This window comes from Pseudomonas sivasensis (genome assembly GCF_013778505.1).
Lineage (GTDB): Bacteria > Pseudomonadota > Gammaproteobacteria > Pseudomonadales > Pseudomonadaceae > Aquipseudomonas > Aquipseudomonas sivasensis.
In genome coordinates this window covers 230,521-285,892 of the sequence record NZ_JAAOWU010000004.1, presented here as the reverse complement: position 1 = coordinate 285,892, position 55,372 = coordinate 230,521, and the positions used below count along the sequence as shown (strand labels likewise).

Genomic DNA, 55,372 nt, shown 5'->3' with positions numbered 1-55,372 from the left:
ACCCTTCATACACGATGTTCGAGTCCAGCTCATTGAGGCGGGATGCGACGTGGTTCAGGTTGCTCTGCAACACCCCGACGAAGCTTTGGTCGTCTGAAACGGTGATGTCTTCGATAACCGCGGCGCACGCATTATTGATGCCCAGCTCACAGGCTGATTTTTTGATGATCAAGCGACTTTGCATAACCTTAGCCCCAGAGTAGTTTTCGAAGGTTCGCGGTACTGGTGTCCAGTTGCAGCGCCGAAGGACTCTGTAGCCAGAACAGCCCCGGACAGGTGGCGAAGTCAATCGTGACCGGCGTGGTATGACCGGGAGCGATGAAGTACCGGTGGCCGCAATAGGCCTCGTCCGCTTGGGCACTCTGGAGGGCCTGGGGAGAGGGAGGATCGAAGGTGCGTTGTGCATCGGAGCAGAAGAAACCGATCCGGCCATGGCTGATCTGGCTCGCTGCATCAGCTTGCGGGCGTGGGTGGCCGAGGTAGCTGTCGATCGACAGCGACAGCAAGTCGGGGTGATAGACCTGTTGAAACAGAAGGGGCGCGATGCCGCCGTGCAAGCGACCTCCGGCTTCAATCATCACCGGCCCGGCATCGGACCAAATGATCTCCATATGAATCGGCCCGACCCGCACGCCGAGCGCCGCGGCTGCCTGGCGGGCGTAATCGGTCAGCGGTTGCAGGTGCGCAGCCTGGGGATCAAGTGTGTCCAGGCTTTCGTAGACAAACATGCTGCCGTTCTTCTGAATTTTGGTGTACTTGCAGACACTGGCAATGATGTACGTGCCGTTGAAGGCGACCATATCCACCACGTACTCCGGCCCCGCGATAAACGACTGCACGATAAACCCCAGGTTGACCTCACCCAGGTCATTCTTCTGCTGCCAGGCCGCGTTTCTCAACGCGGTTTCTGCTTCGCCTTTGCCCTGGGCAAACACCACGCCTTCGGTGGCGGCCGAATTCAGCGGCTTGACCACATAGGTGGCCGACTCTTCCAGCTTGGCCACCACTTCGCCAATGCGGCTTGGCGAGCTCAACAGGTGCGAGTCGATGTGCGCCAACTGGTGTTTTTTCAGCGCCTGCTGCATGGAGAATTTGTTGCGCCGCAGGTCGCTGGTGATACGGCTGTTACCCGGAATGCTGAGCAACTCCGTCAGGTAGTCCGTGAGGTAGATGGCGGTTTCGCAACCGGCGATCACTGCGCTCAAAGACAACGTTTCCAGGGTGATCAGCAGGCTCTCTTCCCAGTGATACACCTCATGGAAATTCTCAGCGACCAGGTCGTTGGTGAAGTGTTCGGGCAAGGCGCGTGTGGAGATCACGGCGATGCACCGTATGCCCTGCGCGTTGAGCAGGGGCGCATAGAGCTTGCCCGTGGAGAATGGGTCAACAATCAGTACGGTTTTCACGTCGTGCAATCCTTATTCCGTGGTGGCGGCAGGCGAGGCTGCGGGGGTCAGGTTCCACGCCAGTACGGCAGTGGCCAACAGGCCGGCGGAGACGATCATCAACAGCCGTGCGCCTTCGAGTCCGAGAAAGCCCGAGGTGGTAAAGAACGTCAGGATCATCGGTGCCGAGCCACTGACCAGCAGGTAGTAGAGCGAGCTTTTCGCGGCGATGACGTCGGCTACCCGGTCGTTGGGCGCCGATTCAATCAGGGTTTTACGCAGTTGGATCCGCAGGCTGTTGATGCAAAAGCCCAGCAGGAACGCAGCGGCCATCATCACGTAGAGATTCTGGAAGTAGACGATTGCCACGTCCGCCAGAATCACCAGTGCGATGGCCCCATAGCTGTTGAGCTTGATACGCGGAAGCACGGCGGCGCTGAAGGCCCCCAGGCCGGCCAGGCCACTGGCGACGCCAAACAGGGTGGCGTTCCACTCATAGAGCTTTTGAAAAACGATAGGCACCAGGCTGTTGAACGCGCCGATATGGAAGCCGATCATGCTCAACACAATGATCAGAATGTAGAGGTTGCGCGGCAGGTCCAGCGGCGCGGCGGCGGTGGAGGCTGCGGTCTGATCGGTGCCGTGTGCGCTGGGGCTGTCGGCCACCAGGTAGACGCCCGCCAGTGACACAATCGCCGCCAGGCTGATGATTTGCAGCGTCTCGTTGACCGAGAACACATCCACGATCAAACCGCCCAGGAGCGCGCCGCCGAAGGCACCGATCTGGATGGAGGTTTGCATCAACCGCGCGCAGGTATCGCTGTCGGTGAGGCCTGCCAGCACCAGCTTGGTGTTTTTCGATTCCAGGGTACTGATGGTGAAGTAGTCGGTGACGCCCACCACAAACGCGATCGCCAGGAAGCCGATCGGCAGCAAGGCGGCCTGGGTAAACGACAATCCCAGGACGGCGGCGAACGCAGCCAGGCGTATGTACAGCAGCCGTTTCAGGCTGAGTTCAATCGTGAAGAACTTGCCGATGTACTGTTCGCATAAATAGGGGACTACGGTCGCCATACACAAGGTGGCGCCTACCAGGAATGTGGACCCGGTGGTCTCAAGGCCAAACCAGACCATCGCGATCACAATCGCCATGTCGAGGCCGGTGAAGAGGGTCACGATTGAATAGAACGCGGTCAGTGTCGAATTAGTCTTCATGGGCTTCATCCGTCGTAACGGGAGAGTTTAAGTAGCGGCACGCACCGTTCGGTGTCGCCGACCACGGTGCTGATCTGGTTTCTGACGCGCACGGTGGGCAGCGCCTTCTTTTCCAGGTTGCAGACCTTGTAGGCGTTGTCGTGCCAGGGACAGATCACGCTTTGGCCGTCGCCCGTCACTTCGCCCATGTGCAGTGGGCCGCCACGATGGGGGCACGAGGTGGGCAGCAATTGCGTCGAATACGCGTGACGCTTCAGAAAATAGGTTCTGTCCTCCACGGCCACGTAATGGGCGTGGGTGATATTCAGGCTGATGGCTTTCATTGGGTGGCCCATTCAGATGGCGGTGACGGTGTACGTGCAGGACGGACTGACGATGCGCGTGCCATGGAGCATTCCCTTGGGAATCACGACGCCTTCGCCGGCGATGAGGCGCACAGTCAATTCGGGGCTGGCGATAAACTCCAGCTCGCCGGATTCGACCCAGAACAGTTCGTCATTGGGGTGGGTGTGCAGCACCGAGAGCTCGTGTTCAGCCTCGGTGATTCGCAGGTCCACCGGCTTTTGGCCCTGAAGCTGCGAAGCCTTGGCGCGATGTTCATCCAGCTCGTCGTGCCATTTGATATGGGCATACAGTTCTTCGTCGGCGATGTCCTGAAGGAGCTTGAACTCTTCAAAGCCGCGGATAAGGTCGGGGATGATCTTGGTGCCGAACTGCTTGATCATGGGAATGATCAGGCGCTGAAGTGCCATTCTGCCGTGGTGCACATCGATATGAGCATGCTCATCGAAGTAGGCAGTGGAGACCTGGCCATCGAAGATGGTCTTGATCGCACGGGACTGGTGCTTGGTCGTCAGCGCCAGCGTGGCTTCGGTGTAGTACATGGCGCCGATGTAGCGGAACAGTTCGCCGTGGTTGGCCGACACATAGTGGAAATAGTTGGTCAGCGACAGCGACGCCGGCGTGTAGAACTGCCAGTAATGGTGCACGTGGTGTGACATGTCCATGTCCTGGAGCATGTCTTCAAAGATGGTGCTGTGCTTCTTTTTGTCGACGCCGTAGCCATACTCGTCGATCAGGATCTTGAATAACTCGCTGGTGTACACACCGCAGTTACCCAGAACATTGCGCGCCATGGCCGAGGCTTCACTGAGGAAATCCCCTGCGCATTGGGTCATGAAAAAACGCGCGGCACGCTGGGGGTTGCGGCTGGTGGTCAGCACCTCATGCAGTTTGGAGTCGGCTTGGGCTACATCATCCAAGACTTTATCGGTGTGGGCGACAAAAGAGTCCAGGCACCAAGGACCATTGATGTGCACTTCTTCCTTAAGCCAGTTGTATAAGTAGTGTTCCAGTAACGGGCGGATCTTTTTGCCACTGGCGGCATGTTGGGGGTCATAGAACTGTTTGAAAGCCTTTAAGTCGAGTTCTAATGGCGGCTTGGGCAAGAAGACTAAGTCTTGCTCGTAGATATTCAATAACAAGCGTTGTGCCAACAAATGCTGACTGTCTGAAAGTTGGTCGCTGGTCAGGCTGGTGGTGATGATCGAGTCGGTCACGTCCTGCGGCCTGGAAGGTCGCTGATAGGGACTAGTGGTATAAAAATCGCGAGGTTGAGCAAAGGCACTAGCACCACAATAGTGGGTCAACGCTTCGGCATTCGAAGTTAATACAAAGTCTGCCGCATTATCAGAAAGCTGAGTTGTCCATAACATGAGGGATGGCCTTTATCTGGCGTTGTTTGATGGCCAAATGCTAAGGCGTTGGTTTTTTTAAAAACAGATTAGAAATAGTGCGCACAAGTAGTGAGAATCACTAAAGGCGTAGGAGAAATTTTCTTTATTGTTTGCGTCAGTTGATTATTCGGTCGCAGCGGCTACACATAGTTGCCGGCGCTTAGGGGGATATTGCGCCGGCGAGGCGCGTATTTTCACCTCGCCGGCTTCGGGCTCACTGCAGGGCTGGCGTGCTCTGGGGGCTGGGTGTCAGCGCCAGAATTCCTGCCCGTAGATCGGTGCCACTCGGTTGCTGGTACAGACTCAGTCCAAACTCCGGCAACACCGCCAGCAGGTAATCGAAGATGTCCCCCTGGATGCGCTCGTAATCGGCCCACGCCGTGGTGCGGGTGAAGCAGTAGATCTCCAGCGGCACGCCCTGAGCCGTGGTTTGCATCTGGCGCACCATGCAGGTCATGTTCGGCTGGATGTCCGGATGGCTTTTCAGGTAGGCCAGGGCATAGGCGCGGAAGGTGCCGAGGTTGGTCATTCGGCGACGGTTGGCCAGCAGTTGTGCGCTGTGTCCTTGGGCTTCATTCCAGGCCTTGAGCTCTGCCTGCTTGCGCCCGATGTAGTCGGTGAGCAGGTGCACCTGGGTCATGCGCACCTCTTCGTCATCGCGCAGGAAACGCACGCCGCTGGCATCGATGAACAGGCTGCGCTTGATCCGACGCCCGCCGGAGGCTTGCATGCCGCGCCAGTTCTTGAACGACTCGGACATCAGGCGCCAGGTAGGAATGGAGACGATGGTCTTGTCGAAGTTCTGCACCTTGACCGTGTGCAGAGTGATGTCCACCACGTCGCCGTCGGCGCCGACCTGGGGCATTTCGATCCAGTCACCGACCCGCAGCATGTCGTTGCTGGTGAGCTGCACGCTGGCGACGAACGACAGTAGCGTGTCCTTGTACACCAACAGAATCACCGCCGACATCGCACCCAAACCCGACAGCAGCAACAGCGGCGAGCGGTCAATCAGTGTGGCGACGATGATGATCGCCCCGAACACGAACAGCACCATCTTCGCCAACTGCACGTAACCCTTGATTGAGCGGGTGCGTGCGTGTTCGGTGCGGGCATAGATGTCCAGCAGGGCATTGAGCAGGGCGCTCATGGCCAGGACCAGGAACAGGATGGAGATGGCCAGCGCCACGTTGCCGATGAACAGAATTGCGGTTTTGCTCAAGTCCGGCACCAGGTACAGGCCGAACTGGATCACCAGGGACGGCGTCATTTGCGCCAGGCGGTGGAAGACTTTGTTGTGCCGCAGATCATTGAGCCAATGCAGTGACGGTTGGCGGCCGAGCAATTTGACGGCGTGCAGGGTGAGGTATCGCGCTACCCGTCCGAGCAGCAGGGCCACCACCAGCAACACCATAAAACCAAGGCTGGCATGCAGCACCGGGTGTTGGTCGAGGGCGCCCCATAGGTCTTGGACGTTGAGCCAAAGCTGTTTGATATCCATGGGTGAAACCGATTCCTCTGTAAGACAAGACGGCGCGATTAGAGCATCTAAGTGCGACAAAGTTGACGTTGTAGACAAATGCCCTGACAAAAAAGCACCTGATTCGCACCGTTCGCGTAAAGAAACTCGGTTTGGGCGCCCGAAACCGTTACCCTATGCAGCTGATATTTTGTATTTCTTCGAGGTAGCACCCGTGTTTTCCCAATTCGCCCTGCACGAACGCCTGCTCAAAGCCGTGGCCGAGCTAAAATTTGTCGAGCCTACGCCTGTGCAAGCAGCGGCCATCCCGCTCGCGCTCGAAGGGCGTGACCTGCGGGTGACGGCTCAAACCGGCAGCGGCAAAACCGCCGCTTTCGTCTTGCCGGTTCTGAATCGTCTGATCGGCCCGGCCAAAGTCCGCGTGAGCATCAAGACCCTGATCCTGCTGCCGACCCGTGAGCTCGCCCAGCAGACTTTGAAGGAAGTGGAGCGCTTCTCGCAGTTCACCTTCATCAAGTCCGGCATTATTACTGGCGGCGAAGACTTCAAGGTCCAGGCCGCCATGCTGCGCAAGGTGCCGGACATCTTGATCGGCACCCCAGGCCGTATGATTGAGCAACTCAACGCCGGCAACCTCGACCTCAAGGAAGTCGAAGTGCTGGTGCTCGACGAAGCCGACCGCATGCTCGACATGGGCTTTGCCGACGACGTTCAGCGTCTGGTTGCCGAATGTGTCAATCGCCAGCAGACCATGCTGTTCTCCGCCACTACCGGTGGCTCGACCTTGCGCGAAATGGTCGCCAAGGTGCTGAACAACCCTGAGCACTTGCAGGTCAACAATGTCAGCGACCTGAATGCCACCACGCGCCAGCAGATCGTCACCGCTGACCACAATGTGCACAAAGAACAGATCCTCAACTGGCTGTTGGCCAACGAGACCTACCAGAAGGCCATCGTGTTCACCAACACCCGCGCTGCCGCCGACCGCATCTACGGTCGCTTGGTTGCCCAGGAATACAAGGCTTTCGTGCTGCACGGCGAGAAAGACCAGAAGGACCGCAAGCTGGCCATCGATCGCCTCAAGGCGGGCGGCGTGAAGATCCTGGTGGCTACCGATGTGGCTGCCCGTGGCCTGGACGTTGATGGCCTGGACCTGGTGATCAACTTCGACATGCCACGAAGCGGCGACGAGTACGTGCACCGTATCGGCCGTACCGGGCGTGCCGGCAACGATGGCCTGGCCATCTCGCTGATCTGCCATGGCGACTGGAACCTGATGTCGAGCATCGAGCGCTACCTCAAGCAGTCGTTCGAGCGGCGCACCATCAAGGAAGTCAAAGGCACCTACACCGGGCCGAAGAAGGTCAAGGCGTCGGGCAAGGCTGTTGGCGTGAAGAAGAAAAAGACTGACGCCAAGGGCGACAAGAAGAAAACCGGTGCCAAGTCGCCGACCAAGCGCAAGATCGCCAACCGTCCGAAGACCGATAACCTGTCGTTGGTCAGCAAAGACGGCATGGCCCCGCTTAAACGCCGCAAGCCCGAAGCACCGGCTGCTGAATAAGCCAGCGCTGATGTGAAAAAACCGGACATCGTCCGGTTTTTTTATGCCTTCAGTTTTTGGCTTTTGCCGCAGCTTCTTTCAATTCTTTAAGGCGGGCGTCGATGAGCTGGCACTTGTCAGGGAATTCCGCGCTTTCAGTGTCCAGGTCCATCTTCTGCAGCTCGTCGTTCATCTCTTTGGCTTTGGTGGGGTTCTGCTCGGTGAGCTTGGTCACTTCCGTCGCCAACTGCTCTCGTTTCGCCGTGGCCTCTTCGGGCGTGCAGGCCCAGGCGGGCAGGGCCGTGAGCAGGGCGGCGGCGATGGCCAGGTTTCTCAAGGTGTTCATGGTACGTACCTCCTTGGTGATGATGTGCGGTTGAGGGGGCGAACGTCTTGAAAGTTCAGAGAAATGACGTCCGTCTGGCGGGCTGAACGGTGGCAGGTGTGGCATGTCACACCTTTTGACGGGCTACTTTTTCTTAGGCCTGCAGGAGGAATCAGGATGACGACTTACAACTGGGATCTAATCGAACGTCTGCTGCACGAAGTGCAGAACGGCGAAGGCAGCTTTGCCCCGCGCAAATACGCCGAGCAGGAAGCGGCCGAGAAGGCCACGGCGGGTGAGAACACCGGCAATCTGGATGCGCTGAAAAAGACCGCAGCGGATTATGAAGCGCTGCTGTTCAAGCGCGGTTTTATTGAATCGCGCCCCGAGGCAGAGGGCGGAAATGGTGAGAACTTCATTTTGACGCAATTGGGTGCCCAACTGCTGGCGCTGATCGACAGTTCCATTCCCGGCAACGATCACCCGCGCCAAGTGCTGGATGAGCAGCCGGATGCACTGGACCCGGCAACCTTCGCTGAAGTGGCGTCCAAAGCGCAGATTGCCTGACGGGTATGCGCGGACCCAGTGTGGGTGGCAGCCCCTCCCACATTAAATCCCGGCGGCCTTGAGGCATTTGAGTGCCTTGAAGTCGCTGCGTACGCCGTCGATTTTCTGCGTGAGTTTAAGGCGTTGCTGCGGCGTACTTTCGGCCATCACGTCGACAATCAGGCTGCGCGCCGCAGCTTCGGTCTGGGCGTAAGCCGCGCGATATTGCGGGGTCCATAGGCTTTCGCGGTCCACCAGCAGTTGCTGCATCTTCTGTGGGAATTCGGCGCTGTGGCGTTGCTGCACCGCTTCGATAAATTGCGCCTGCCAATGGGCGCGATTGCCGATCCATTCCTGATTCTGTTCGCCCAGCGCGACGGACCACGCGGTGACGCGATTTTGCTGGCTAGCGCTCAGTGGGCCCATCCAGGTGTCCAGGCGTTTGTTCATGCGCTCGGCGCGGTCCTTGATTTGTTGGGTGAGGGGCGGCTTAAGGTAGTCGTCCTGGCGTTTGCGCAGATCCTTGGCCAGGGCGTCATTCATTTCTTTGACCTGCTGATCATTCAACCCCTGGAGCAATTCGATGGCTGAGGGGGTGATTTCGCGGGCGACGTCAGCGATTGCCTGTTCGGCTTCGGCGGTGCGCGTTTTCAGTGCCGAATCGGTGACCTGGTTTTCGTCGACCATCTGTTGCAGGCGATCGAGCCAATCGAGATAACCCGGCAACTGCGTGGTGCAATGCCAGGCCAGGTGTTCCTTGAGCTTATCGTTGAACCAACTCTTCTGCCCGGCGTTCATGTCCAGGTAGTCATTGAGGGTCCAGGGGATGATCACGTCCAGGTTGCGGTAGGCCAGGCCCACGCGGTTGCAGCCGGCGAGTGCCAGGCTTAGGGTCAGCAGGGCCACCAACAGTTTGAGCCGACGCAGCATGGGCGTTTCCTTGGGCAGAGGGATTCAATGCATGTGAACCCGCGCCAGGCGCTACAGTTCAGCCCATCAATAAAACGACCGCGCGGCCTTTAACGTCAACAGCCCGTCGCATTGCGAATTGTGTCCGGAGTACGCCGAGCAGTCGCCGCCGCTAAGGCTGGAGTCGCTGTAAATCAGGTCCAAGTCGATGCCCTTCCAGGCGCGGGAGAACTGAACCGACCAGTCGCTGAAGCTGCTGATGGTGCCGCCGTCCACCGAAGCTGGAGTGCCCAATTGGTGGGTGGTGTACTTCATGCTGACGCCGATGCCGAAGGGTTGGGTGCCGCCGAGGTCGGCGAAAATCGTGCTGTCCTGGCGGTCCGGGTCGTTGCTGAAGGAGGCACCGAAACGATTGCCCAACAGGTTCAAGCCGCCGTAGAACTCTTGGCTGTCGAGGGGGCTGAGCTTGGGGTAGCTGTAGTGGATCAAGCCGACTTCGTAGCCGAGCGTCTGGTCGAAGGGGTGTTTGAAGCCCATGTAGGAGTCGACTTCGAGGGTGCTTGCCGAAGACAGGCCCATGTTTGGCGAGAACTGGCCGAAGTACAGGCCGCTGTTGTGGCTGAGGTCTAACCCCCCGTGGAAAGAGTCGCTGCCCGGCGAGGTCGGCTTGACCAGGCCCTGTGCCATGCTGCGGCTGGGGGTAGTGCCTAATTTCAGGTCGAAGTCGCCCAATTCGCGCTGGAAGATCTGCGCTTCGGCAAGGGGGCAAGCCACTAATGTGCTGACCAGAAAAATGCAGGATTTGAGCATGCTTCACTCCATGAAAAGCGAGGAGCAGTAACGGAGAAAATCGGGCAGATGCCCGTGCTAGACGTGTGCAAGGATACCGGCGAATGCCAGGCGATGAGGCCCGTTCGTCGATTAACGCAATATTGAATGTAGAAGGAGGGTGTTTCGGGCTCTAGTCCTAGCGCCTTGGAGGCAAGACGCTTAGGGACCAGGTATTTTGCGCGGTGTTACTTTTTACCCAGGCTGATCTGCTTGGACGGGCCGAAAGTCTGGCCGCTCACGCCTTTTGCAATTTGCTGGATTTCGCCACCGGACTTGAGGAAAGCAGCGATTTGGCTGTTGATCGATTCGCTGGTTTCAACGGCTGGAGCTGGCTTTGCTTTGCTGTTGGATGCTTTTACGCGCATGGCGGCCACTAACCTGTAGAAAATTAACTTGGCCAGGCATCGTACAGGAAATACTTGACAATTGCTTGGCAAATCTCCCCTGGGAATAAGTAGCGCGGCTGGAAATAAACGAAGTTCATCGTTGAAATTAGGCCCTAACTTACTGTTTTGACTCAAAACCACCTAGCAAAGCAGTGCTGGTGGAAGGGCAAAACTCAGTCGAATGATCGGACGAGCGGAGCGATGCCATCGTAGGGCCATGCCAGGCCGCGATTTTTCAGGCGTGCGCGCGTCGCGGGCGCAACTCGGGTAGAATGCCGCCCACGCAATGAGGGTATTGGAAATGGCTCTAGTCGGGCGCTACAACAGCTTACAAGTGGTTAAACACACTAACTTCGGTTTGTACCTTGATGGTGCGCAAGATGGCGAAATCCTCTTGCCTAATCGGTATATCCCAAAAGATATTCCCAGTGAAGATGAAGACTGGCTTAACGTTTTTATTTACCTGGACAGCGATGACAAACTTATCGCCACCACCGAAAAACCCAAAGTTCAAGTCGGCGAATTTGCCAGTTTGAAAGTGGTGGAAGTCAACAGTATTGGCGTGTTCCTCGATTGGGGTCTGCCAAAGGACCTTTTGCTTCCGTACTCGGAAGAAAAACGTCAGATGACCGCCGGTGAATACTGCGTGGTGCACGTCTATCTCGACAAGCACACCAAGCGTATTACCGCCACCGCGCGCCTTGACCGCTACCTGGACAAGACGCCGGCCAACTACGTTGTGGGCCAGGAAGTCGACCTCTTGGTGGCCGAAGCCACTGATATGGGCTTCAAGGCGATCATCAACAACAAACACTGGGGGCTGATCCACAAGAACGAAGTGTTCAAGTTCCTGCGTCCCGGCAAGGAAGAGAAAGGCTTCATCAAAGAGATCCGTGCCGACGGCAACATCAGCCTGAGCCTGCAACCGGTCGGCCAGGAAGCGGCCTCCAGCCTCAACTCGAAGATCCTCGCCAAGTTGCGCGAAAACAACGGCACGTTGCCGGTCAGCGATAAAAGCGACCCGGCAGTAATCAGCAACTTGTTCGGTGTGAGCAAGGGGAACTTCAAGAAAGCTATTGGTGCGCTCTACAAGCAGGGTCAGATCGTGATTCACGCGGATCGCATTGAACTAAGCTGAGTAGGGTTTGCTCTTCTGTAGGAGCGAGCTTGCTCGCGAAAAGGGTACATCCGATACCGCGATGGGCCTGAGATATTTTCGTGAGCAAGCTCGCTCCTACAGAGGTCCGCTTGATGTCTAAAAAATCGTTGTTCGCCTACCTCGGCACCTTGCTTGCTTTTCTGGTGCTCGACGGCCTCTGGCTCGGCGTCCTCATGGGTCCTACCTACAAATCCTTGCTGGGCCCGCTGATGCTTGATCAGCCCCGCCTATTGCCCGCAGTGCTGTTCTATCTCCTGTATGTCCTCGGTTGTGTGGTGTTCGTGGTCTTGCCAAGCATCAACTGGCAACGCGCAGCGCGTCTGGGTGCCTTGCTGGGTCTGGTGGCCTATGGCACCTATGACCTGAGCAACTGGGCCACACTGCAAGGCTGGTCTGCGAGCTTGGCCCTGATGGACATGGCCTGGGGCACCTTCCTGACAGCGGTGTGTTGCACGGTTGGACACGTGTGTGCACATCGGGTGCACCGATGATTGTGTACAGGATTTATGTGCACCGTTGCTGAGCGCGGTCCCCGCTACTAAACCGTCATAAGCGCCTTTGGAGCACCGTCGTAGAGGGATTGTGTGCCATTGGCACGCATTCTGCTGACTGTCTCGTATACAAACCTGGCCGCCTCCCGTATGCATCCCCGTGACGGAAGCGCAGGCCGGTATTACGAGGAGCCCAGCGATGACCGAACAATTGCCCAAAGGCTATAGCCCGCGCCTGTACAACCAGGATCTGGGCCCACTGCCGCAGAAGTGGAACTGGTACAACATTTTTGCCTTCTGGATGAGTGACGTGCACAGCGTCGGCGGTTATGTATTCGCTGCCAGTCTGTTCGCCTTGGGGCTAGCCAGTTGGCAGGTGTTGATCGCCTTGCTCGCGGGTATTTGCATCGTGCAATTGATCGCCAATCTGGTGGCTAAGCCTAGCCAGCAGGCCGCCGTTCCTTATCCAGTCATCTGCCGGCTCGCATTTGGTGTGTTTGGCGCGAATATTCCTGCGGTGATTCGTGGCCTGATTGCCGTGGCCTGGTACGGGATTCAGACTTATCTGGCGTCCAGCGCTTTGATCATCGTGGTGTTGCGCTTTTTCCCACAGATGGCGGTGTATGCAGAACCGCATTTCGCCGGTCTGTCCTACCTGGGCTGGTTTGGTTTCCTCAGCCTGTGGGTACTGCAAGCTGCAGTTTTCTGGGCCGGCATGGAGTCTATCCGCCGCTTTATCGATTGGGCGGGGCCGGTGGTATATGCGGTGATGTTTGCCCTGGCTGGCTGGATTGTGTGGAGGGCTGGCTGGTCGAACATCAGCTTTACTCTGTCGGAAAAGTCCCTGTCGGGCTGGCAAGCGTTCGGCCAAGTGATCGTAGCCACGGCGCTGGTGGTGTCGTACTTCTCTGGGCCAACCCTGAATTTCGGCGATTTCAGCCGCTACTGCCGCAGCATGCAGGATGTGCGACGCGGAAACTTTTGGGGCCTGCCGGTGAATTTCCTGGCCTTTTCCCTGGTGACGGTGGTGATCGTCTCTGGCACCTTGCCGGTGTTTGGCGAAATGCTCCACGACCCGATCGCCACGGTTTCGCGTATCGACAACAACATGGCCGTGCTGCTTGGCGCATTTGCCTTTGTGACCGCGACCATCGGTATCAATATCGTCGCCAACTTTGTGTCCCCTGCGTTTGACTTCGCCAACGTCGCGCCAAGCAAAATCAGCTGGCGTGCCGGGGGCATGATCGCAGCGGTAGCCTCGATCTTTATCACTCCATGGAACCTGTTCAATAACCCGCTGATGATCCACTACACCCTGGATATCCTCGCGGCGTTTATCGGGCCGCTGTTTGGGATTCTGTTGGTAGATTTCTACCTGATCAAAAAACAGAAAATCGATGTAGATGCGCTGTTCGATGACAGCCCAAGCGGGTGCTATTACTTCGACGGCGGCGTGAACTGGACAGCGGTCAAGGCGCTGGTGCCCGCAACACTGGTGGGCGTCGCGATCACCTTCACACCGGCGTTACAGGGCATGGCCAACTTCGCCTGGTTTACCGGCTGCTTCCTGGGAGGGCTGTTTTTCCTGGCGCTGTCACGGCGCGAACAGGTGCGCACGCAAGCGCCTTTGGTTGCTGGCTGACCAATATCCCCCCCGCCAAGAACAGGCCTGTACCGGCAATCACCAATGCCGGTTGCAGGCCGCCGCTTAGATGGCTGCTCGCCGACGCCAATAAGGGCCCGCTCAATTGGCCGATGGCAAAGCTGGCGGTCAGCAGACCGGTGCTGCGCTGGTAGCCGTGGGGCGCCACATCCCGCAAGCGCGCCATCACCAATTGCATACAGGCCAGGAACGGACCGCCGCAAAGCAGAACGCCCAGTGCCAACCCCCAGCCATTGCCCAGCAAGCACGTGAACACTCCGGCCGCTTGCAGCCACAGCGTTGTCATCAGCCAGCGGCGAGTAGCGTCTGGATCTTTGCGACGCAGAGTCGCCACGCCCACGCCAATCGCTGCCAGCAGGCCAAAGCACGGCCAGAACAGATCGGCCTGCCAGGCCCCTTTGAACTGGGCGCTGGCCATCTGTGACAGGAAGGTCGCTGGAATGATGTAACCCAGTCCGAATAGCACATAAACCCAGCACAGGTGCGTGATGCTGCCGTTGCTGCCCGCGTCGCTATGACCGGCGCCAGGGGGGCTGGCACAAGGCTGCGGCAAAAACGGCAGGATCGCCAGCAGCATCACCAGTGCTACAGCACCATAGATCAACCATAACGTGGCGGAGTTTTGCCCCAGCAGGTTTGAGCCGAGCGCCAATAGCCCGGTCAACAGAATCCCCAGGCCCGGCCCGGCAAATACCAGAGCACCCAGACGCGGGCGTCCGGCGGTAAGCGCCAGCGGCTGGCTCAAGCTAGTGATCATCACCAATGCCCAGGCACTTGCCACGCCAGTGCCAAAGCGCAACAGCAGATGAGGCCAGAACCCATGGGCCCAAGAGGACGCAAAGGTCAGCAGCACACATAACCAGAGCCCACCGTACAGCCGACCGCGTACATGACGGTGACCGCGGGCGAAAATCGAATCCACCGCGCCCACGAAGTAGCCGAGGTAATTGGCGGCGGCGATCAGGCCGGCGTCGGTCAGGTCGATCTGCCCTTCGCTAAGCATGTGGGGCATTTGTGGAGTGAGGGCGAAGCGGCCAATGCCCATGGCCATCATCAGGGCGATGGAGCTGGCGAGTAAGCGAACCAGGGGTGACATGGTCAGGTGTCCTGCTGAGAAACGAATGACCCTCAGCCTAAGGTGTGTTGACTTTCTGTAAAATTGAATAATATTGAGTAACTTATTCAGTTTTGGAGAAAGTCGTGGAGTTCAGTCAATTGCGCATTTTCCAGGCCGTGGCGGAAGAGGGGTCCATCACCCGCGCGGCTGAGCGCCTGCACCGCGTGCCGTCAAACCTATCGACCCGACTCAAACAGATGGAGGAACAGCTCGGTGTAGAGCTGTTCCTGCGCGAACGTCAGCGCTTGCAGCTGTCTCCGGCGGGCAAGATATTGCTGGACTACAGCACCCGTCTGCTGGCACTGCACGATGAAGCCCATGGCGCCGTGCAAGGTGGGCAACCGGCCGGCGACTTTGTTCTGGGCAGCATGTACAGCACTGGAGCAGTGCATTTGCCCAAGCTGCTGGCGCGTTATCACAAGGCCTACCCAATGGTGAATCTGCAGGTGCAGTCAGCGCCCAGTGGTGAGTTGCTGGAAGGTCTGATCACGGGGCGTCTGGACGCAGCGTTTGTGGACGGCCCGCTGACCATCGCCAGCCTGGACGGCGTGCAGTTATGCGAGGAAAAACTGGTGCTGATCTGTGAAGCCGACCACCCACCCGTGCGTGGTCCCCAGGATGTTGCCGGCCGTTCGGTGTTTACGTTCCGACGCAGTTGCGCTTATCGCACACGCCTGGAAAGCTGGTTTTCCCACGAGCGCGTAGCCATGGGACGGGCGATTGAGATCGAGTCATATCAAGGCATGCTCGCTTGCGTGATTGCTGGTTCAGGAGTGGCGTTGATGTCCCAAGCCATGCTCGACAGCCTGCCAGGCAAGGACAGCGTGTCCGTTCATCCACTGACAGGGCATTTTGCCACTGCGACCACCTGGTTGATGTGGCGAAAGGGTATGCTCGGCGCTAACCTCAATGCGTGGATCGACTTGCAGCAAGAGGGCCAGGCGACGGTAATGAAAGACACCCGCGCCATTGCCTGACCGGTCCGTCAGAATTCGGATGAATTCAGTAATAGTTCGTTGTGGTTTCGTTCAAGCAATATGTAGGACTTAGGGCTACTATCAGTGTAGGAAAAGGCGACATAGCTTGCGCCTACAAGCATTACCCTCAAAGGGGGCAAACCATGAAAGAGAAAATCCAAAACTGGCTCCATGATCTGGGCGTTGCACTGGGCTTGATCGAGCCTCCGCTGCAGCCGGTGCCGATTCGTACGGATGACGAGCAGCGTCGCCCACGTCGCAGATGAGGCCCCGGGGAGCGCTCGCGCGATGAATACCTCTCTATGTCGTGGGAGCGCTGCCAGGTAAATCGGATGGCTGTACGACGTGTGAGTTGCGTCATTCGCCTTTACTGACTTCGGTAAACCCGAAGCTATGTATGTGGTCCTCGCCAGTGGCGCAATCGTGATAATGGCCCTTTACCTCCATCTCACCATTGAAACTTCCGTGAACTTCAAAGCCGAACCAGTCTTTAAATGCTCGTTCTATGGGCAGTGTGGCAAATGAAGTCCCGTTTTTATAAAACATGAGCTTGTATATTCCAATGCAGACGCCTGCGTGGGGGCCGTTTATATGCACGCGGTCGCCTGTCTTAAGTTGCGGTGGAACTGTTGACGCAGCGGGGTAGCTAGGATCGCGCTGTTTCATTTCATCACCTCATGGGTTATCGGGTAGCCAAGCCAATTTCTTCAGATTTGAAATGGCCATGTCAGGCTATTACGGCCCTCAGCGGTCCTTCTACTGTGATAACGATCAGTTCCGACTAATGGCAGCTGGGTGAGCTCAGGGAAAACAGGTGCAGCATCCGCGTGCATCTGATGCAGTAAATTCCTCCCGAACATATTCGTTGGGTAACGCCTCGTAGACACGGGTTGTAGTACGAAAGTGAGCGTGCCATTCAGGCTGTGCTTTTTTAAGACCGGAATTGGACTACCCGTTTATCAGAAGCGGTTGGGTTAGTTAGTTTGAAATATCGGAGTAGTTTGAGTTTCGTTAAGTAATGATTTGTACCGCTTACTGATATAAAGCTTCCTGAAGAAAACGGGTTTATGAAGAGTGAGTTTTAGGGCTTTAAGTATTTAAAGTGTTGGCCCCAACTTATTTAACTCCTATCTCCAGGCATTAGTCAGCCAGAATTGTTGGAGACGAAACTATGCTGCTCTCTCACGTTCCGCCAGTTGCCGCGTCACTCATCGCCACTACCGAAAATATTTTACATATCGCACCTACGTCGAGCCGTTGGAAGGCTGATGCACCCAGCAACGTAGTGTTTTTCCCCCCGAACTCAACCAAGCAAGCGCTGCTGCTACAGATCGGGCTCGTGCGCCCATCAACGATCATTATTGGAGATCAGGTTATCGATGGGGAGGTCATTGACCTATGGCGTTTAAGCCACCCATTTGGAGATCTCTGTCTGATTCGCCGAGGCACAAGTCTGGATAAGGTGCGGTTGGATTTATGCGAGTCAAACGGCATTCGAGTGGTCAACACTCCTGGGGTCAACGCGCCGCACGTTGCGGCTTATATCGCGCACTGGCTGACACTTGCCGATGGCTCTACACCCCAAGACATCTGTGTCCTGGGTTACGGAAATGTGGGGAAAGAGCTGGTCAAGTTGTTACTTGATCGAGATCCGCATGTTCGGATCAAAGTGTTGAGTCCACGCAGCCAGGCGTGTCCAGATAGCCGAGTCTCATTTGTGTCGGACTGGTCCGAGGCACTGCAAGGGGCTCGTTCTATCGCCATTTGTTTATCCCTGAATGATGATTCTGCCCATCGCATTGATCGGGCCCTGATTCAATGTATGCACAGGCAGGCGCGTCTGATCTGCGTCGCCAAACCAGATGTGTTCAGCGACGATGCGTTGCAATCCCTTTCACTGGCTGACGACGTCCAACTTGTCTTGGATTACGGGCCTGCGACATTGGAGGCGTTTCGGATACGTACACAAGCGCTCGGTTGCAGTGTCGCCACCTGGCGGAGACCGGCGACGCTGACTGCACAGGCGGCAACCACCGAAGCCTGCCATTGCGACCTTGATTATGCCGTCGCTGTTCAATTGAGCTTGATGGCCCTGCGTGGCCTTGTCAGGCGCAAACTTGCACCCTCACTGACGATCCCCACACTGCATGCACATGCCGATGCGCCCCGTGTATCAATCATCGGCAGAGGGATCAACGGCCTGCTCCAGGCCGTGATGTTTCGCTTGGCGAATTATCAGGTAACAGTCTATGGAGGCAATCGGGACAGTGATGGTGCCAGCCATAAGCGTATGAATATGCGCCATCTTTCAGCAACTGAGACGACTGCAAAGCCGCCACATAACGACTATTTACTTCCAGGAAATCAGTATCTGGCCATTGAGTGCAACCGCGCCGGCATTGAGTTGTTTGAAAAATTTCTGGCTGACAACCCATCACTGGAGCAATTTGCGCGAGCGCGGGTTGTGCGCGCTTATAGGGAGACAACCAGTGAAGTAGATGCCGCAATACGCGAGCAGCGCGAGATCGAAAGCAGACCGTGGCCTAGTGGCAAACCTGGAGGTGAGCTCCGAGAAATCAGTCCGCAGCAACTCCACGCGCTTTGTGGCATCCATGGAGTCGGTAGGGCTATTGAAGTATCAGGCTACGATGTGGAATTTGTTCACCTAATGGATGAGATTGAGGTGCTGTTGCAGTGCTCTGGGGTTCAGTTCCAGGCTCAGCATCTGAGTCGTGTTCAAATTGCTGAGCTGAGCAAAGAACATTTCGTCGTCAGTGCCATGGGCGTAGAGGAGCCAGAGGTTATCGCGATCATCGGCTGGTTTTTCAAGCTGCCTGCTGTGGGTAATGAAGGCGCTGAAATGCGGGGGCTCAAGCTTCAATACGATCTGCCAATTGGTGTCATGAATTGCCGCTTGGACGGGCACTGCATTCTCGTCTCCGGTGGACAGGTCCCGCCCGATTCGGCGCCGGAGCACAAAGAGCAGATCCTGGCAGCTTGTCTGGCCGCTGTTTCTCTTCACTTTCCAATGTCTTATTGCAGTGCAATCGAAAGTGGCGACTTGCATATTGTCGAATGTGCCAGGCCCGGCACCTCAGATGGACTTTCGATCGTTTATTGGGCCGCCCATCATCAAATCGCCGCCGGAGGCACCTATGCCGGAGGCACAACCCAAGGATTGGTATGGGCCTCCCTGGTCCAGGAAATCATCCAGGCAAACCAAAACCTGTCAGTTGGACGATAAAAAAACGGGCGCGACATCCGACGTCGCGCCCGTTGAAGAAACCGCTCTTGATTCTGTGAGGCGTCAAACCACCCGAGTCGCCATCGCCTCCGGCCGCCGGGACAACAAACTGACCAGCACAAAACTCACCAGCCCAACCGCCAGGCTGTAGTAAATCGGCGTGTTCGCATCCAGCCCATCCTTGAACATGAACACCAGCGCCGTCACAAAGCCCAGCGTCATGGACGTAATCGCACCGGACGTGGTCGCGCGCTTCCAGAAGATCGCGCCAATCAACGGGATCAACATCCCGCCGACCAAAAGGTTATAGGCCAGGGTCAGCGCGCTGATTACATCGCTGACCACCAGCGCGATACCCAGCACGGCGATACCGGTCAGCATCGTGAACAGGCGGTTGATGTTGAGGCTCGACTGCTTACCACCACGCAAACGCGGCAGCAGGTCCTCGGTCAGTACGGTGGAGGCGGCCAGCAAGCCGGCGCTGGCCGTCGACATCATCGCCGCCAGTGCTGCCGCGATCACCAGCCCACGGATGCCGTCCGGCAGCGACAGTTTGACGATGGCCGCAAACGCGTTGTTGACGTTGTCCAGGTCCGGAATCAGTACATGGGCCGCCATGCCGATCAGCGCACAGGCCAGGCCGTAAAGGATGCAGTAGAAACCGGCGAAGGTGCCTGCGTACTTGGCGACTTTTTCATCACGGGCGGTGAACACCCGTTGCCAGATGTCCTGGCCGATCAGGATGCCGAAGAAGTAGATCATGAAGTAGGTAATGATCGTGTCCCAGCCGATCGCGGTGAAGCTGAAGCTCGACGCCGGCAGCTTGGCTACCAGTTCATCCCAGCCGCCTACGCGGTACAGGCAGATCGGCAGCAGGATAAACATCAGGCCGACGGTCTTGATCACGAACTGCACGATGTCGGTGAGGGTCAGCGACCACATGCCGCCGATGGTCGAGTACACCACCACCACGCCGCCGCCCAGCAGTACCGAGATCCAGAACGGCAGGCCGAACAGCACTTGCAGCACGGTGCCGATGGCCAGGATCGAAGTTACGCCGATCATCAGCGCGTAGGCCAGCATGATCACCGCACTCGCTTGGCGAGCCATGGGGTTGTAGCGTTTTTCCAGGACCTGGGTGACGGTGAAGATCTTCAGTTTGAGCAGCGGCTTGGCCAGGAACAGGTTCAGCGCAATGATTCCCATGCCCAGCGCGGCGCACAGCCAGAAGCCGGAGATGCCATGCACATAACCCAGGCGCACGGTGCCGACGGTGGACGCGCCGCCCAATACCGTCGCGGCCATGGTGCCCATGTACAGCGACGGGCCCAGGTTGCGCCCGGCCACCAGGTAGTCTTCGTGGGTCTTGGCGCGGCGCATGCCGTAATAGCCGAGCACGAGCATGCCGGCGGCGTAGATGAGTACGACGAATAAATCCAAAGCCATGACGGCGAGTCTCCGATTATCTTTTTTATGAGGTCAGGCGGCGGGTTGCATCGCCGGTTTAGCGAGCGAATCCATGCTCTTGCTGCGTGGATCAGTCGGTCCATAAACAGAGGCCGGCTCCGGGAACACTCGCAACAACGTCAGGTAAACCACTGACGCCAACCCCAGCGTTACCGGCAGGCTGATATCGATGCCATCGGCCAAATTGCCCAGCGGCCCGACAAACTGCCCCGGCAGGTTGACGAAGCACAGGCCCACCAACGCGCTCGGAATCCAGGCCCCCAGCCCGCGCCAGTTCCAGCCATGGCTGAACCAGTAGCGCCCGCCGGTTTCACCGCGGGTGAACACTTGCAGGTCATCCGGGCAGTAGAAGCCGCGGCGCACGATCAGGCCGATGATCATCATCACCATCCACGGCGTGGTGCAGGTGATGATCAGCACGGCGAAGGTCGACACGCTCTGCACCAGGTTGGCGGCGAAACGTCCGATAAAGATGAAGGCAATCGACATCACCCCAATCAGCAGCGTGGCCTTGACCCGCGACAGCAGGCGCGGGAATACGCTGGACATGTCCAGCCCCGTGCCATAAAGCGAGGTCGTGCCGGTGGACATGCCGCCGATCACCGCGATCAGGCACACCGGCAGGAAGAACCAGGTGGGTGCAACCGCCAGCAGGCCACCGACATAGTTGTTGGCTGCGATGTAATCCGGTGCCTTGATCGCCACGATGGTCGCGGTGGCGAGGCCAAACAGGAACGGGATCAAAGTAGCGATTTGCGCCAGGACCACTGCCAGCATGATGCGCATTTTCGGCGTCTCACGGGGGATGTAGCGTGACCAGTCTCCGAGGAACGCGCCGAAGGAAATCGGGTTGCTCATGGCTACCAGCGCAGCGCCGATAAACGCGGCCCAGAAGCCGGTCTGGCCCATGGCGACGCTGCCTGAGAAGTGGCTGTCAAAGGCTGGCGCGAACGCGAAGATCCCCAGCAAAAACAGCAGGCTCGCCGCCCACACCGCAATTCGGTTGACCCACAGCATGAAGCGAAAGCCGTAGATGCACACCGTGAGGACAAGCAGGGCGAACAGGCCGTAGGCCAGGCCCAGGGTCAGGTCGGTTTCCGGCAGGCCAATCAGACGTTTCGCACCTCCGACCAGCGCATCGCCTGAACTCCACACCGACAGTGAGAAGAAGGCAATTGCCGTCAGCAATGACAGAAACGAACCGACGATCCGCCCGTGCACCCCAAAGTGCGCACCGGAAGACACCGCGTTGTTAGTGCCATTGATCGGCCCGAACAAGCCCATAGGCGCCAGGATCAGAGCACCCAGCAGCACGCCCAGCACAATGGCCCAGACACCGGCCTGGAATGACAAACCAAACAGCACTGGGAAGGAGCCCAGCACGGCAGTGGCGAAGGTATTGGCACCGCCGAAGATCAGACGGAACAGATCCTTGGGGTTGGCGGTACGTTCGTGGTCCGGAATCTGTTCGACCCCGTTGGTTTCAATCTTGCGAATACTGTTTTCGTTGTTTTTATTATTCATGATCAGCTCCGATCACATTGGCTAAGGGGGCGGCAGCCCTTCCGGCACAGCGGACAAATGTTCGTGACAGGCCAGCCACAGGCCTTGTTTTTGTTGTGTGCGTAGCCCTTGCCGTTTGAAGACAATGGTCTCGCGTTCCTGGCTGAAAAATTGCTCCCCGTTCATGCGCAACTCGGTGGCCACGTCATGAATAAATATCGCCACATCCTCACCTTGCAGGCTGACAGACGGGTTGCTCGACGTGCAGGACAGCACCTCGAAGCCCTCGTCCGCGCGCCAGCTGTCCCACAACGCCTGGTAGGCATCGCGGCTGAGCAGCGGTTGGGGGAGGGTGTAGAACACAAAGCTGGCATCGGCCGTGAACGCACCGAAGTAGGCGGCGCGGTCATTGCGGGCGAAGGCCGCCACCAGGTCGGCGGCGGCTTGCAGCACCTCGTGCGAGCTCATCAGCGATGCGCCACGCCGGGCAGTACGCAGAGCATCTCGTACAGCAGGTTGGCGCCGAGCAGCGAGGTGTTGCCGGTGGTGTCGTAGGGCGGCGAAACTTCTACCAGATCACAACCAACCAGGTCGAGGCCCTGGCAACCACGGATGATCTCAATGGCCTGGATAGTGGTCAGCCCGCCGATTTCCGGAGTGCCTGTGCCGGGGGCCCAGGCGGGATCGATGCCGTCGATGTCGAAGCTCAGGTACACCGGGCCGCCGCCAACTTTCTCCCGCACTTCGGCCATCAACGGCGCGAGGGAGTGGTGCCAGCATTCTTCCGCCTGGACCACGCGAAAGCCCTGTTTGCGGCTCCAGTTGAAGTCTTCCGCGGTGTAGCCCTGGGCGCGCAGGCCTATCTGCACCACGCGGTCGCAATCGAGTAGGCCTTCTTCCACGGCGCGGCGGAAGGTGGTGCCGTGGGCGATTTTCTCGCCGAACATATGGTCGTTGACGTCGGCGTGGGCATCGATGTGAACCAGCCCGACCTTGCCGTGTTTCTTGTGGATCGCCCGCAGGATCGGCAGGGTGATGGTGTGGTCACCGCCCAGCGTCATGGGGATCACATCGTGTTCTAGGATCTCGTCGTAGGCTTCTTCGATGATGCGCACGGCGTCGAGCAGGTTGAAGGTGTTGATCGCCACGTCGCCGATGTCAGCCACGGAAAGCGAGTCGAACGGTGCTGCGCCGGTGGCCATGTTGTACGGACGGATCATCACTGATTCGGCGCGGATTTCACGCGGCCCGAAGCGGGTGCCGGCACGCAGCGAGGTGCCGATGTCCAAGGGCACGCCGACAAAAGCAGCGTCCAGGCCTTTGGCCGATTGCAGGTGGGGAAGACGCATCATGGTGGCGATGCCGGCGAAGCGCGGCATTTCGTTGCCGCCCAGTGGTTGGTGGAAGATCTTGTCCACGGGATTGCCTCATCGTTGTTTTGTTTATTAGGGGCCGATTCTGCGAAATGCGAAGGAAGGGAAGAATCGGCAGAGGCAAATACTTAGTTCAGGTTTTTCTAAACTAATGCACGCGAGTAAACTGCCCCGGTCCTTACCCGGAGCCGACCATGGCCAACGCCTTGCCCGACCTCAAACTCCTGCGCATCTTCGTCAGCGTCGTGCGCCACCAGGGGTTCGCCAACGCCCAGCACGAACTCAACCTGTCCACGTCGGCCATCAGCACCTATATGAGCCAGTTGGAAAGCGCGTTGGGCCTGGTGCTGTGCCATCGCGGGCGCGGCGGCTTCAGCCTCACCAGCAAGGGCGAGTTGTTTCACCAGGAAACCTTGCGCCTACTCGGTGAACTGGAAGGCTTCGAGCAGTACGCCGCCGCGCTCAAAGGGGAGTTGCGCGGCACCCTCAAGCTCGGCGTGCTCGATTCCACCGTCAGCGACAAGGCCCTGCCGTTCGCCGAAGTGATCGGCGCCTACAGCCTGGAACATCCGGCGGTGCATCTGCATCTCTCGGTGATGAGCCCGTACGAATTGCAATTGGGTGTGCAGGACAACCGCCTCGACCTGGCCATCGGCGCCTTCTCCAACCGTATCAGCGGGCTGATCTACATGCCGCTTTATCGCGAGCAGCATTGGCTGTATTGCAGCACGCGGCATCCTTTATTCAATGAGCGACGCATTCCCGAACAAGTGATCACCCAGCAACGCATGGTCGGGCGCGGCTACTGGAGCCAGGCGGAACTCGCGCGCCACGGCTTCAAGCACAGCGCCGCCACGGTGGAAAGTATGGAGGCGCAGCTGATCCTGGTGCTGTCCGGCGCCTATATTGGTTACCTGCCGGAGCATTACGCTCAGGCCTGGGCCGACAAGGGCGACCTGCGCGTATTGCTGCCAGCCACCTTTGGCTATCAAGCGCCATTTTCGATGATCATGCGCCGGGGCCGCAGCCGTGAGCCGCTGATCCAGACCTTCCGCGATTTGCTCAAAGCCCAGCTCAATCAGGCCTGAAGAACCATGTCCAGACCCCAATGCTCCCGTTGCCTCAGGCCCACTGCCCATTGCTTGTGCGCGCTGATCCCCAACCTCGACAACCGCACCCGCGTATTGCTGTTGCAGCACCCGAGCGAGGTCAACCATGCGCTCAATACCGCGCGGTTGGCGGCGCTGGGATTGAACAATGCGCAGTTGGTGGTGGGCGAGGTCTTTGATGACTTGCAGGCCCTGTTGAACCCGCCCGGCTACCAGGCGAGGCTGTTGTTTCCTGCTGACGATGCCCAGCCGCTGCAAGCCTACGCGCCAGGGGCTCAGCCGCTGTTGCTGGTGGTGCCTGACGGCACTTGGCGCAAGGCGCGCAAGCTGTTGCACCTCAATCCCTTGCTGGCGGCGTTGCCTCGGGTGACGCTGGCTGAGGCCGCCGTGTCCCGCTATCGACTGCGCAAGGCGCCCGGGCCAGGGGCGTTGTCGACGGTGGAGGCGATTGTGCAGGCGCTGCAAGTGCTGGAGGCGCCGGTGTCGTTTGAACCGTTGCTCAAGCCGTTTGATGCATTGATCGAAGGGCAGATTGCGGCGATGGGTGAGGAGGTCTTTCGGAAAAATCATGGCGATGGGCATTTGGGCTAGGCGGGGTATCGAGGCGCGGCCATCGGGAGCAAGCCCGCTCCCACATTCCACCGAGTTCCAGCATGAGAATGCGGTCCAGTGTGGGAGGGGGCTTGCTCCCGATCAGGTCCTCAAGCTCACCCTCTTTTCCGCTTATTCCTTTAAGCCATAAGCACCACACTTTGCGTGATATGGCCCGCCGGCCTTTCCCGGTATGATGTGCGCCCCGCAGTCTGGATTGCGAATACGCCATGACCTTGCAGTACCCTACAATCGCCGATTGCGTCGGCAACACGCCTCTGGTCCGCTTGCAACGCATGGCGGGAGAAACCAGCAATACCCTGTTGCTCAAGCTTGAAGGGAACAACCCGGCTGGCTCCGTCAAGGACCGCCCGGCGCTCTCGATGATTACCCGTGCCGAATTGCGCGGGCAGATCAAGCCTGGTGACACCCTGATCGAAGCCACCTCGGGTAACACCGGCATCGCCCTGGCCATGGCCGCCGCGATCAAGGGTTACAAGATGGTGCTGATCATGCCCGACAACGGCAGCGCCGAGCGCAAGGCGGCGATGACCGCCTATGGCGCCGAGTTGGTGCTGGTCACCCAGGAAGAAGGCATGGAAGGCGCCCGCGATCTCGCCGAGCGCATGGCCGCCCAAGGCCGTGGCCAGGTGCTGGACCAGTTCGCCAATGGGGACAACCCCGAAGCGCACTACACCACCACCGGTCCGGAAATCTGGCGTCAGACCCAGGGCACCATCACCCATTTCGTCAGCTCCATGGGCACCACCGGTACCATCATGGGCAACTCGCGCTACCTCAAGGAGCAGAACCCGGCGATCCAGATCGTCGGCCTGCAACCGATGGAAGGCGCGGCCATCCCAGGCATTCGTCGCTGGCCCGAAGAGTACTTGCCGAAGATCTACAACGCGACCCGCGTGGATCGCATCATCGACATGGCCCAGCGTGAAGCCGAAGACACCACCCGCCGACTGGCCCGTGAAGAAGGCATCTTCTGCGGCGTGTCGTCCGGCGGTGCCGTGGCGGGTATGTTGCGGTTGTCCAAGGAAGTGGAAAACGCGGTGATCGTCGCGATCATCTGTGACCGAGGCGACCGTTACTTGTCGACCGGCATTTTCGACGAACCCAGCTGATGGCCAAGCACGAGAGAGGCCTGCGCTTCCAACCGACGGGCGGCAGCCGGGCCCCACAGATTCCAGTGGGCAAGAAACAACGCCTGACCATTGAGCGCCTGGCCAACGATGGCCGTGGCATCGTCTTTTTTGAAGGCCGCACCTGGTTCGTCAATGGCGCGCTGGCCGGCGAAGAAGTCGAAGCGCGGGTGTTGGGTACCCACGGCAAAGTGGTCGAGGCTCGCACCGAGCGGGTGTTCAAGGCCAGTGAACTGCGCCGTCCTGCACCGTGCGCGCACTTCGGCCGCTGTGGCGGTTGCAGCGTGCAGCACTTGCCCCACAACGAACAACTCGCCCTGAAACAGCGCATGCTCGCCGAGCAACTGTCCCGCGTGGCCGGTGTCGAACCGCAAGAGTGGGCCGCACCGTTGAGCGGCCCGGAGTTCGGTTACCGGCGCCGTGCCCGCGTGGCGGTGCGTTGGGATGCCAAGGCAAAAAAACTCGACGTGGGTTTCCGCGCTGTTGCCAGCCAGGACATCGTCGCCATCGATGATTGCCCGGTGCTGGTACAGGCCTTGCAGCCGATCATGCAGCGCTTGCCCAACATGCTCCGTCGTCTGAGCAAACCTCAGGCACTGGGCCATGTTGAGTTGTTCAGTGGCTCGTCCGTCGCGTTGTTGCTGCGGCATATGGCGCCGTTGTCGGAGGCGGACCTGCTGATCCTGAAAGAATTTTGTACCTTCCATGAAGCCCAGTTGTGGCTGCATGGCGAAGGCCAGCCGGAACCCTTTGAGGCCGATCAGTCACTAGGTTTCCGATTGGACGCATGGGGCTTGGAGTTGGCGTACCGGCCGGGGGATTTTGTCCAGGTCAACGCCGGGGTCAACGAGGCGATGGTTGCCCAGGCCCTGGACTGGCTGGCGCCGCAACCTGATGAACGGGTGTTGGACCTATTTTGCGGCTTGGGCAATTTTGCCCTGCCACTGGCCAAACAGGTGCGTGAAGTGGTGGCAGTGGAAGGGGTGCAGACCATGGTGGAACGGGCTGCACAGAACGCCATCAGCAACAATTTGCATAATGCGCAGTTTTTTCAGGCCGATTTGTCCCAGCCTTTGACTGACGCGGATTGGGCCAAACAGGGCTTTTCTGCGGTACTCTTGGATCCACCCCGCGATGGTGCCCAAGAGGTTGTGCGCAAGCTCGCCACCCTGGGGGCCAAGCGCCTGGTGTATGTGTCCTGCAACCCGGCGACGCTGGCGCGGGACACGGTTGAGTTGGTCAAGCAAGGCTACCGGCTAAAACGGGCCGGGATCCTCGACATGTTTCCGCAGACGGCGCATGTCGAGGCGATGGCGTTATTTGAAGCGGGCTAGGATGCCCGTTTAATCCGACTGGCCTGCATTCTCCAAGGCCGTGAACTGCCAGGGAGTTTGCAGCAAAAGGTCGGCATGATTTTTGGCGCATCCAAGGTGCGTCGTAGGGAAGGTAAGCAAGATGGTACAGGTGAGAGCACACCAGCCGATCAACACCGACGGCAGTATCAACCTGGAGGCATGGCTGGATCATGCCATCAGTGTCGACCCGGCACTGGACCGTGAAGCCTTGAAAGCAGCCTGCGAGTTCGCTCGCGAGTCTGAGCAGCAGGACAATGCGGCCAAGAACCTGTGGGCTGAAGGCACTTCCAGCTTTCGCACCGGGTTGGAAATCGCCGAGATTCTTGCCGATCTCAAGTTGGACCAGGATTCGCTGATCGCCGCCGTGCTCTATCGCGGCGTGCGTGAAGGGCACATCCAGTTGCCGACGGTCAGCCAGCGTTTCGGCGCAGTGGTGGCCAAGCTGATTGACGGCGTCCTGCGCATGGCGGCCATCAGCGCGAGCCTCAGTCCGCGCCAGTCCATGGTGCTGGGCACCCAGGGCCAAGTCGAGAACCTGCGCAAGATGCTGGTCGCTATGGTCGACGACGTACGCGTCGCCCTGATCAAGCTGGCCGAACGCACCTGCGCGATCCGTGCGGTAAAAACCGCCGACGACGAAAAGCGCAACCGCGTTGCCCGCGAAGTCTTCGACATCTACGCCCCCCTGGCTCACCGCCTGGGCATCGGCCATATCAAATGGGAGTTGGAGGACTTGTCCTTCCGCTACCTGGAACCCGATCAATACAAACAGATTGCCACGCTGCTGCATGAGCGGCGGCTCGATCGCGAGCGGTTTATCAGCGACGTGATGGGCCAGTTGCGCTCCGAGTTGCAGGCCACCGGGGTCGACGCCGACATCAGTGGCCGTGCCAAGCACATCTATTCCATCTGGCGCAAAATGCAGCGCAAGGGCCTGGCCTTCAGCCAGATCTACGACGTGCGTGCGGTGCGCGTGCTGGTGCCGGAAATGCGCGACTGCTACACCGCGCTGGGCATCGTTCATACGCTGTGGCGTCACATTCCCAAGGAGTTTGACGACTACATCGCCAACCCCAAGGAAAACGGCTATCGCTCTCTGCACACCGCCGTGATCGGCCCCGAAGGCAAGGTACTGGAAGTGCAGATCCGCACCCACGCCATGCACGAAGAGGCTGAGCTGGGCGTGTGCGCGCACTGGCGCTACAAGGGCACCGACGTCAAGGCCGGGTCCAACCAGTACGAAGAGAAAATCTCCTGGCTGCGCCAAGTGCTGGAATGGCATGAAGAGCTCGGCGACATCGGCGGCCTGGCCGAACAACTACGTGTGGATATCGAACCGGACCGGGTCTACATCTTCACCCCCGACGGCCACGCCATCGACCTGCCCAAGGGCTCGACGCCGCTGGACTTCGCCTACCGCGTTCACACCGAGATCGGCCACAACTGCCGGGGCGCCAAGATCAACGGGCGCATCGTACCGCTCAACTACAGCCTGCAGACCGGTGAGCAGGTCGAAATCATCACCAGCAAACACGGCACGCCGAGCCGCGACTGGCTGAACCCGAACCTGGGCTACATCACCACGTCGCGGGCACGGGCGAAAATCGTCCACTGGTTCAAATTGCAAGCGCGCGACCAAAACGTCGCCGCCGGCAAGACCCTGCTTGAGCGCGAACTGGCTCGCCTGGGCCTGCCGCAGGTGGACTTCGACAAGCTGGCCGAAAAGGCCAACATGAAGATCGCCGAAGACATGTTCGCCGCCCTCGGTGCCGGCGACCTGCGCCTGGCGCAACTGGTCAATCTGGCCCAGCAGTTGGTCGAGCCGGAACGCGGCAACGAACAACTTGAGCTGATCCCCCGTAAAGCCACCGGCTATAAGCCTGGCAAGCGCGGTGATATCCAGATCCAGGGCGTGGGCAACCTGCTGACGCAAATCGCCGGCTGCTGCCAGCCGCTGCCGGGGGATGCGATCGTCGGTTACATCACCCAGGGCCGTGGCGTGAGCATTCACCGCCAGGACTGCGCCTCGGTGCTGCAACTGGGTGGGCGCGAGCCGGAGCGGATTATCCAGGTCAGCTGGGGCCCGGTGCCGGTGCTCACCTACCCGGTGGACATCATCATCCGTGCCTACGACCGTTCCGGTTTGCTGCGTGACGTCTCGCAAGTGCTGCTCAATGAGCGGATCAACGTGCTGGCGGTCAACACCCGCTCGAATAAAGAGGACAACACCGCGTTGATGTCCCTGACCATCGAGATCCCGGGGTTGGACGCATTGGGCCGGTTGCTGGGGCGGATTTCCCAGTTGCCGAATATCATCGAGACACGGCGTAACCGCACACCATGATTCGCGGAATGAATGCAGGCTAAATGTGGGAGGGGGCTTGCTCCCGATAGCAGGCTGTCAGTTGATACATCTGGTGGCTGACGCACCGCTATCGGGAGCAAGCCCCCTCCCACACTGATCGGACACAGAAAGATGTATTCACTTGAAGACCTGCTGCACCTGATGAGCCGCCTGCGAGACCCGCAATATGGGTGCCCGTGGGACCTCAAGCAAACCTACGCGACCATCGTCCCGCACACCCTCGAAGAAGCCTATGAAGTGGCCGACGCCATCGAGCGCGGCGACTTCGATCACCTGCAAGGCGAGTTGGGCGACCTGTTGTTCCAAGTGGTGTATTACAGCCAGTTGGCGGGGGAAGAGGGGCGTTTCGAATTTGCCGGCGTGATCGACAGCATCACGCGCAAGCTGATCCGGCGTCATCCCCATGTGTTCCCCACCGGTGATCTGTATGCGCCATTAGATATCCCACAGTTGAGCGAAGAGCAGGTCAAGGAGCGCTGGGAGCAGATCAAAGCCGAGGAGCGTGCGGAAAAATCCGACGCACCAGAGCAGCTTTCCCTGCTGGATGATGTGCCCACGGCGCTGCCGTCCTTATCCCGTGCCGCCAAATTGCAAAAGCGCGCCAGCCAGGTCGGTTTCGACTGGCCGTCTGCCTTGCCGGTGGTGGACAACGTGCGCGAAGAGCTGGATGAAGTGCTCGAAGCCATGGCCGATAATGACTCGGTAGCCATTGCCGATGAAGTCGGTGACCTGCTGTTTGCGGCGGTCAACTTGGCCCGTCACCTCAAGGTTGACCCGGAAACCGCACTGCGTGGCGCCAATGCCAAGTTCGAACGACGTTTCCGATTTATCGAACAGGCATTGCGCGACACCCGTCGTCCCATAGAAGATTGCACCCTCGAAGAGTTGGACGCCCTATGGGGCGAAGCCAAACGTCAGGAAAAGAATGTGTCCAGCTGCGGTTGAGCAGTTGCCTAAGTGAGTAAGCACCATGAGCCTTTCCCTTCGCGACCAGTTGCTCAAAGCAGGTCTGGTCAACCAAAAGCAGGCCAAGCAGGTCGGCAAAGAGAAACAGAAGCAGCAGCGCCTGGTCCACAAAGGCCAAGCCGAGGTCGATGACACCCAGGCACGCCTGGCTGCCGAGGCACACGCCGAAAAGGTCAAACGTGACCAGGAGCTGAATCGCCAGCAGCAGGAAAAAGCCGAGGCCAAGGCCCGCACGGCTCAGGTCAAGCAATTGATCGAAACCTCGCGCCTGCCCAAGCTGACCACCGAGGATTACTACAACTTCGTGGATGACAAGAAGGTCAAGCGCCTGTCGGTCAACACGCTGATGCGTAACAAGCTGAGCAACGGCTCCCTGGCGATCGTGCACCACGGCGGCGGCTACGAAGTGATCCCGCGTGAAGCGGCGTTGAAGATTCAGGAGCGCGCACCAGAGCGCATTGTGCAACTCAACATCCTCACAGAAAGCCAGGTGCCGGATGAGGACGATCCGTACGCGGCTTACCAGATCCCGGATGATCTGATGTGGTAAAGCGTTCAAGCACCTGAGTGGTAAGCAGTACCTCTCAAAACAACAAACCCCGCTCAAAAGGCGGGGTTTGTGTTTTCAGGCGTCGGGCTGCGTGGGCCTTGTGCCGAAATCCTGCGAATATTCAGGAGCTTTGTGCCTGGCGTTTCATCTCAAGCGACTCAAGCTCGTTTTTATAATTGTGAGCGTCGCTCTCGTTGTGAAACATGCCGACCAGCAGGTCTTGTTGGTGTACATCCCAGATGTGAATCCCATGGCCCAGCGCTTCGTGGGACATATGTGCATCGTCGCGTTCAGTTACTTTTACAGTCATCTGCTTGCTCCAATTTCTGGTGGGTATGCGGCAAGTCGTCGCAGGTCTTTTTATACGATTTGTTAGCTTGCTAAGTAAACCGCTTTGGCGGTTTATGACAGAAGTTTCATGTTGGGCGGCAGCCTGATAGGGCTGTGTTGGTCATGCCGGCGCCATCGGGAGCAAGCCCCCCCCACAGGGGAAAGTGTTCGCAGTTCAAATGTCGGAGGGGGCTTGCTCGCGATGATGGCAGACACTTGAACCCAAAACCGCCAGACGAAAAAAAGCCCCGCATTCAGCGAGGCTCTTGTTCAGCTCATCCGCGCAATCAGTTGCCTTTGACAGCCTTGCCGTCAACGGTACCGTCTTGCAGCATGATGTTGTATTCCTTGCCGTCGGTCTCAACCTGACGCAGGGCGACCAGGATGCCGCCCTGGTCCTTGGCAAACCACATCTGGGTGATGCGCTTGCTTTGGGTCGGGTCACGCACGCGCTCGACCTTGATCGCGTCGATGGAGCCTACCTTGGTCTGGACCTTTTCCGGGCCGATCACGCGGAAGTCGTAGGTGTCGACGTCGGTCCCTTCAACCACGTTGTAGCTCATGCTTTTCTTGCCGGCTGCCACATCGCGTTGCAATGCGAGCTGGTAGGTCGACTTGTCGAGCATGTTGCTTTGCAGGGCCACGTTCACCGGGTCTTTGTTTTCAAAACCGGTGACTTTCTTGGCGGTCTGGTCGAAGTCCAGGTTGATTTTCTTTGCCTTGCCCAGGCCGCCACGTTCGAAGCTGTAGCTCACGGGTTGCAGGGTGTCCTTGTCGAAGCGGATCACGCTGGTTTCGGTCAGGCTGGCGATCATCATGGATGCCTTGAAATTCAAGGTCCACGAGCCGTTGTCGTTCTTGGTCAGGCTGCGCTCAGCCGAACCACTCATGGGCAACTGTTTCCAGTCGGCGGTGTAGCTGGCGGAGAAGGGGTGAAGGTCGGCTGCCTGCACGGCAGGCAAGGCGAACAGCGCAACAGCGAAAAGCAAGGCGCGACGCATAAAATCTCCTAGGTTCGAATCAAGTGGCCGCTGGCCGCAAGTAACTGACCGTCCAATAATGCACCCTGGTCACCAAGAATCAACCGCCCCTCGGCAAACCAGCGCACAGCCAGCGGGTAAATCCTGTGTTCCTGGGTATGAACCCGTTGCGCAAGTGTCTGCGCCGAGTCGTCAGACTCTACCGGAACCACTGCCTGTACGACCAGAGGCCCGCCATCGAGTTCCTCGGTGACAAAGTGCACGCTGCAGCCATGCTCACTGTCACCGGCTTCAAGGGCGCGCTGATGGGTGTGCATGCCTTTGTATTTGGGCAGCAGGGAAGGGTGGATATTCAGCAGGCGCCCGTCGTAGTGCCGCACGAAATCGCCGCTGAGGATTCGCATGAATCCGGCCAGTACCACGAGTTTGGGGTTGAAGGCATCGATGAGTTCGATCAAGGCGCTGTCGAAGGCCTCGCGGCCCTCGAAAGCCTTGTGATCCAGCGAGCGGGTTTCGATACCCGCGTCCCTGGCACGTTGCAGGCCGTAGGCGTCGCTGCGGTTGGAGATCACCGCAGCGATGCGCACCGGGCTGTCGCCGGTGCGCGTGCTGTCGATCAGGGCCTGCAAGTTACTGCCGGTGCCGGAGAGCAGCACCACAACATCACAGGTCTGAGACATCAATGAGCCTTGAGGTTCTTCAGTTCAACCTGGGCCGCGCCCTCGGCAGCGGTGGCGATCTGGCCGATGACCCAAGGCTGCTCGCCGGCTTCACGCAGGACGTTCAGCGCAGTTTCAACGTGTTCTTGCGCTACGCAGATCACCATGCCAACGCCGCAGTTCAGCACGCGGTGCATTTCGGTTTCATTGACGTTGCCTTTCTCTTGCAGCCAGTCAAATACCGCAGGACGCTGCCAGCTGGCCACGTCGACGATCGCCTGAGCGCCTTTTGGCAGGACGCGCGGGATGTTGTCCAGCAGGCCGCCGCCGGTGATGTGGGCCATGGCTTTGACCGCGCCAGTGTCCTTGATCAGCTTGAGCAGTGGCTTGACGTAGATGCGGGTCGGGGCCATCAGCAGGTCGGTCAGTGGCTTGCCGTCGAGTTGGATGTTCTCGATGTCGGCACCGGACACTTCGATGATCTTGCGGATCAGCGAGTAACCGTTGGAGTGCGGGCCAGAGGATGGCAGGGCGAGCAGGGCGTCACCGGCAGCCACTTTGGAACCGTCGATGATTTCGGCTTTCTCTACAACACCCACGCAGAAACCGGCCAGGTCGTAGTCTTCGCCTTCGTACATGCCTGGCATTTCAGCGGTTTCGCCGCCTACCAGGGAGCAACCCGACAGTTCGCAACCCGCGCCAATGCCGGTTACCACTTGGGTAGCGGTCTCGACGTTGAGCTTGCCGGTGGCGTAGTAGTCAAGGAAGAACAATGGCTCGGCGCCGCATACCACCAGGTCGTTGACGCACATGGCCACCAGGTCGATGCCGATGCTGTCGTGCTTGTTCAGGTTCAGTGCCAGGCGCAGCTTGGTGCCCACACCGTCGGTGCCGGAAACCAGAACAGGCTGCTTGTAGCCGGCCGGGATTTCGCAGAGGGCGCCAAAACCGCCCAGGCCGCCCATGACTTCGGGGCGCGCAGTGCGCTTGGCGACGCTCTTGATGCGTTCGACCAATGCTTCACCGGCGTCGATGTCTACACCGGCGTCCTTGTAGCTCAGGGAGGGTTGCTTGCTCATGATCCAGGCCTTTAGGGGGGATTCAGGGGTAACGACCGAGCGGGCAGGGGCTTTTGGTAAAAGGCCCAGCCGATGACGGTCTGCGAAGGCGCGCGATTTTATCAGGCTTGAGGGGCAGCGGCCATCCTCGGGCCGACGGGCAGGGCCATATAGGTTAAAAAAATGCTAATCGCGTCAGCCGTGGCACGTATTAAGGTATAGCCTTGAACCCGCTATCGTTATGACAGCATGAAAACTTACCAGGACTCTGTGAATGTTTTACCGGTTGCCGTGGTCACAGCCTTGGCAAACCGAGTTCACGCGGTCTGTTCCAGCCGCTAAATTTGTCGTTCGGGAATCTTCCATGCGTCTGTGTAAATTCTTCTTTATGGGCTGCTTGTCGTTGGTCAGCCTGGCGAGTCATGCCGAAACCCTCAATGGTCTTTATCAAGTACTTGAACCCGTCAGCAGCCAATCGCCCCAAGAGCGCGACCAGGCCACCCAGCGCGCGGTGCAGACCCTGGTAATCCGTCTGACCGGCGACGCCAAAGCCGCCGACGGCCCAGGCCTGGCGGCGATTCGCAAGGATCCGCAGCAAATCATCACGCAATACGGTTACGACGCCGGCCCACCCGAGAGTCTGCAAGTGGATTTCGACCCGGTCAGCACCGACCGCGCTCTGCGTGATGCGGGCCTGTCGATCTGGGGCAGCAATCGGCCGTCGATCCTCGGCTGGTGGTTGAACGATTCCACTGAAGGCAGCAGCCTGGTGGGGGATGGCCAGACCGTCGCCCAGGCGCTGCGTCATGCAGCCCAGCACCGTGGCTTGCCGTTGCGTCTGCCGCTGGGCGATCTGGATGAGCAGGTCGTCGCCACGGCGCCGAACCTGGAGAGTGCCGACGCCACACCGTTGCGCGCCGCATCCGAGCGCTACGGCGCCGACGCGTTGCTTGCCGTGCACGCGCGTCAGGAAGGTAACCAATGGCAGGCCAAATGGCGCCTGTGGCTGGGCGACAAGAGCGAACAGGGCACAGCCCAAGGCCCCGACACCGGCGCGGTGGCCGACGCAGTGATGCTGGCGGTCAGCCAGAAATTGGCGCCGCGTTTTGCGGTCAAGCCTGGCGTGAGCACCGAACAACTGCTGGAAGTGCAGGGGATGACCCTGGAGCGCTACGCGGCACTGGGTCATCTGCTGGAGCCGTTTGGTGGCCAGCCGCAGTGGGTTGACGGCAATCGCATTGTGTATCGGGTTAACGGGAGCGCCGATCAGTTGCGCACCCAGTTGAGCCTGGCCAAGCTGCAGGAGATCCCTGCGGGCGAGTCGCCGGCTACGCAGCCAGTCGCTGAGGGCGCGCAACCGGCCGCTGCGCCTGAGCCTCAGGCGCAACTGCGTTTTCGTTGGTAACAGTTCTTCCTTATATAGAAGCAATGGAGTGGTTTATGGCGGATACGCGTCGTTGGGTGTGGCTTGGCGGGATCGTCCTGCTGTGCGTTTTTGTGTTCTTGCTGCATTCGATCCTGACGCCGTTCCTGGTTGCGTTGCTGCTGGCCTATCTGTTCGATCCGGTGGTGGATCGTTTGGAGAAAGCCGGGCTGTCGCGGACCTTGGGCGTAGTGGCGGTGTTTGCGCTGTTCACCTTGATCATCACCGCGCTGGTGCTGGTGTTGGTGCCGATGCTGGCCAAGCAACTGTTTCGTCTCTATGAGTTGGCGCCGCAGATGCTCGACTGGTTGCAGCATACGGCAATGCCGTGGGCCCAGGCCAAGTTGGGGTTGTCGGACGGCTTCTGGAAGTTCGATAAGGTCAAGGCGGCGATCAGTGAGCATATGGGGCAAACCACCGATATCGTCGGTGTGATCCTCAGTCAGGCGACTGCGTCGAGCCTGGCGTTGATCGGCTGGCTGACCAATCTCGTGCTGATCCCGGTGGTGGCGTTCTATCTGCTGCGCGACTGGGACATCATGATGGCCAAGATCCGCAGCTTGCTGCCGCGTGATCGTGAGGAGCGCATCGTCTCCCTGGCCGGTGAGTGCCATGAAGTCCTTGGCGCATTCGTGCGTGGCCAGTTGCTGGTGATGCTGGCCCTGGGCGTTATCTACGCCGCCGGCCTGATGGCCATCGGCCTGGAGCTGGGCCTGTTGATCGGCCTGATCGCTGGCCTGGCGGCTATCGTTCCTTATATGGGCTTTGTGATCGGCATCGGCGCGGCGCTCGTGGCTGGCCTGTTCCAGTTTGGTGGTGATCTGTATCCGATGCTCGGGATTGTCGCGGTGTTCATGGTCGGCCAGGCCCTTGAGGGCATGGTGCTGACGCCGTTGTTGGTGGGTGACCGGATCGGTCTGCACCCGGTGGCGGTAATCTTTGCGATCCTGGCGGGGGGCGAGCTGTTTGGCTTTACCGGCATCTTGCTGGCATTGCCGGTGGCGGCGGTGATCATGGTGCTGGTGCGCCATATGCACGATTTGTACAAGGATTCGGATGTGTACACGGGCGTCGAAGACCCCGACCTGTAACCGCTGCTTATAAACCCGGCTTCGGCCGGGTTTGTTGTTTATGGGGGGGGGGCGTCAAACAATCCGCGTAAAACCGGCAAGTTAACGCAAACCTTTGATTTTGCTTGTGGTCTGCTGCATTGTGCGCCCCGCGTCACGGGTATAAACTTTGCAAACTTTACACAGAGGCCACTAGCGGTTCGATGGGAGCCGTTCAGTCAGCATGAAACCGATTCAGCTGCCCTTAGGTGTGCGTCTGCGTGATGACGCCACCTTTATCAATTACTACCCAGGCGCCAATGCCGCTGCACTCGGCTATGTCGAGCGGCTCTGCGAAGCCGACGCCGGGTGGACTGAAAGCCTGATCTATCTGTGGGGCAAGCACGGCGTGGGGCGTACTCACCTGTTGCAGGCCGCCTGCTTGCGCTTCGAGCAAATGGGCGAGCCGGCGGTGTACCTGCCTTTGGCTGAATTGATGGACCGCGGTATCGGGATCTTCGACAACCTTGAGCAATACGAGCTGGTATGCCTGGATGACCTACAGGCGATTGCTGGCAAGGCCGATTGGGAAGAGGCGCTGTTTCATCTGTTCAACCGCCTGCGAGACAGCGGACGGCGCTTGTTGATTGCTGCCTCCACATCGCCCCGCGAGTTGCCCGTCAAACTGGCCGACCTCAAGTCGCGCCTTACCCTGGCGCTGATCTTCCAGATGCGCCCGCTCTCCGACGAAGACAAATTGCGCGCCCTGCAACTGCGTGCTTCTCGCCGCGGCCTGCACCTCACCGACGAAGTCGGACACTTTATCCTCACCCGTGGCACTCGCAGCATGAGTGCGTTGTTCGATTTGCTCGAACAGCTCGATCAAGCCTCTTTGCAGGCCCAGCGTAAACTGACCATTCCCTTTCTCAAAGAAACCCTCGGCTGGTAGCAACCCCTTTGTTTGCAGGGGTTTTGGCAAATTCCAGGCGTCAGAAAACCCGCGTTTGGCCGGTTTGGCCACGCGAAAGGTGCGTATAGGGTGTTAAGGGCTTAGATGTCATAGTCCAAACAGGAAGTCACATAGATCACGATTGAATTTGCAAATCGATGTGATAGAGGGCATAGTCTCGGCTTCTTTACACATCAGCCACGGTCGTGCCCATGCTAAATCGCTTCGCACCCCTCGTGCCTCTCGCACTCGTTACCCTGTTGTTTGGTTGCGCCTCCCACCCTCAGCAGGTGGTTGAGCAGCAAAAGCCTCAACAACATTCCCAGGCAAAATTTGTTGCAGCGCAGTCTTCCACTGTCTATGAGGAAGAAGTTGCAACAGAGAAAGAACTGGCCGATTTCTCCGGCAGCAAGCCTTATCAGCTTCCAGTTCTGGCCGACAGCATTCTCGAACGCGGCATGTCCCTGATCGGTACCCGTTACCGTTTTGGCGGTACTTCCGAAGCCGGTTTCGACTGCAGCGGTTTCATCGGCTATCTGTTTCGTGAAGAAGCTGGCATGAACTTGCCACGCTCCACTCGCGAAATGATCAACGTGAACGCACCGTTGGTCGCGCGCAACAACCTCAAGCCCGGTGATCTGCTTTTCTTCAGTACTGCAGGTCGTGGTCGTGTCAGTCACGCCGGTATTTACCTGGGTGATAACCAGTTTATCCACTCCAGCAGCCGTCGCAGTGGCGGTGTCCGAGTCGACAACCTGGGCGACAGTTACTGGAGCAAAACCTTCATCGAAGCCAAGCGTGCACTCGCCATGGCCCCGACGACCGTTACCGCTAGCAAGTAAACTTAAAGTGATACTTGAAGTTTGACGTGTAAGCGCTAGAATCCCTGGACATTGTTGTAATCCGTTCGCGCGAGCCTTGCTTGCGCGTTCTGGTTTTCAGCGTTCGGCAGCGAAAGCCGCATCCAGATCAGGATTGTTCTGCACATGTCGACGTCAGCCCGCCTAGTTCTTCTCGTTTGCGCCGCGCTGCTCAGCGCCTGCGCCAGCCGTCCGCCGCCTGCTCCTGTGGCGGTCAAGCCCAAGCCAGTATTCAACTACGCCACTCAGAACTTCTCGCCTGCTGCTGAAGACGTGCTCTTCCGTGCGCTGGGCCTCGTCGGCACGCCTTATCGCTGGGGCGGCAACACGCCGGACTCGGGCTTTGATTGCAGTGGCCTGATCGGCTTTGTGTTCCGTGACGCCGCCGGCATTTCCCTGCCACGCACTACCCGTGAGCTGATCGTGATGCGCGCTCAGGACGTGAGTGAGCAGAACCTGCAAACCGGTGACCTGCTGTTCTTCGCCACCGGTGGTGGTTCGCAGGTCAGCCATGCTGGGATCTATGTGGGCGAGGGCCGCTTTGTCCATGCGCCGCAAACCGGCGGTACGGTGAAGCTCGATACCCTGTCCAAGGCGTATTGGCAGAATGCTTATCTGAGCGCCAAGCGGGTATTGCCAGCAAACCTGGCACGTAATCCCTGAACCCAATACCTAACTAAATGTGGGAGGGGGCTTGCCCCCGATAGCGAAGTATCAGTCACAGTATCTGTGCCTGACCCACTGCTATCGGGAGCAAGCCCCCTCCCACATTGGTTTTGTGATGCTTCTGGGGGCGTTTATTTGGCCGCCGACACCCGCCATACCTTGTTCCCCACGTCATCCGCCACCAGCAAGTCCCCTTGCTGATCAATCACCACGCCCACTGGGCGGCCCATGGCTTTCTCATCTTTATCGAGGAAGCCGGTCAGCACGTCCACCGGCTGACCTTTAGGCTGGCCTGCCTCGAATGGCACGAAAATCACCTTGTAGCCGCTGTGCGGCTTGCGATTCCACGAGCCATGCTGGCCGATGAATGCGCCGTTGCTGAACGGCGCCGGGAGTTTGCTGCCCTCGGCGAACGTCAGGCCCAAAGAAGCGGTGTGCGGCCCTACGGCGTAGTCCGGCGCAATGGCCTTGGCGACCAGGTCCGGGTTCTGCGGCGTGACGCGCACATCCACATGCTGGCCGTAATAGCTGAACGGCCAGCCATAGAAACCGCCGTCCTTGACCGAGGTGATGTAGTCCGGCACCAGGTCGCTGCCGATCTCGTCGCGCTCGTTCACCGCTGTCCACAGCTTGCCGCTCTGCGGTTCCCAAGCCATGCCATTGGGGTTGCGCAGGCCGGAGGCGAAAATACGGTGCTGGCCGCTGGCGCGGTCGACTTCCCAGATCGCGGCACGCCCCTGTTCCGCCTCCAGGCCGTTTTCACCGACATTGCTGTTTGAGCCGACGCTCACGTACAGCTTGCTGCCATCCTTGCTGGCCACCACGTTTTTCGTCCAGTGATGGTTCAGCGGACCGCCTGGCAAGTCGACCACCTTGGAGCCTTGGGCCTTGATGGCAGTTTCGCCTGGCTGATAGGGGAAACGCAGCAGCTTGTCCGAGTCGGCCACATACAGGTCGTTTCCGACCAGGGTCATACCGAACGGCGAATTGAGGTTTTCCAGGAACACCGTACGTGTTTCGGCGACGCCGTCGTGGTCGGCATCGCGCAATAGAGTGATACGGTTCGGGCTCGGCACCCCGGCGCCGGCACGTCCCATGACCTTCTCCATGACCCAGCCGCGTATGCCCTTGGCGTCATCCGGTTTGGGCGGTGCGTTGGTTTCCGCCACCAGCACATCGCCATTAGGCAACACATACAGCCAGCGCGGGTGGTCGAGGCCCTCGGCGAACGCGGCCACTTGGGTGCCGGGGGCTGCCGTTGGCTTCGCGCCATCTGGCCAGCCGATAGCCGGAGCGATGTTGACGGTAGGGATCAGCGTTTTGTTCGGCTCCGGCAGTCGGGGCGAGGGGCCGGTGCCGTCGGAAACCTTCAGGGTTGAGCTTTCTCCGCACGCCGCGAGGGTGCCGGCAAGCATGATTAACAGGGCGAGTCTGGTTTTATGCATGGTGTTCTCCTTGATACCTGTAAGGGTAGAGGAGGGCGGTGGTGCGATGGTTCAAGTACTCGACCAGCTTTCATTGACGCTCCACCCCCAACCCACTAACCTTCGCCGCTTGTTCCAGGTGCTCTGTGACCCGTGGGTCGACAGAGTGAAACAGGGAAGCCGGTGAGTGAGCGCGCTTGTACACAGCGCCGCCGCAATTCCGGCGCTGCCCCCGCAACGGTAAATGAGTCAAGACGCTGCTTTTGCCACTGTATCGCTTGCGATATGGGAAGGCGCAGCGTTGGCCTGCTTGCTCTCTACAAGAGCTGCGCCACTCATGAGCCCGGAGACCGGCCTGGATCATCCAACAGCATCACGGTGGGCGATGCTTGGCTGTCTGTTTTTTCTTTTTCCTGCCCGCCGTTTTTGTCCAGCCCCAACGGAGAGCTGCCATGACCGATACCCCCGACCGCGACGAACGCCACCTGGCGCGCATGCTGCGCAAAAAAGCCGTGATCGACGAGCGCATCGCCAACTCCCCTAACGAATGCGGCTTGCTGCTGGTACTCACCGGCAACGGCAAAGGCAAGAGCAGCTCGGCGTTTGGGATGCTCGCTCGCGCTATGGGCCATGGGATGCAATGCGGTGTGGTGCAGTTCATCAAGGGGCGTAACAGCACTGGCGAAGAGTTGTTTTTCCGCCGCTTCCCCGAGCAAGTGCGTTTCCACGTCATGGGCGAAGGCTTTACCTGGGAAACCCAGGACCGCCAGCGCGATATCGCCGCCGCCGAGGCAGCCTGGGCGGTATCCCGCGAACTGCTGCAAGACCCAACCATCGGCCTGGTGGTGCTGGACGAGCTGAACATAGCCCTCAAGCACGGCTACCTCGACCTGGACCAAGTGCTCAGCGACCTGCAAGCCCGCCCGCCGATGCAACACGTGGTGGTCACTGGCCGTGGCGCTAAGCCGGAGCTGATCGAGATGGGCGACACCGTCACCGAAATGGGCATGCTCAAACACGCATTCCAGGCCGGTATCAAGGCACAGAAGGGCGTCGAACTTTGAATCAGCCCCGTCATTGCCCGGCCGTATTGATCGCCGCACCGGCGTCCGGCCAAGGCAAAACTACCGTCACCGCCGCCCTGGCCCGTTTGCACCGCAATCTGGGACGTAGGGTGCGCGTGTTCAAATGCGGTCCGGACTTTCTGGACCCGATGATCCACGAACGCGCCAGCGGTGCGCCGGTGTATCAATTGGATATGTGGATGGTGGGCGAGCAGGAAAGTCGCCGCCTGCTGTGGGAAGCGGCGGGGGAGGCCGACCTGATCCTGATCGAAGGCGTGATGGGTCTGTTCGACGGCACGCCCTCCAGTGCCGACCTGGCGCGGCACTTCGGCGTGCCGGTGCTGGGCGTGATTGATGGCACCGCCATGGCCCAAACCTTTGGTGCTCTGGCGCTAGGCCTTGCGCGCTACCAGCCGGATCTACCGTTCGCGGGCGTGTTGGCCAACCGCGTCGGCACGTTGCGTCATGCGCAATTGCTCGAAGGTAGCCTCACTGAAGGCCTGCGCTGGTACGGCGCGCTGTCCCGCGAGACGGGAATCGAGCTGCCGAGCCGTCATCTGGGCCTGGTTCAAGCCAGCGAACTGAATGACCTCGATGCACGCCTGGACGCCGCCGCCCAAGCCTTGGGCAGCAGTTGCGAAGTCGCTTTACCGCCGCCCGTGACCTTCGCCGCGCCTGAAGTGATCGAAGCTGAGCCGTTGTTGGCCGGTGTCCGCATTGCCGTGGCCCGCGACGAAGCCTTCGCCTTCACCTACGGCGCCAGTCTTGACCTGTTGCGGGCGATGGGCGCTGAGCTGACATTTTTCTCCCCGATCCACGATCGCGAATTACCTGACGCCGACAGTCTGTATCTGCCTGGTGGCTACCCGGAACTGCACCACCAGGCGTTGTCGGAAAATACTCCGATGCTCGACGCCATCCGTGCTCACCATGCGGCGGGTAAGCCGTTGCTCGCTGAGTGTGGCGGCATGCTCTACCTGCTGAACTCCCTCACCGACGTCGACGGCAACCGCGCCGAACTGCTCGGCCTGTTGCAGGGTGATGCAGTGATGCAAAAGAAACTGGCGGCCCTGGCGCTGCAAAGCGTCGAATTGCCGGAAGGCGTACTGCGCGGCCATACCTATCACCACTCCCTGACCAGCACCGAATGGCAACCGATTGCCCGTGGTTTGAGCCCCAATGGTGGGCGCGGGGCCGAAGCGGTCTACCGACAGGGGCGGATGACGGCCTCTTACGTGCACTTCTACTTTCCGTCGAATCCGGCTGCTGTGGCCGCATTGTTTTTACCCACGATAGCGCCATGACTGACAACGCCTTCCCCCAGGCCGACCGCGATGCCGTTTACCGCGCCATTGCCGAACGCCGCGACATGCGCCACTTCAGCGGTGGCACTGTCGCCCCTGAATTGCTCCACCGCCTGCTTCAGGCCGCGCATCAGGCGCCGAGTGTCGGCCTCATGCAGCCCTGGCGTTTTATCCGCATCAGCGACCGCCACCTGCGCGGGCAGATCCAGCAACTGGTGGAAGAAGAGCGCGTGCGCACAGCCGAGGCCCTTGGCGAGCGCACCGATGAGTTCATGAGGCTCAAGGTCGAAGGCATCAACGACTGTGCCGAAGTGCTGGTGGCGGCATTGATGGATGATCGCGAGCGCCATATTTTCGGCCGGCGCACCTTGCCGGAGATGGACATGGCCTCGCTGTCCTGTGCGATCCAGAATCTGTGGCTGGCCGCTCGCGTGGAAGGCCTTGGCATGGGCTGGGTCTCGTTGTTTGAGCCCCAGGCCCTGGCCGATTTGCTGGGCCTGCCGCCCGGCGCAAAACCTCTGGCTGTGTTGTGCCTGGGGCCGGTCGTCGAGTTCTATCCGGCACCGATGTTGCAGCTCGAAGGCTGGACCGAACCGCGTCCGCTGAGTGACATGTTGTATGAGAATACGTGGGGAGTAAGTCAATGAGTGTGGCCTTGCTGTGTGTCGCTGCAGTGGCGTTGGATGCGCTACTGGGCGAGCCCAGGCGCTGGCATCCGCTGGTGGCGTTCGGCAATTTTGCCGGGCGCATCGAGCAACGTTTCAACAGTGGCGGCCGTGGCTGGCGCAGTCACGGCGTGACGGCGTGGTTTATCGCCGTGGTGCCGCTGACGCTGCTGGCCACCGCGTTGTCGTGGGCGCCGTATATCGGCTGGGTGTTGGAGATTCTGGCGTTGTACTGCGCCCTCGGTATGCGCAGCCTCGGCGAGCATGTGATGCCGGTGGCCCAGGCGTTGCGCAGCGATGACCTGGATGAGGCCCGCACGCGGGTGAGTTACCTGGTGAGCCGCCAGACCAGTGAGCTGGATCGCACCGAAGTCGCCCGCGCCGCCACCGAATCAGTATTGGAAAACGGCAGCGATGCGATATTCGCCGCGCTGTTCTGGTTCGTGGTCGCTGGCGTACCGGGCGTGGTGCTCTACCGATTGAGCAACACCCTTGATGCCATGTGGGGCTATCGCAACGAACGCTTCGAGCGCTTCGGCTGGGCCGCAGCGAAAATCGACGACGTGCTCAACTACATTCCGGCACGCCTGGTGGCCTTGACCTACGCCGTGCTCGGCAAAACCCGCCTGGCCCTCAAATGCTGGCGCACCCAGGGCCCGACCTGGGACAGCCCCAACGCCGGGCCGGTGATGGCTGCCGGCGCAGGCGCCTTGGGTGTTGAATTGGGTGGTGCTGCGATTTATCACGGCGAAGTGCACCAGCGTCCGCCATTGGGCGAAGGCCCGGCGGCGGATGCCGACTCCATCGTCCGAGGCTGGCAACTGGTGCAGCGCGGCGTATGGTTGTGGCTGCTGATCCTATGTGCGGGGGCGCAATTCTATGCTTGAACACGGTGGCCGACTGCGTAAAGCATCCATTCAATACGGGATTGCCGAGGCCGACTGGCTTGACCTGTCCAGCGGTCTCGCGCCTTGGCCCTGGCCGATCCCGCCGATCCCGCCGCGTGCCTGGGCACGATTGCCAGAGACCGACGACGGCTTGGAACAGGCTGCCAGCGAGTACTACGGGGCCGCGCATTTATTGCCGGTGCCCGGTTCCCAGGCGGCGATCCAGTTGCTGCCGCGCCTGCGCCGATCCGGCAAAGTCGGCGTGCTGTCGCCTTGCTATGCCGAGCATGCCGAAGCCTGGCGCCGCGCCGGGTATGTGGTGCGCGAGGTGCAGGAACAGGAAGTCGACTTCTTCCTCGATAGCCTCGACGTTTTGGTGGTGGTCAATCCCAACAATCCTACAGGCCAGAGCCTGACTCCCCAGCGCCTGCTGGACTGGCACACACGGCTGGCCCAGCGCGGCGGCTGGCTGGTGGTGGACGAAGCGTTTATGGACGTGACGCCGGAGTTGAGTTTGGCAGGCCAGGCTCATCAGGTCGGTCTGATTGTGTTGCGCTCGTTCGGCAAGTTCTTCGGCCTGGCCGGCGTGCGTCTGGGGTTTGTGCTGGCCGAACGCAAGTTGCTCAAGTTGCTCGCTGAACAGGTCGGGCCTTGGGCCGTCAGCGGACCGACACGCGTGTTGGGGCAAGTGTGCCTGCGCGACACTGCCGGGCATACCCGTCAGCGGGCGCGTTGCGTCGAGGCAGGCGAGCGATTGTTCACGCTGCTTGAGCGCCACGGATTTCAGCCTCAGGGCGGCTGCGCGTTGTTCCAATGGCTGATCACCCCGCACGCCGAACGCATGCACGAATTCATGGCCCAGCGCGGCATCCTCTTGCGCCTGTTCGTCCACGACAGCAGCCTGCGCTTCGGCCTGCCCGACACCGAGGCCGATTGGTTGCGACTCGACGCCGCACTGGCCGCCTATAAGGATGCTTCATGAGTACGCTGATGGTGCAAGGCACCACGTCCGACGCCGGCAAAAGTACGCTGGTGACCGCGCTGTGCCGCTGGCTGGTGCGCCAGGGCGTCGCAGTGGTGCCGTTCAAGCCGCAGAACATGGCGCTCAACAGTGCCGTGACGGCCGAAGGCGGCGAGATCGGCCGCGCCCAGGCGGTGCAGGCCCAGGCAGCTAATCTGGCGCCTCACACTGACATGAACCCGGTGTTGCTCAAACCCAACAGCGACACCGGTTCCCAAGTGATCATCCACGGCCGCGCCGTGACCACCATGAACGCCGTGGCCTATCACGACTACAAAGCCATCGCCATGCAGGCAGTGCTGGCCTCCCACGCACGGTTGAGCGAAGCCTATTCGGTGGTGATGGTGGAAGGCGCAGGCTCCCCGGCGGAGATCAACCTGCGCGCCAATGACATTGCCAACATGGGCTTCGCCGAAGCCGTCGACTGCCCAGTGCTGCTGATCGCCGACATCAATCGCGGCGGTGTGTTTGCCCATCTGGTCGGCACCTTGGAATTGCTTTCGCCCACCGAACAAGAGCGGGTCAAGGGCTTCGTCATCAACCGTTTTCGCGGCGATATCGCGCTGTTGCAACCCGGTTTGGATTGGCTGCAAGCACGCACTGGCAAACCGGTGGTGGGGGTTTTGCCCTACGTGATGGATTTGCACTTGGAGGCTGAAGACGGCATCGACCAGCGTCAGATCGACAAGGCGGCGCAGGTGCTCAAGGTGGTGGTGCCGGTATTGCCGCGCATCAGCAATCACACGGATTTTGACCCACTGCGCCTGCATCCTCAGGTGGATTTGCAGTTTGTCGGTCCGGGCCAGTCGATTCCTGCCGCCGACCTGATCATCCTGCCGGGCTCGAAAAGCGTGCGCAGTGATTTGGCGTATCTGCGTGCCAATGGCTGGGATACCGCCGTAGCGCGGCATTTGCGGTATGGCGGCAAGGTGCTGGGGATTTGCGGCGGGTTGCAGATGCTGGGCGAGCAGGTGCATGACCCATTGGGGCTGGAAGGAGCGGCGGGTTCCAGTGACGGGTTGGGGTTGTTGGCGTTCAGCACGACTTTGGAAGAAGAGAAGCAACTGCGCAATGTGCGGGGGCGGTTGTTGCTGGAGGATGCTGAGGTCAGCGGGTACGAGATTCATGCGGGTGTGACGTGTGGCGCTGCCCTGTCGAACGCCGCCGTGCTGCTGGAGGACGGTCGCAGTGACGGCGCGCAAAGTGCTGACGGGCAGATTCTCGGCACGTATCTGCATGGCTTGTTCGAGACCCCGGCGGCCTGCAGTGCGTTGCTGCGTTGGGCAGGGTTGCAGGATGTGCAGGAGGTGGACTACCACGCCCTGCGCGAGCGCGATATCGAACGCCTGGCCGATCTGGTGGAGAACCATTTGAACACCGATTTGTTGCGCAAACTGTGTGGGATTTAATGGTGTACACACGGTTCAAAGGTGGGAGGGGGCTTTCGGTGTACATATCCATTCCTGCGTTCGGCCAGCGTGGTTTACGGGGCGACTTCAGATCAAAAGCAGGATCAAAAACGACTCGCTTCGCATCGTGGATGGGTGAATGGGTAGGGGGTGTCTCATGCTTCAACTGATTTTAGGCGGCGCTCGTTCCGGTAAAAGCCGCCTGGCCGAAAAGCTCGCCAGCGACAGCGCTTTGCCCGTCATCTATATCGCCACCAGTCAGCCGCTTGACGGCGAGATGAATGCCCGCGTTGCCTCGCATCGCGAGCGTCGCCCTGATCATTGGGGTTTGATCGAAGAGCCTGTCGAGCTGGCGCGTGTGCTACGCGAAAACGCCGGAGCCGGTCGCTGCTTGCTGGTGGATTGCCTGACCCTGTGGCTGACCAATCTGCTGATGCTCGAAGACGCAGAGCGCTTGGCGTTTGAGCGCGATCAATTGCTGGAAACCCTGGCCACGCTGCCGGGGGAAATCATTTTTGTCAGCAACGAGACCGGAATGGGTGTCGTGCCGCTGGGCGAATTGACTCGCCGCTATGTGGATGAAGCCGGTTGGCTGCATCAAGCTTTGGCCGAGCGGTGTCAGCGTGTTGTCCTGACGGTTGCCGGCCTGCCCCTGACTTTGAAAGGTATTGCGTTATGACTGACACCTGGTGGCTCAACCCTTGTAAGGCGATTAACGCCTCGGCGTACGAACAGGCCCTGGCGCGCCAGCAGCAATTGACCAAGCCGACCGGTTCCCTCGGTCAGTTGGAAGCGCTGGCCGTGCAATTGGCTGGCTTGCAGGGCCAGGTCAAACCGTCGGTTGATCACGTGTGGATTGCGATTTTTGCCGGGGATCACGGCGTGGTTGCCGAAGGTGTGTCGGCGTATCCCCAGGAAGTGACCGGGCAGATGCTGCATAACTTTGTCACCGGTGGTGCGGCCATCAGCGTACTGGCGCGGCAATTGGATGGGCAGTTGGAGGTGGTCGACCTCGGTACGGTGAACCCGTCGCTGAGCCTGCCGGGCGTGCGTCACCTGAATATCGGCACGGGCACCGCCAACTTCGTCAAGGGCCCGGCAATGACCGTGGCTCAGGGGCAATTGGCATTGCAAGCGGGTCGCGATAGCGTGCTGCGTGCCCGTGAAAGCGGTGCGCAGTTGTTTATCGGCGGCGAAATGGGCATCGGCAACACCACCGCTGCCAGTGCGTTGGCGTGCGCGTTGCTCGATTGCCGCGTCAGCGATCTGACCGGCCCGGGTACAGGGTTGAACGCTGAAGGGGTGAGCCACAAGGTTGCCGTGATCGAACGCGCATTGGCGTTGCATGGCGGGCAGCGTGGTGACGCACTGCACACCCTGTTCAACCTGGGCGGCTTTGAGATTGCTGCGTTGGTGGGAGCTTATCTGGCGTGCGCCCAAGAAGGCGTGGTGGTGCTGGTGGATGGGTTTATCTGCACGGTCGCCGCACTGGTGGCCACGCGTCTGAATCCGGACTGCCGCGATTGGCTGTTGTTCGGCCATCGGGGCGCTGAGCCGGGTCATCGTCATGTGCTGCAAAGCCTTGATGCTCAACCGTTGCTCGAACTCGGCTTGCGCCTGGGCGAAGGCAGCGGCGCCGCGTTGGCGGTACCGTTGTTGCGCCTGGCGTGTGCGCTGCACGGGCAGATGGCGACCTTTGCTGAAGCGGCCGTGGCAGACCGTCCGGCATGATTTTGCACCTGGACCTGCTGCGCCACGGCGAAACCGAGCTGGGCGGCGGCCTGCGTGGCAGCCTGGATGACGCCTTGACCGCCAAAGGCTGGGAGCAGATGCGCGCCGCCGTCATAGCGCAGGGGCCTTGGGACCGGCTCATCAGTTCGCCGCTGCAACGCTGCGCGCGCTTCGCTGATGAGTTGGCGGCGCGGCTGAAGGTGCCGGTGAGCTTGGAAAAGGACCTGCAAGAGCTGCACTTCGGCGCTTGGGAAGGACAGAGCGCGGCGGCGTTGATGGAAACCGACGCCGAAGGCTTGGGCCTGTTCTGGGCCGATCCCTATAGCTTCACGCCACCTGAGGGTGAGCCGGTCAGGGAATTTTCCGAACGTGTTTTGAGCGCCGTCTCACGCTTGCATCAGGCCTATGCTGGTGAGCGCGTGCTGTTAGTCAGTCATGGCGGGGTGATGCGTTTGCTATTGGCCCAGGCCCGAGGCTTGCCCCGCGAGCAGTTGCTGAATGTCGAAGTCGGCCATGGTGGGCTGTTCAGCTTGCAGGTCGCTGCCGATGGCGTGTTGAAGGAAGGAATCTGACGATGCTGCCGTTCTGGATCGCCCTGCAATTTCTCAGCAGCCTGCCGATTCGCTTGCCGGGCATGCCGCAGCCGCAGGAGTTGGGGCGCTCGTTGCTGTTTTATCCGGTAGTCGGGCTGCTGTTCGGTTTGCTGTTGTGGGGTTTGAATACGGCGCTGATGGGGGCGCCATTGTTGCTGCATGCCGCGCTGCTGCTGACGGCCTGGGTGCTGCTCAGTGGCGGGTTGCACTTGGATGGCCTGGCGGACAGCGCGGACGCCTGGCTCGGTGGTTTTGGCGACCGTGAGCGCACCCTGACCATCATGAAAGACCCCCGCAGTGGACCGATTGCGGTAGTCACCCTGGGCTTGGTGTTGCTGCTCAAGTTCACTGCACTGGTGGCCTTGATTGAGCAACACAACGGCGCTGCGCTCATTTTGGCACCGCTGATCGGGCGGGCCTCGATGCTGGCGTTGTTTCTGACCACTCGTTATGTGCGTGCTGGCGGATTGGGTCAGGCATTGTCGGATCATTTACCTCGGCTCGTCGGCCAACAGGTGCTAATCCTCAGTGGTCTGGCCTGCATTCTTATCGGGGGATTCAGTGGTGGGATCGCGGTGCTGCTCGCGGCGATCTGCTTCATTGGTCTGCGCCAGTTGATGGTCAATCGCCTCGGCGGCACCACCGGCGACACCGCTGGAGCCTTGTTGGAGCTGCTGGAAGTCGCTGTATTGGTCGGTCTGGCGCTGTAACACTTTCTTGCATTTCAATAATCGCGGGTATATACACGTTCCATGCTTGCCTCCCAATGTTTATGCACCAACCTGCGACGCGCCGCCCGTGGCGTCAGCAGGCACTACGACGGCGCCCTCGACGGCTTCGGGATCAACGTTGCCCAGTATTCTTTGCTGTGTAACCTGCAGCGCCTTGATCAGCCGAGCATTTCCAGCCTGGCGGACGCCATGGGGCTGGACCGCAGCACCTTGGGGCGCAATCTCCGGGTGTTGGAGTGCGAAGGATTGGTCCAGTTGGTCGAGGGCAATGACCTGCGCAATCGCCTGGTGTTGCTGACCGAGGCCGGTGCAGAACGGCTGGCCGCCGCCTTGCCAGCCTGGGAGGCAGCGCAACAGAAATTGATCGATCAACTCGGCGCGGATAAACGCGAAACCTTGTTGGCCTTGCTGGATGAGCTCGCCTGAAGGCGAGCTTGTTCGAACATAAGCGGGTATATACCCGCGAGCGGAGAATAAGAAATGACCTCGATGTGGCGCACCAGTGGTTGGATCCTAGTGGGGAGTGCGCTGATCCTGGCGTTGTCATTGGGGGTGCGGCACGGTTTCGGCCTGTTCCTTGCGCCAATGAGCAGTGAATTCGGCTGGGGTCGAGGCACGTTCGCCTTGGCGATTGCGCTGCAGAATCTGATCTGGGGCCTGGCGCAGCCATTTGCGGGGGCGGTGGCCGACCGATTCGGCGCGACCAAAGTGGTATTTGTAGGTGGAGTGCTGTACGCCGTGGGCCTCGTGTTGATGGGCCTGTCCGATTCCGCGTGGTCGCTTTCGCTGAGTGCCGGTCTGCTGATTGGTATCGGCCTCTCTGGAACCTCGTTTTCGGTGATTCTTGGGGTCGTAGGCCGTGCCGTGGCGCCGGAAAAACGCAGCATGGCCATGGGTATTGCCAGCGCCGCAGGTTCATTCGGCCAGTTCGCTATGGTGCCCGGCACCTTAGGCTTGATCAGTTGGCTGGGCTGGTCCGCAGCACTGCTTGCGTTGGGCCTGATGGTGGCGTTGATCTTGCCGCTGGTCAGCATGCTAAAGGATCAGCCGCTGCCGGTACTGGCCGGGCAGCAGACCTTGCGCGAGGCATTGCACGAAGCCTGCGGACACTCCGGATTCTGGCTGCTGGCCTTTGGCTTTTTCGTCTGTGGTTTCCAGGTGGTGTTTATCGGTGTGCACCTGCCGGCCTATCTGGTGGATCAGCACTTGCCGGCCACCACAGGCACCACCGTGCTGGCATTGATTGGCCTGTTCAATATCGTCGGTACCTACACCGCCGGTTGGCTGGGTGGGCGTATGTCCAAGCCGCGTCTGCTGACCGGGTTGTACCTGTTGCGAGCGGTGGTGATTGTGCTTTTCCTGTGGGCGCCGGTGACCCAACTCAGCGCCTACCTGTTCGGCATGGCGATGGGCTTGCTGTGGTTGTCCACGGTGCCGCTGACCAACGGCACAGTAGCCACCTTGTTTGGCGTGCGAAATCTTTCGATGCTCGGTGGGATTGTGTTCTTGTTCCATCAGATTGGTTCGTTCCTCGGCGGTTGGTTGGGCGGGGTGGTCTATGATCGAACCGGCAACTACGATTTGATCTGGCAAGGTGCCATTGTGTTGAGCCTGCTCGCAGCCGCCCTCAATTGGCCGGTACGCGAGCGGCCGGTGGCGCGTCTACAGGCGCAAATGGAGGCGGCATGAGCCTGAAAGCACAGGGTTTATTGATTATTGCGGGGCTCATCCTGCTGGTGCTGGCATGGTGGGGCTGGCAGCGCGGCGGGCTGGCATTGATGCAACTGGGTATGTCGATCTGTTAAGTTCGATCCCTGAACTCTTGAAAGGACGTTTCGACATGCAGATGCGCTGGCTGGCTGTACCTGTGCTGATGGCGGCTTTTGGCGGTGTGGCGTTGGCTGCTGATTGCCCACCTTTGCTTGAAGGCCAATTGCCCAAACTGCGCGCCAAGGAATCCATCGACCTGTGCCAGCGCTTTGCCGGCAAGCCTTTGGTTATCGTCAACACCGCGAGCTTTTGCGGATTCGCCCCGCAGTTCAAAGGCCTCGAAGCTTTGTATCAACGCTACAAGGATCAAGGGCTGGAAGTGATCGGCGTGCCGTCCGATGACTTCAAGCAGGAAGCCAAGACCGGCGAGGAGACCGCCAAGGTCTGCTACGTGAACTACGGCGTGACCTTCACCATGACCGAGCCGCAGAAGGTCAAGGGCCCTGATGCAGTGAATCTGTTCAAGGTGTTGGCACAGCAGAGCAACGCGCCGAAGTGGAATTTCTACAAGTACGTGGTGGATCGCCAGGGTAAGGTGATTGGCGATTTTTCCAGCCTGACCAAGCCGGACAGCCCGGAGCTGATCAAGGCGGTGGAGCAGGCGATAGCGTCTAAACCCTGATCCGCGCCCAATGAAAAGCCCCGCCTCCTTTGCAGGAGAGCGGGGCTTTTTTACACCTGCCTGAATCAGAAGGTGTAGGTCATGCCCAGGCCGAAACCGTTGGCACTGTTTTCGTACTTGGCGCTGTAGTTGGACGGCAGCGAGGTGTTATTGACCTTGACGTCTTCTTCCTTGAGGTAGGAGTACGCCAGGTCGACCGTCATGTTATCCATGACCTTGTAGCCCAGGCCCACGCTGAAGATCGTCCGGTCGCCAGTAGGAATACGTGGCGAACGATCGGTGTTGTTGGTTGGCGACTGGTCGAAGGTCAGGCCGGTACGCAGTACCACCTGCTTGGTCAACTGGTATGAGGTACCCACGGCATAGGCCCAGGTGTCGTGCCAGTTTTGTTCTTCGGTGATGTTGGCGATTCGGCTAGGGGCCAGGGCGCCACCGTTTGTCCCAGTCACACCTTCGTTGTTGACGGTGATCTCTTTCAGGCGACTCCAGCGTGTCCAGGTTGCACCGCCGTACACTTTCCAGGCATCGGTCAGGTCTTGAGTGACCGACAGGTCGTAGGATTCCGGGGTCTCGATTTTCAAGGAGGCGTCGTAACGGTTGTTACGCAGCGCGCCTTGAGTCTGGGCCGGACCGCTGACGGTGGTGTGCCCCTCAAGCTTGTAATTGACCTTGGAGTGGTAGGTCAGGCCGACGCGGGTAGTATCGGTTGCCTGGACCAGCACACCAACATTGAAGCCCAGTGCGGTGTCATCACCCTTGATCTTGACGTTGGTGTCCGAGAAAGGCGCGCCGATTACCAATGTCTTGTCCGACTCCAACACCCCGGAGATGCGGTTGATGGTCGGACCAAAACCGATGGAAACCTTGTCGTTGAAGGCATAGCTGACAGTCGGCTGGAAGGTCATGACCTTCACTTCGCTCTTGCTGCCAAAGCCACGGCCCTGGAAGCCGTTTTCGTAGTCGGTCACCAGACCGAACGGTGCATAGACGCCGAAGCCGATGGCCCACTGATCGTTGAGTTTGTTGGTGTAGAAGCCGAATGGCACCGCAGTGAACGGAACCATATCACCTTTGTTGGAGCCGCTTGGGCGGCCACTTGCGTCCTTGATATCGGTCGAAGCATCAATGGCAGCAACACCGCCCGTGATCTGCTGGCCATTCAGGCGAGCCATACCGGCAGGGTTACCGTAAACAGTGCTTGCATCATCGGCAGAAGAGGAGCGACCTGCGAAACCCGTACCCATCCCGCTCACGCTTTGTTCGTTCAGTGCAAAGCCGCTTGCGAACAGTTGGGAGGATGCCATGGCAACGGCGAGGCTAAGTGTGGTCTTGAGCATTACTTTTTTCATTATTAGAACTCCGTGGTGATCACCGCTGCGGAAAGTACCAATAAAATTAACATCGCGCTATAGGCTGTAATGTCGGAGATAGAGCGTTTTTGTAGGACAATCCGACCAAAATTCAGCGTTTTTGGCGAATCTTGCAAATTGCCCGGTCAGCAGGCCACGTGATTCATGGGTGAAACACAGGTTTGCCAGGTTTGGGTGAAATCTCGCAGCCTTCCTTGCGGATGAAATATTTCTTTCCAGATACGTGCCATCGCTAAAACGTCACCGGATTGAGGCAGGGCAGGGCTATGTTGTTCCACCAGAAGCCATGCGATGGCGGTGGCGTAACGCAGGTTTACGGTGAGCTCCAATTGTGGGGCGCTGAGAAAGGCGTGTTGGCTGGCCAGCCCGCGCACCAGGCTGGCACGCTCGGGGTCGAGTGCCAGGTAGGTGTCCCACAAGGCGCGATGACGGGGTTCGGTGATGCTGTACAGGCCGTGACCGCGTCGATCGTGCAAGGCGGAACCCAATTCCGACTGGCTGGCCGCGATACCCAGGAGCAGAGACTCTGCCGTTGGGCTCTGTCGGTCGAGGTACATCAGCGTCGGCCGGATTACATAACGACACAATTCACTGGCAGCGATACCCATACAAGCCTCAATCCGTGAAAGTGGTCGACGAGACCTGAGAAGGAGGGGGCTTGGCAGCAGTGGATCGGATCTCAGGCTCGCCGGAAGCGGATCACGCCGCTTGAGTTGAAGTGTAGTGTCATATTCGCGATGTAAAGGCCTGTTTTTAAAACATCTTATTCAACCAGTTATAATGTTTATATCGATTTGAACTTAGTAAAACTTCGCAATTCAGGAATCGCAGGCAATAAAAAACCCTGTGTTTTAAACAGGGTTTTTTGTGTTTCAGCGACTCGGGTCGATCAGGCAACCAGTGCCTGACGGGTACGCTCGATCACGGCCTGCAGCGGTTCTGCGCTGGAGTATTGATCGGGGTACAGGCGTTCGCTGTGACGAGCGATGCCGTGTTCGTTGACCAGTGTGAAGCTGAAGCAGCCTTTGCGAGCGGCCATGATCAGGCAGTTCATTGGGGCAAAAGCATTAGTGAGGGTGCGAATGGCATCCTGAGTATGGATTTGAGCGTTCATATTATTGGTGTTCCTACAAATGACACGGATTAAGAGCCGTGCAACGTTAAAACGTTCCAGTAACGTTGATCACCATTGATCAAACGAAGAACCTGACTGGAACAAAGCAGCCAGTTTGAAGCGCTAATAAGTTAGGCGCGCTTGGGCTGGCAGGTAGGTACTTAGGAGGGCAGGCAGCACAACAGGGGCAAAGGTTCTGGGCCCAGGGTGAAGATCCTGATCAATTTGCAGGTTGGTTCGGTCAGAGTATGGAAACTTC

At 59.4% G+C, this 55,372-nt stretch carries 57 protein-coding genes and 1 riboswitch (1 of these 58 cut by a window edge); of the genes, 33 read left to right on the top strand and 24 right to left on the bottom strand.

From position 1 onward, the window contains the following. From G9Q84_RS10300 to G9Q84_RS10275, 6 genes are all read right to left on the bottom strand, one after another. On the bottom strand, positions 1-184 hold the start of the coding sequence (locus tag G9Q84_RS10300) for a phenylalanine--tRNA ligase beta subunit-related protein (RefSeq protein ID WP_032887724.1). It extends 494 nt beyond the left edge of the window; 184 of the gene's 678 nt are visible here — the first part of the coding sequence; the start codon lies at positions 182-184; its stop codon lies off the left edge, out of view. A 4-nt stretch (positions 185-188) separates the two neighbouring features. Beyond that, entirely contained in the window at positions 189-1,406 is a 1,218-nt protein-coding gene (locus G9Q84_RS10295; protein ID WP_032887726.1) for an ATP-grasp domain-containing protein, read from the bottom strand. A gap of 12 nt (positions 1,407-1,418) precedes the next feature. Continuing rightward, positions 1,419-2,600: an MFS transporter gene (locus G9Q84_RS10290; protein WP_181643244.1), complete on the bottom strand. Its 1,182-nt coding sequence runs from the start codon at positions 2,598-2,600 to the stop codon at positions 1,419-1,421. 5 nt (positions 2,601-2,605) lie between these two features. Then, positions 2,606-2,923: a Rieske 2Fe-2S domain-containing protein gene (locus G9Q84_RS10285; RefSeq protein WP_032887730.1), complete on the bottom strand. Its 318-nt coding sequence runs from the start codon at positions 2,921-2,923 to the stop codon at positions 2,606-2,608. Positions 2,924-2,935: 12 nt separating this feature from the next. Then, positions 2,936-4,159, bottom strand: a complete 1,224-nt coding sequence (locus tag G9Q84_RS10280) for an iron-containing redox enzyme family protein (RefSeq protein WP_233896885.1) — start codon at positions 4,157-4,159, stop codon at positions 2,936-2,938. A gap of 391 nt (positions 4,160-4,550) precedes the next feature. Then, entirely contained in the window at positions 4,551-5,837 is a 1,287-nt protein-coding gene (locus G9Q84_RS10275; protein WP_032887734.1) for a mechanosensitive ion channel family protein, read from the bottom strand. A 193-nt stretch (positions 5,838-6,030) separates the two neighbouring features. Here G9Q84_RS10275 and G9Q84_RS10270 point away from each other — a divergent pair, with 193 nt between their 5' ends. Next, positions 6,031-7,377 carry a DEAD/DEAH box helicase gene (locus G9Q84_RS10270; protein ID WP_017735367.1) on the top strand — a complete coding sequence of 449 codons (1,347 nt, stop codon included), beginning with the start codon at positions 6,031-6,033 and terminating at the stop codon, positions 7,375-7,377. A 49-nt stretch (positions 7,378-7,426) separates the two neighbouring features. On the opposite strand, the gene G9Q84_RS10265 is transcribed toward G9Q84_RS10270, so the two are convergent. Then, complete coding sequence (locus G9Q84_RS10265) at positions 7,427-7,702, bottom strand: hypothetical protein (RefSeq protein ID WP_095185399.1); 276 nt, start codon at positions 7,700-7,702, stop codon at positions 7,427-7,429. Between the two features lie 156 nt (positions 7,703-7,858). Here G9Q84_RS10265 and G9Q84_RS10260 point away from each other — a divergent pair, with 156 nt between their 5' ends. Continuing rightward, positions 7,859-8,248 carry a hypothetical protein gene (locus tag G9Q84_RS10260; protein ID WP_032887737.1) on the top strand — a complete coding sequence of 130 codons (390 nt, stop codon included), beginning with the start codon at positions 7,859-7,861 and terminating at the stop codon, positions 8,246-8,248. A 42-nt stretch (positions 8,249-8,290) separates the two neighbouring features. On the opposite strand, the gene G9Q84_RS10255 is transcribed toward G9Q84_RS10260, so the two are convergent. From G9Q84_RS10255 to G9Q84_RS10245, 3 genes are all read right to left on the bottom strand, one after another. Continuing rightward, on the bottom strand, positions 8,291-9,157 hold the full coding sequence (locus tag G9Q84_RS10255; protein ID WP_122754459.1) for a DUF6279 family lipoprotein: 867 nt from the start codon (positions 9,155-9,157) through the stop codon (positions 8,291-8,293). Between the two features lie 66 nt (positions 9,158-9,223). Beyond that, positions 9,224-9,946 (bottom strand): TorF family putative porin, encoded by a 723-nt coding sequence (locus G9Q84_RS10250; RefSeq protein ID WP_122754458.1) that lies wholly within the window; start codon positions 9,944-9,946, stop codon positions 9,224-9,226. A 206-nt stretch (positions 9,947-10,152) separates the two neighbouring features. Then, entirely contained in the window at positions 10,153-10,332 is a 180-nt protein-coding gene (locus tag G9Q84_RS10245; protein WP_003193095.1) for a hypothetical protein, read from the bottom strand. Between the two features lie 322 nt (positions 10,333-10,654). Here G9Q84_RS10245 and G9Q84_RS10240 point away from each other — a divergent pair, with 322 nt between their 5' ends. The 3 genes from G9Q84_RS10240 to G9Q84_RS10230 all read left to right on the top strand — a co-directional run bounded on the left by G9Q84_RS10240 (position 10,655) and on the right by G9Q84_RS10230 (position 13,645). Further along, positions 10,655-11,491 (top strand): CvfB family protein, encoded by an 837-nt coding sequence (locus tag G9Q84_RS10240; protein WP_032887742.1) that lies wholly within the window; start codon positions 10,655-10,657, stop codon positions 11,489-11,491. A gap of 113 nt (positions 11,492-11,604) precedes the next feature. Then, the gene (locus G9Q84_RS10235) at positions 11,605-12,003 is read left to right on the top strand and encodes a DUF2177 family protein (protein WP_032887744.1); all 399 of its coding nucleotides are present in this window, start codon (positions 11,605-11,607) and stop codon (positions 12,001-12,003) included. Between the two features lie 199 nt (positions 12,004-12,202). Then, the gene (locus tag G9Q84_RS10230; RefSeq protein ID WP_122754457.1) at positions 12,203-13,645 is read left to right on the top strand and encodes an NCS1 family nucleobase:cation symporter-1; all 1,443 of its coding nucleotides are present in this window, start codon (positions 12,203-12,205) and stop codon (positions 13,643-13,645) included. On the opposite strand, the gene G9Q84_RS10225 is transcribed toward G9Q84_RS10230, so the two are convergent. Continuing rightward, the gene (locus tag G9Q84_RS10225) at positions 13,557-14,762 is read right to left on the bottom strand and encodes an MFS transporter (protein WP_122754456.1); all 1,206 of its coding nucleotides are present in this window, start codon (positions 14,760-14,762) and stop codon (positions 13,557-13,559) included. The genes G9Q84_RS10230 and G9Q84_RS10225 overlap by 89 nt on opposite strands. A 104-nt stretch (positions 14,763-14,866) precedes the next feature. On the opposite strand from G9Q84_RS10225, the gene ptrR reads away from it, so the two are divergent. Continuing rightward, complete coding sequence (gene ptrR, locus G9Q84_RS10220; RefSeq protein ID WP_032887750.1) at positions 14,867-15,760, top strand: putrescine utilization regulator PtrR; 894 nt, start codon at positions 14,867-14,869, stop codon at positions 15,758-15,760. A gap of 143 nt (positions 15,761-15,903) precedes the next feature. Continuing rightward, a complete protein-coding gene (locus tag G9Q84_RS29535; RefSeq protein ID WP_003193089.1) occupies positions 15,904-16,026 on the top strand; it encodes a PA1414 family protein in 123 nt (40 codons plus the stop codon). Between the two features lie 91 nt (positions 16,027-16,117). On the opposite strand, the gene G9Q84_RS10215 is transcribed toward G9Q84_RS29535, so the two are convergent. Further along, the gene (locus tag G9Q84_RS10215; protein WP_122754455.1) at positions 16,118-16,426 is read right to left on the bottom strand and encodes a hypothetical protein; all 309 of its coding nucleotides are present in this window, start codon (positions 16,424-16,426) and stop codon (positions 16,118-16,120) included. Between the two features lie 505 nt (positions 16,427-16,931). Here G9Q84_RS10215 and G9Q84_RS10210 point away from each other — a divergent pair. Continuing rightward, the gene (locus G9Q84_RS10210) at positions 16,932-19,004 is read left to right on the top strand and encodes an FAD-dependent oxidoreductase (protein ID WP_181643243.1); all 2,073 of its coding nucleotides are present in this window, start codon (positions 16,932-16,934) and stop codon (positions 19,002-19,004) included. Between the two features lie 63 nt (positions 19,005-19,067). Here G9Q84_RS10210 and G9Q84_RS10205 read toward each other — a convergent pair whose 3' ends face one another. The 4 genes from G9Q84_RS10205 to speB are packed head-to-tail and all read right to left on the bottom strand — an operon-like array spanning position 19,068 to position 23,392. Beyond that, positions 19,068-20,450 carry a sodium:solute symporter family protein gene (locus G9Q84_RS10205; protein WP_032887756.1) on the bottom strand — a complete coding sequence of 461 codons (1,383 nt, stop codon included), beginning with the start codon at positions 20,448-20,450 and terminating at the stop codon, positions 19,068-19,070. A gap of 33 nt (positions 20,451-20,483) precedes the next feature. Then, positions 20,484-21,995, bottom strand: a complete 1,512-nt coding sequence (locus G9Q84_RS10200) for a purine-cytosine permease family protein (RefSeq protein ID WP_122754453.1) — start codon at positions 21,993-21,995, stop codon at positions 20,484-20,486. 21 nt (positions 21,996-22,016) lie between these two features. Further along, positions 22,017-22,442, bottom strand: a complete 426-nt coding sequence (locus tag G9Q84_RS10195) for a YybH family protein (RefSeq protein WP_099602993.1) — start codon at positions 22,440-22,442, stop codon at positions 22,017-22,019. Then, entirely contained in the window at positions 22,442-23,392 is a 951-nt protein-coding gene (gene speB / locus G9Q84_RS10190) for an agmatinase (protein ID WP_032887762.1), read from the bottom strand. Before speB ends, G9Q84_RS10195 begins: the two co-directional genes overlap by 1 nt. A gap of 149 nt (positions 23,393-23,541) precedes the next feature. Here speB and G9Q84_RS10185 point away from each other — a divergent pair, with 149 nt between their 5' ends. From G9Q84_RS10185 to G9Q84_RS10155, 7 genes are all read left to right on the top strand, one after another. Beyond that, entirely contained in the window at positions 23,542-24,435 is an 894-nt protein-coding gene (locus G9Q84_RS10185) for a LysR family transcriptional regulator (RefSeq protein ID WP_181643242.1), read from the top strand. Positions 24,436-24,441: 6 nt separating this feature from the next. Then, positions 24,442-25,047, top strand: coding sequence for a tRNA-uridine aminocarboxypropyltransferase (locus tag G9Q84_RS10180; RefSeq protein ID WP_122754452.1), 606 nt, complete (start codon positions 24,442-24,444; stop codon positions 25,045-25,047). Positions 25,048-25,277: 230 nt separating this feature from the next. Then, a complete protein-coding gene (gene cysM / locus G9Q84_RS10175) occupies positions 25,278-26,180 on the top strand; it encodes a cysteine synthase CysM (protein WP_181643241.1) in 903 nt (300 codons plus the stop codon). Beyond that, a complete protein-coding gene (gene rlmD / locus G9Q84_RS10170; RefSeq protein ID WP_122754451.1) occupies positions 26,180-27,532 on the top strand; it encodes a 23S rRNA (uracil(1939)-C(5))-methyltransferase RlmD in 1,353 nt (450 codons plus the stop codon). Before cysM ends, rlmD begins: the two co-directional genes overlap by 1 nt. Before the next feature lie 121 nt (positions 27,533-27,653). Next, positions 27,654-29,897 carry a GTP diphosphokinase gene (relA, locus tag G9Q84_RS10165; protein ID WP_032887770.1) on the top strand — a complete coding sequence of 748 codons (2,244 nt, stop codon included), beginning with the start codon at positions 27,654-27,656 and terminating at the stop codon, positions 29,895-29,897. Positions 29,898-30,029: 132 nt separating this feature from the next. Then, positions 30,030-30,863 carry a nucleoside triphosphate pyrophosphohydrolase gene (mazG, locus tag G9Q84_RS10160; protein WP_122754450.1) on the top strand — a complete coding sequence of 278 codons (834 nt, stop codon included), beginning with the start codon at positions 30,030-30,032 and terminating at the stop codon, positions 30,861-30,863. 25 nt (positions 30,864-30,888) lie between these two features. Next, positions 30,889-31,434, top strand: a complete 546-nt coding sequence (locus tag G9Q84_RS10155; RefSeq protein WP_014719402.1) for a DUF2058 domain-containing protein — start codon at positions 30,889-30,891, stop codon at positions 31,432-31,434. A 121-nt stretch (positions 31,435-31,555) separates the two neighbouring features. Here the strand turns inward: G9Q84_RS10155 and G9Q84_RS10150 are convergent, their stop codons facing one another. From G9Q84_RS10150 to purM, 4 genes are all read right to left on the bottom strand, one after another. Further along, positions 31,556-31,744 (bottom strand): hypothetical protein, encoded by a 189-nt coding sequence (locus G9Q84_RS10150; RefSeq protein ID WP_032887774.1) that lies wholly within the window; start codon positions 31,742-31,744, stop codon positions 31,556-31,558. 307 nt (positions 31,745-32,051) lie between these two features. Beyond that, complete coding sequence (locus tag G9Q84_RS10145) at positions 32,052-32,765, bottom strand: DUF3108 domain-containing protein (protein WP_032887775.1); 714 nt, start codon at positions 32,763-32,765, stop codon at positions 32,052-32,054. Between the two features lie 8 nt (positions 32,766-32,773). Beyond that, complete coding sequence (gene purN / locus G9Q84_RS10140; protein WP_032887777.1) at positions 32,774-33,424, bottom strand: phosphoribosylglycinamide formyltransferase; 651 nt, start codon at positions 33,422-33,424, stop codon at positions 32,774-32,776. Beyond that, a complete protein-coding gene (gene purM / locus G9Q84_RS10135; protein ID WP_014719398.1) occupies positions 33,424-34,482 on the bottom strand; it encodes a phosphoribosylformylglycinamidine cyclo-ligase in 1,059 nt (352 codons plus the stop codon). The genes purN and purM overlap by 1 nt, the downstream gene beginning before the upstream one ends. Positions 34,483-34,825: 343 nt before the next feature. Here purM and G9Q84_RS10130 point away from each other — a divergent pair, with 343 nt between their 5' ends. From G9Q84_RS10130 to G9Q84_RS10110, 5 genes are all read left to right on the top strand, one after another. Further along, positions 34,826-35,866, top strand: coding sequence for a DUF2066 domain-containing protein (locus G9Q84_RS10130; protein WP_122754449.1), 1,041 nt, complete (start codon positions 34,826-34,828; stop codon positions 35,864-35,866). Positions 35,867-35,901: 35 nt separating this feature from the next. After that, positions 35,902-36,975: an AI-2E family transporter gene (locus tag G9Q84_RS10125; RefSeq protein ID WP_032887781.1), complete on the top strand. Its 1,074-nt coding sequence runs from the start codon at positions 35,902-35,904 to the stop codon at positions 36,973-36,975. A 202-nt stretch (positions 36,976-37,177) separates the two neighbouring features. Further along, complete coding sequence (hda, locus tag G9Q84_RS10120; protein ID WP_032887783.1) at positions 37,178-37,882, top strand: DnaA regulatory inactivator Hda; 705 nt, start codon at positions 37,178-37,180, stop codon at positions 37,880-37,882. A gap of 212 nt (positions 37,883-38,094) precedes the next feature. After that, the gene (locus tag G9Q84_RS10115) at positions 38,095-38,724 is read left to right on the top strand and encodes a C40 family peptidase (RefSeq protein WP_032887785.1); all 630 of its coding nucleotides are present in this window, start codon (positions 38,095-38,097) and stop codon (positions 38,722-38,724) included. A 144-nt stretch (positions 38,725-38,868) separates the two neighbouring features. Continuing rightward, positions 38,869-39,405: a C40 family peptidase gene (locus tag G9Q84_RS10110; protein WP_099602998.1), complete on the top strand. Its 537-nt coding sequence runs from the start codon at positions 38,869-38,871 to the stop codon at positions 39,403-39,405. 134 nt (positions 39,406-39,539) lie between these two features. Here the strand turns inward: G9Q84_RS10110 and G9Q84_RS10105 are convergent, their stop codons facing one another. After that, positions 39,540-40,853 (bottom strand): PQQ-dependent sugar dehydrogenase, encoded by a 1,314-nt coding sequence (locus G9Q84_RS10105; RefSeq protein WP_122754448.1) that lies wholly within the window; start codon positions 40,851-40,853, stop codon positions 39,540-39,542. Positions 40,854-40,952: 99 nt separating this feature from the next. Continuing rightward, a riboswitch (cobalamin riboswitch) is annotated at positions 40,953-41,205 on the top strand. A gap of 79 nt (positions 41,206-41,284) precedes the next feature. Between G9Q84_RS10105 and cobO the strand changes: the two genes are divergently transcribed. The 13 genes from cobO (at position 41,285) to G9Q84_RS10040 (ending at position 52,629) form a co-directional block, all read left to right on the top strand. Further along, on the top strand, positions 41,285-41,896 hold the full coding sequence (gene cobO, locus G9Q84_RS10100; protein ID WP_027603802.1) for a cob(I)yrinic acid a,c-diamide adenosyltransferase: 612 nt from the start codon (positions 41,285-41,287) through the stop codon (positions 41,894-41,896). Beyond that, entirely contained in the window at positions 41,893-43,200 is a 1,308-nt protein-coding gene (locus G9Q84_RS10095; protein ID WP_032887791.1) for a cobyrinic acid a,c-diamide synthase CobB, read from the top strand. Before cobO ends, G9Q84_RS10095 begins: the two co-directional genes overlap by 4 nt. After that, on the top strand, positions 43,197-43,847 hold the full coding sequence (bluB, locus tag G9Q84_RS10090; protein ID WP_099603000.1) for a 5,6-dimethylbenzimidazole synthase: 651 nt from the start codon (positions 43,197-43,199) through the stop codon (positions 43,845-43,847). Before G9Q84_RS10095 ends, bluB begins: the two co-directional genes overlap by 4 nt. Then, entirely contained in the window at positions 43,844-44,752 is a 909-nt protein-coding gene (gene cbiB / locus G9Q84_RS10085) for an adenosylcobinamide-phosphate synthase CbiB (protein ID WP_122754447.1), read from the top strand. The genes bluB and cbiB overlap by 4 nt, the downstream gene beginning before the upstream one ends. Then, positions 44,745-45,734, top strand: a complete 990-nt coding sequence (cobD, locus tag G9Q84_RS10080) for a threonine-phosphate decarboxylase CobD (protein ID WP_122754446.1) — start codon at positions 44,745-44,747, stop codon at positions 45,732-45,734. Before cbiB ends, cobD begins: the two co-directional genes overlap by 8 nt. Next, positions 45,731-47,182 (top strand): cobyric acid synthase, encoded by a 1,452-nt coding sequence (locus G9Q84_RS10075; protein WP_122754445.1) that lies wholly within the window; start codon positions 45,731-45,733, stop codon positions 47,180-47,182. The genes cobD and G9Q84_RS10075 overlap by 4 nt, the downstream gene beginning before the upstream one ends. 157 nt (positions 47,183-47,339) lie before the next feature. Next, entirely contained in the window at positions 47,340-47,861 is a 522-nt protein-coding gene (gene cobU / locus G9Q84_RS10070; protein ID WP_122754444.1) for a bifunctional adenosylcobinamide kinase/adenosylcobinamide-phosphate guanylyltransferase, read from the top strand. Next, a complete protein-coding gene (gene cobT, locus G9Q84_RS10065) occupies positions 47,858-48,913 on the top strand; it encodes a nicotinate-nucleotide--dimethylbenzimidazole phosphoribosyltransferase (protein ID WP_122754443.1) in 1,056 nt (351 codons plus the stop codon). The genes cobU and cobT overlap by 4 nt, the downstream gene beginning before the upstream one ends. Then, the gene (gene cobC, locus G9Q84_RS10060) at positions 48,910-49,485 is read left to right on the top strand and encodes an alpha-ribazole phosphatase family protein (RefSeq protein WP_032887806.1); all 576 of its coding nucleotides are present in this window, start codon (positions 48,910-48,912) and stop codon (positions 49,483-49,485) included. Before cobT ends, cobC begins: the two co-directional genes overlap by 4 nt. 2 nt (positions 49,486-49,487) lie before the next feature. Next, positions 49,488-50,216 carry an adenosylcobinamide-GDP ribazoletransferase gene (locus tag G9Q84_RS10055; protein WP_122681144.1) on the top strand — a complete coding sequence of 243 codons (729 nt, stop codon included), beginning with the start codon at positions 49,488-49,490 and terminating at the stop codon, positions 50,214-50,216. Positions 50,217-50,258: 42 nt separating this feature from the next. After that, positions 50,259-50,663 carry a MarR family winged helix-turn-helix transcriptional regulator gene (locus G9Q84_RS10050; protein ID WP_032887810.1) on the top strand — a complete coding sequence of 135 codons (405 nt, stop codon included), beginning with the start codon at positions 50,259-50,261 and terminating at the stop codon, positions 50,661-50,663. Between the two features lie 63 nt (positions 50,664-50,726). Beyond that, a complete protein-coding gene (locus G9Q84_RS10045) occupies positions 50,727-51,926 on the top strand; it encodes an MFS transporter (RefSeq protein WP_163033221.1) in 1,200 nt (399 codons plus the stop codon). Positions 51,927-52,077: 151 nt separating this feature from the next. Next, complete coding sequence (locus G9Q84_RS10040; RefSeq protein ID WP_122754442.1) at positions 52,078-52,629, top strand: glutathione peroxidase; 552 nt, start codon at positions 52,078-52,080, stop codon at positions 52,627-52,629. Positions 52,630-52,694: 65 nt separating this feature from the next. Here G9Q84_RS10040 and G9Q84_RS10035 read toward each other — a convergent pair whose 3' ends face one another. The 3 genes from G9Q84_RS10035 to G9Q84_RS10025 all read right to left on the bottom strand — a co-directional run bounded on the left by G9Q84_RS10035 (position 52,695) and on the right by G9Q84_RS10025 (position 55,113). Then, positions 52,695-53,978 (bottom strand): OmpP1/FadL family transporter, encoded by a 1,284-nt coding sequence (locus G9Q84_RS10035; RefSeq protein WP_122754441.1) that lies wholly within the window; start codon positions 53,976-53,978, stop codon positions 52,695-52,697. Between the two features lie 146 nt (positions 53,979-54,124). Beyond that, positions 54,125-54,607 (bottom strand): hypothetical protein, encoded by a 483-nt coding sequence (locus tag G9Q84_RS10030; RefSeq protein WP_122754440.1) that lies wholly within the window; start codon positions 54,605-54,607, stop codon positions 54,125-54,127. A gap of 281 nt (positions 54,608-54,888) precedes the next feature. Continuing rightward, entirely contained in the window at positions 54,889-55,113 is a 225-nt protein-coding gene (locus tag G9Q84_RS10025; protein ID WP_003175353.1) for a hypothetical protein, read from the bottom strand. Between the last annotated feature and the right edge of the window lie 259 nt (positions 55,114-55,372).

Excerpts from the sequence above, each read along its gene's own strand:
- cobC (WP_032887806.1), top strand. The coding sequence starts at position 48,910 with ATGATTTTGCACCTGGACCTGCTGCGCCACGGCGAAACCGAGCTGGGC.
- G9Q84_RS10285 (WP_032887730.1), bottom strand. The coding sequence starts at position 2,923 with ATGAAAGCCATCAGCCTGAATATCACCCACGCCCATTACGTGGCCGTG.
- G9Q84_RS10025 (WP_003175353.1), bottom strand. The coding sequence starts at position 55,113 with ATGAACGCTCAAATCCATACTCAGGATGCCATTCGCACCCTCACTAAT.
- G9Q84_RS10250 (WP_122754458.1), bottom strand. The coding sequence starts at position 9,946 with ATGCTCAAATCCTGCATTTTTCTGGTCAGCACATTAGTGGCTTGCCCC.
- G9Q84_RS10050 (WP_032887810.1), top strand. The coding sequence starts at position 50,259 with ATGCTTGCCTCCCAATGTTTATGCACCAACCTGCGACGCGCCGCCCGT.
- purM (WP_014719398.1), bottom strand. The coding sequence starts at position 34,482 with ATGAGCAAGCAACCCTCCCTGAGCTACAAGGACGCCGGTGTAGACATC.
- G9Q84_RS10040 (WP_122754442.1), top strand. The coding sequence starts at position 52,078 with ATGCAGATGCGCTGGCTGGCTGTACCTGTGCTGATGGCGGCTTTTGGC.
- G9Q84_RS10035 (WP_122754441.1), bottom strand. The coding sequence starts at position 53,978 with ATGAAAAAAGTAATGCTCAAGACCACACTTAGCCTCGCCGTTGCCATG.
- G9Q84_RS10265 (WP_095185399.1), bottom strand. The coding sequence starts at position 7,702 with ATGAACACCTTGAGAAACCTGGCCATCGCCGCCGCCCTGCTCACGGCC.
- cobU (WP_122754444.1), top strand. The coding sequence starts at position 47,340 with ATGCTTCAACTGATTTTAGGCGGCGCTCGTTCCGGTAAAAGCCGCCTG.
- mazG (WP_122754450.1), top strand. The coding sequence starts at position 30,030 with ATGTATTCACTTGAAGACCTGCTGCACCTGATGAGCCGCCTGCGAGAC.
- G9Q84_RS10205 (WP_032887756.1), bottom strand. The coding sequence starts at position 20,450 with ATGGCTTTGGATTTATTCGTCGTACTCATCTACGCCGCCGGCATGCTC.
- G9Q84_RS10210 (WP_181643243.1), top strand. The coding sequence starts at position 16,932 with ATGCTGCTCTCTCACGTTCCGCCAGTTGCCGCGTCACTCATCGCCACT.
- G9Q84_RS10260 (WP_032887737.1), top strand. The coding sequence starts at position 7,859 with ATGACGACTTACAACTGGGATCTAATCGAACGTCTGCTGCACGAAGTG.
- G9Q84_RS10115 (WP_032887785.1), top strand. The coding sequence starts at position 38,095 with ATGCTAAATCGCTTCGCACCCCTCGTGCCTCTCGCACTCGTTACCCTG.
- G9Q84_RS10130 (WP_122754449.1), top strand. The coding sequence starts at position 34,826 with ATGCGTCTGTGTAAATTCTTCTTTATGGGCTGCTTGTCGTTGGTCAGC.
- G9Q84_RS10185 (WP_181643242.1), top strand. The coding sequence starts at position 23,542 with ATGGCCAACGCCTTGCCCGACCTCAAACTCCTGCGCATCTTCGTCAGC.
- G9Q84_RS10180 (WP_122754452.1), top strand. The coding sequence starts at position 24,442 with ATGTCCAGACCCCAATGCTCCCGTTGCCTCAGGCCCACTGCCCATTGC.
- G9Q84_RS10155 (WP_014719402.1), top strand. The coding sequence starts at position 30,889 with ATGAGCCTTTCCCTTCGCGACCAGTTGCTCAAAGCAGGTCTGGTCAAC.
- G9Q84_RS10200 (WP_122754453.1), bottom strand. The coding sequence starts at position 21,995 with ATGAATAATAAAAACAACGAAAACAGTATTCGCAAGATTGAAACCAAC.
- cysM (WP_181643241.1), top strand. The coding sequence starts at position 25,278 with ATGACCTTGCAGTACCCTACAATCGCCGATTGCGTCGGCAACACGCCT.
- cbiB (WP_122754447.1), top strand. The coding sequence starts at position 43,844 with ATGAGTGTGGCCTTGCTGTGTGTCGCTGCAGTGGCGTTGGATGCGCTA.
- G9Q84_RS10150 (WP_032887774.1), bottom strand. The coding sequence starts at position 31,744 with ATGACTGTAAAAGTAACTGAACGCGACGATGCACATATGTCCCACGAA.
- G9Q84_RS10215 (WP_122754455.1), bottom strand. The coding sequence starts at position 16,426 with ATGAAACAGCGCGATCCTAGCTACCCCGCTGCGTCAACAGTTCCACCG.
- G9Q84_RS10110 (WP_099602998.1), top strand. The coding sequence starts at position 38,869 with ATGTCGACGTCAGCCCGCCTAGTTCTTCTCGTTTGCGCCGCGCTGCTC.
- G9Q84_RS10245 (WP_003193095.1), bottom strand. The coding sequence starts at position 10,332 with ATGCGCGTAAAAGCATCCAACAGCAAAGCAAAGCCAGCTCCAGCCGTT.
- cobT (WP_122754443.1), top strand. The coding sequence starts at position 47,858 with ATGACTGACACCTGGTGGCTCAACCCTTGTAAGGCGATTAACGCCTCG.
- relA (WP_032887770.1), top strand. The coding sequence starts at position 27,654 with ATGGTACAGGTGAGAGCACACCAGCCGATCAACACCGACGGCAGTATC.
- G9Q84_RS10045 (WP_163033221.1), top strand. The coding sequence starts at position 50,727 with ATGTGGCGCACCAGTGGTTGGATCCTAGTGGGGAGTGCGCTGATCCTG.
- hda (WP_032887783.1), top strand. The coding sequence starts at position 37,178 with ATGAAACCGATTCAGCTGCCCTTAGGTGTGCGTCTGCGTGATGACGCC.
- G9Q84_RS10075 (WP_122754445.1), top strand. The coding sequence starts at position 45,731 with ATGAGTACGCTGATGGTGCAAGGCACCACGTCCGACGCCGGCAAAAGT.
- G9Q84_RS10235 (WP_032887744.1), top strand. The coding sequence starts at position 11,605 with ATGTCTAAAAAATCGTTGTTCGCCTACCTCGGCACCTTGCTTGCTTTT.
- G9Q84_RS10145 (WP_032887775.1), bottom strand. The coding sequence starts at position 32,765 with ATGCGTCGCGCCTTGCTTTTCGCTGTTGCGCTGTTCGCCTTGCCTGCC.
- G9Q84_RS10255 (WP_122754459.1), bottom strand. The coding sequence starts at position 9,157 with ATGCTGCGTCGGCTCAAACTGTTGGTGGCCCTGCTGACCCTAAGCCTG.
- G9Q84_RS10195 (WP_099602993.1), bottom strand. The coding sequence starts at position 22,442 with ATGAGCTCGCACGAGGTGCTGCAAGCCGCCGCCGACCTGGTGGCGGCC.
- G9Q84_RS10125 (WP_032887781.1), top strand. The coding sequence starts at position 35,902 with ATGGCGGATACGCGTCGTTGGGTGTGGCTTGGCGGGATCGTCCTGCTG.
- G9Q84_RS10225 (WP_122754456.1), bottom strand. The coding sequence starts at position 14,762 with ATGTCACCCCTGGTTCGCTTACTCGCCAGCTCCATCGCCCTGATGATG.
- G9Q84_RS10240 (WP_032887742.1), top strand. The coding sequence starts at position 10,655 with ATGGCTCTAGTCGGGCGCTACAACAGCTTACAAGTGGTTAAACACACT.
- cobD (WP_122754446.1), top strand. The coding sequence starts at position 44,745 with ATGCTTGAACACGGTGGCCGACTGCGTAAAGCATCCATTCAATACGGG.
- G9Q84_RS10230 (WP_122754457.1), top strand. The coding sequence starts at position 12,203 with ATGACCGAACAATTGCCCAAAGGCTATAGCCCGCGCCTGTACAACCAG.
- G9Q84_RS10275 (WP_032887734.1), bottom strand. The coding sequence starts at position 5,837 with ATGGATATCAAACAGCTTTGGCTCAACGTCCAAGACCTATGGGGCGCC.
- G9Q84_RS10105 (WP_122754448.1), bottom strand. The coding sequence starts at position 40,853 with ATGCATAAAACCAGACTCGCCCTGTTAATCATGCTTGCCGGCACCCTC.
- cobO (WP_027603802.1), top strand. The coding sequence starts at position 41,285 with ATGACCGATACCCCCGACCGCGACGAACGCCACCTGGCGCGCATGCTG.
- rlmD (WP_122754451.1), top strand. The coding sequence starts at position 26,180 with ATGGCCAAGCACGAGAGAGGCCTGCGCTTCCAACCGACGGGCGGCAGC.
- G9Q84_RS10055 (WP_122681144.1), top strand. The coding sequence starts at position 49,488 with ATGCTGCCGTTCTGGATCGCCCTGCAATTTCTCAGCAGCCTGCCGATT.
- G9Q84_RS29535 (WP_003193089.1), top strand. The coding sequence starts at position 15,904 with ATGAAAGAGAAAATCCAAAACTGGCTCCATGATCTGGGCGTTGCACTG.
- G9Q84_RS10290 (WP_181643244.1), bottom strand. The coding sequence starts at position 2,600 with ATGAAGACTAATTCGACACTGACCGCGTTCTATTCAATCGTGACCCTC.
- bluB (WP_099603000.1), top strand. The coding sequence starts at position 43,197 with ATGACTGACAACGCCTTCCCCCAGGCCGACCGCGATGCCGTTTACCGC.
- purN (WP_032887777.1), bottom strand. The coding sequence starts at position 33,424 with ATGTCTCAGACCTGTGATGTTGTGGTGCTGCTCTCCGGCACCGGCAGT.
- G9Q84_RS10030 (WP_122754440.1), bottom strand. The coding sequence starts at position 54,607 with ATGGGTATCGCTGCCAGTGAATTGTGTCGTTATGTAATCCGGCCGACG.